Source organism: Streptomyces sp. NPDC004266, from assembly GCF_042874095.1.
GTDB lineage: Bacteria > Actinomycetota > Actinomycetes > Streptomycetales > Streptomycetaceae > Streptomyces.
Genome location: NZ_JBIAMM010000017.1, coordinates 126933 through 180929, shown reverse-complemented (window position 1 = coordinate 180929; position 53997 = coordinate 126933). Strand labels below are relative to the sequence as shown.

Here is a 53997-nt window from a genome sequence, read left to right as displayed (position 1 = left end):
GCGTCCGGACCCGCGGCGTGAGCTTGCCGGCGACGAACCCCAGCACCGAGAACGGGATGAGGACCAGCCCGGCGACGAAGGTCGTCAGCCCGAAGCCGTAGCCGGCGCCGCGCGGCGTCTGCGCGTACCGGGTGATGAGCGTGAGCAGGAGGTACATGCCGATCCCGCCGACGAACATGGCGAGGTTCGCCCCGGCGACCGCCGGGTGCCGCACCGCCCGCACATCTACCAGGGGCGTCGTGCTGCGCAGTTCGATGACGGCCCAGACGCAGAGCAGCCCCACCGCGACGACGGCCAGGCCCGCCGCCACGGCGAGGTGCCGGCTCCACAGATTCCGTTCGCCGGCGAGGAACAGCACCAGGAGCAGTGCGGCGGCCAGGACGGCCGCGCCTGCCACGTCCACGTGGGCGGAGCGGCCTTCGGGGGCTTCGGGCAGGGAGCGCCACGCGGTCAGGAGGGCGGCGGCGGTGACGACCAGGCCGAAGCCGTAGGCGGCCCGTACCCCGCCGAGCTCGGCGAGCAGTGCGGCCAGCGGGTAGCCGACGCCGGCCCCGATGATCGAGACCACCGAGATCAGGGCGATCACGGCCGCGCTGCGCTCCTCGGGGAGGTGGTCCCGGGCCACGCCCATCATCAGCGCCGTCAGCCCGAGCCCGACGCCCTGGGCCGCCCTGCCGGCCAGCAGCCACGCGAACGACAGCGGCAGCACGGTGAGCGCGCCGCCGGCGGCGACGACCGCCAGTGTGGCGAGGATCGTGGCCCGCCGGTGCGGGCCGGCTCCGAGCCGGCCCAGGACCGGGGTGGCGACGGCGCCGCTGAGCAGCGCGACGGTCAGCGTCCACTGCGCGCTGCCGAGCGAGACGTGGAACGAGGTCGCCACGCTGGTGATGAGCGGCGTCCCGAGGCTGGCGACCGCCGCCACGACCAGAGCGATGAACATCAGGGCGGGGACCAGCAGTCGCACTTCGGAACGCGCCACCGGGAGCGCCTTCACCGCGTCCCCGCCGACCGGCTGCCCGGTCACTGCTTCGGCCCTTCGCGCTCCTGGCTTTCGAGCTCTGCCAGATGTTTCAGTGCCGGAAGGGCCGCCACCAGCGCCTCGACCTCGTCGCCGGTGAGCTCGCCGATCAACCGCTCGAACGCGTGGACGCCCGCCTGGCGACGCGTCCGGACGTAGGCAGCGCCGGCCTCGGTCAGGCACACCAGCGTGACCCGCTTGTCGGACGCGTCGCCCCGCCGCTCGACCAGGCCGGACTCCTCCATCACCCGGACCAGGGCGGTCATCGCGGGCTGGGTGACGCCCTCGACCGCGGCCAGGTCGGTGATGCGCCGCGGGCCGGTCCGGTCCAGGGTGGCCAGGGTGGCGGCGGACGTCAGGCTCATGTCCCGGGGCAGGCGTCTCGCGGCCCTGGTGGCCAGGCCGTAGAGGGCTGCCCCGATGGCGGCGGACGCGGCAGGAGCGGTGTCTTGACGACTCATGTGCGAAGCATAGCGATTTTATATTCATAGTTTATGTAAATCTGCGCGCGCTTGCCGTGGCGGATGTCCCGGGCGCACTCGTGCCGGGACTCCTGGACGGTGAGCCGGCGGTTCATCTGCCGCCGGTAGTTCTCGTCCACCGGGTCGATCACCCGCGGCAGGTGCAGGGTCTTGGCGATCCGCCCGTACTCGGCGAACGCGGTGCCCAGCGGGGTCGGTCGGCCTTTGCGCCACGTAGGGCCGGCCGCAGCGTCTCCGCCGGAGGGTGACCGTATCCCGGGCCTTCCTTCACCGTGCACCTCTGCCGCCCGTGCCGAACGAAAGGGGCTGCCGTGAAGGTGCCCGAGTCCGTCCACGGCCTCGGGGAACATCGGTACAGCCGTGGGCACTGAGAACGATCACGGTCAGCGCGTAAGTGCGCCGACCCGGTTCTCGTACTCGCGGCGACCTTGCCCGGCACGTGGAGGGTGACCGGCAGCTCCGGGACGGGCGCTCTCCTCGATGCCGGTGGGGCCGGGCAGGAGATCGGCGACGGCCGTGCGGAGCGCACCGCGGCCGACTCCGTGCCCACGGGTGAGAGCGGCGATGGAGCGGCCCTCCGGGTACGCGGCGCGGACGTCGTCGGTCTTCATCGTTTGACGACAGGCAGCCGACGCGTCGGGATGATGCAGTCGGGACGGACTGCTGTCTGCCATCGGTGAACACCACCCCGAGCGGGCGCAACGGTCATTACCGTCCAGTCGCATGACGACGGTCACAACCCGTACGGTCGAATACCCGGCCGACAACCTGACGATGATCGGATACCTCGCGCTCCCGGCCGGTGCCGAGCGCCGGCCCGCAGTCCTGATCGGACCCGAGGGGATGGGGCTCAGCGATGTCGAGCGCCGACGGGCCGAGGCTCTGGCCGAGCTGGGGTACGTGGCGCTGGCCTTCGACCTCCACGGCGGACGCTATCTGGAAGACCCAGAGGAGATGGTGGCCCGTTGCATGCCGCTGCTCGCCGATCCCGACCGCATGCGGGGAATCGGTCACGCCGCGCTCAACGTGCTGCGTGCCGAACCGCGGGCCGACCCCGACCGGACCGCCGCCGTCGGCTACGGCACCGGGGGTGCAGTCGCACTGGAACTCGGGCGCGATGGCGTCGACCTGCGCGCGATCGGGACAGTCAACGCACTGACCACGGGCCGACCGGGCGAGGCGGCACGCATTCGCTGCCCGGTATGGGCCGGGGTCGGGTCGGAAGACCCGATCATGCCGCCCGCGCAACGGGAGGCGTTCACCGCAGAGATGCAGGCCGCGGGCGTCGACTGGCGCCTCGTGGTCTACGGAGGAGCCCTTCACGCCTTCCACCACCCACCGGTCGACCACGCCGCGCCTCCCGGCGTCGGCTACCACCCACGGCACGCACAGCGAGCCTGGCATGACATCGTCGCCCTGCTCGCCGAGTGCCTGCCCGTCACGGATTGATCCGATCGGCTCCTGGTACTCACTCCTGCCCGCCGTCGTCGTCCTCGTCGTACTTCGTCGCCCGGAGCAGGAGGGCGTTGAGGACCAGGCCGAACGCCATGCCGGACTACGAGGCGTTGTCGGTGGCAACCCTCTCCGGCTTCACCCCGCCGTCTGCGGCGCCGGCAGGTCAAGCACCCCATCGTCGAGCGCCGGGACCAGCAGGCCCATGGGCAGAACCGCGGCAGCAAGGGCGGGTGGTCCACCGGCTTCGTCCAGGCCAGGTATGCCCGCAGGAACGAGATCGAGCGAATGGTCAACGCCCTCAAGTCGTCCGTGCCGTGGCCACTCGATACGACCAACGGGCTTACGTCTTCCACGGCACAGTCGGGGCACGCCAGGTGGTAGAAGTCGTCCGTGAAGTCTCCCAGGACGGCACTCCAGTGGTACTCCTCCATGGCCGCGAGCGAATCGAGGAAAGCCGCGAGGTAGTCGACCGGACGCGATTGCAGGTGCTGGTCCAGCAGCGTGCGGAACTCCGAGATCTCGTCGGAGCAGTCCGCCAGCAGGTCGTCGCAGCCATGGTGTCCTGCCGCGCGTCGCAGGATCGTTCCCGCCAGTCCACGCGCCGGTGCGCTCCTGGAGGCAAGACGCATCAGCCGCGGCAGGGCGGCAAAGCCGGCGGGGAAGACGAGGTCGTGTTCGAGGACCAGCCGGTGTCCCAGCTCCTCCCATACTTCGGCGTTGTCCTCGAGTTCCACCTGTTCCAGAAGCGCGGGGACTCGATCGACATCCCCGTAGCAGTCGTGCATCTGCGTCCAGTTCACCACCTGGGAATTAAAACGTCCCATGGCAGCCGGGCCAGCCGCCTCTGTTCCTGACTCATCGGACACGCCCTAGGTGTATTGACCCGCAGCGTTGTTGACGCGGCTGATGGGCGGGTGTCCGCCGAGTGCGGTGTGGCAGCGGTGGTGGTTGTAGGTGTGCAGGAAGTCTGCCAGGGCCGCGGTCCGCTCGGTGTTCGAGGTGGAGGGCCGCAGGCAGGCCCACTCGTCGAGGAGGGTGCGGTGGAAGCGTTCACCAGCCACCGTCAACAACGCTCGTGATCAATACATCTAGGCCATGTCTCCCGACTGCTCTTGGGCACTGAGACATGAGGGTCTCCGCCGTGCTCATAGACTTATGACGTGGCATTCATGAGCACCCCGCACTGCTGCTTCCTGTGAGTGGAAGGCGCTGAGGGCGATGCCGGACGGCGTCGCCCTCCTTGGTGTGCCTGCTGCGCGAACCGCGTCCCGATGCTGCCCGTTCCTTTCTGAGGCAGTGACGCTCTGCTCGCGCAGGCACGATCCCTTCCCTTCACCCCTTGCCAGGAGTGCCTCGTGCCCGTGTCGCTTCCCCCTGCCCTCGCTCTGTCCCTCGACCTGCTGCGTTGCCCGGCGTGCCGTACGCGCCGCCTGCACCCCGGCCACGGTGCACTGCGTTGCCCGGTGGGCCATACCTTCGACATCGCCCGGCACGGCTATGCCGGCCTGCTGACGGGCACCCGCGCCACCAGCGGCGACGACGCGGCCATGGTCCAGGCCCGGGACCGCTTTCTGTCCACCGGCGCCTACGCGCCCATCCGCGAAGTCGGGGCCCGCCTGGCGGCCGATGCCGTGTCCGAGCAGGGCACGGTGGTGGATGTGGGGTGCGGCACGGGCTACTACCTGGCCGGCGTACTCGACCAGCTGCCTGGCGCCCGCGGCCTGGGGCTGGATACATCGGCGCGCGCGCTGCGCTTGGCGGCCCGTGCCCACGACCGAGCTGCCGCGGTGGCCTGGGACGTCTTTCGTCCCTTCCCGCTGGCCGACGGGGCGGCCGATGTCGTGCTGGACGTGTTCGCCCCACGCAACCCGGCCGAGTTCCACCGCGTTCTGCGCCCGACCGGTCGGCTGATCGTCATCCGGCCCACCGGGCGGCACCTGGCCGAGCTGCGTGGCCGGATGCCTGCAATGATCAAGGTCGACCCGGCCAAGGAACAGCGCCTGCACCGAGCGCTCGACCCCTTCTTCGAGGCCGTCGTCACCGAGCAGGTGGAGTGCTCCGTTCCCTTGACCAGGCTGAATGCCCTGGACCTGGTGGGGATGACGCCGAGTGCACGCCACGTGAGCCGCGCAGACCTCGACGACGGCGGCGTCCTGCCGGATCAGGTCACTGTCTCCGTGCTGGCCACCACCTACCGGTCCCGGTGACCACGAGCGGGCGCATGCGTCTGCTGACCGACGAGCGATGGACACGCCTGGTGCCCTGCCTTCCCCGCAGCGCGGGGAAGGCAGGGCGTCCGTTCGCCGACCACCGCCGCATCGTCGAAGGGATCATTCATCGGTACCGCACGGGCATTCCCTGGAGAGATCTGCCCCGCGAAGCATTCGGTCCCTGGCAGACGGTGTGGAAGCGCCATCGAAGGTGGGTGGCGGACGGCACCGGGGACACGGTTCTGGCCCAAGTGGCCGCCCAGGCCGATTCGGTCAACGGGATCGACCGGACGGTCGCGGTCGACTCGACCATCAACCGGGCCCACCAGCACGCCATGAATACGGCCCGGCCGGAGAAGGACATCAGCGCTGTCACCCGCCAGAGCAAGAACGAAACTCCGGCTACCGGGGGCGAGTCAGCCGACCACGCCATAGGCAGATCGCGTGGCGGCCTGACGACCAAGATTCATCACGCCGTGGACGGCAACGGCCGCCCACTGGCCGTCGTGGTCACCCCTGGCCAGGTCCACGACGTACAGGTCCTCCCTCTCCTGCCGGGCGACATCCGGGTCCCACGACTTGGCCCTGGCAGACCGCGCACTACACCGGACGCACTGCTCGCAGACAAGGCGTATTCCTCCAGGCGCTGCGCGTAGCCGCCGATCTCGTCGTCGCGTACGGCGCGAGGATCAGGATCAGGACCAAGAACTCCTGCGACGCCTCGGGTGGAAGGAAGCCGTCCGGTTCGGAGCAGCCCGGTTCGGGCAACGTCATCGCGCGGGGGCGTTGTGGGACGTGGTTCCCGAGTCCGTGGTCATCGGCAGCAGTCTCCGGGGAGGCGGCCATCCGGGTGCCGCCACGGGTGGGAGCGCTGTTCCTCAGCAACCTTCCCGAGGGCCTGGCCGGCGCCGGTATGGGCGGCGCCGGCCACACCGCCGGTACGTCTTTGTACTGCGGCGCTGTCCTCACCACGATCGTGGGCCCGATTTCCTCGACACCCGTGTTTGAGGTGCTGAGCCAAGTGATCCATGTGACCCATGAGGGGGCCGTATCCGCCCTCCTCGGCCTGGCACCCCGGGGCCAGAAGCCGGCCGTCCGAGGCGGGTCCGGCCCACCAGCGGGGACGGGGTCAGCCGGGCCAGGTGCCGGTCAGGCGCCGGGTGGTGGCAGCTCCCGCCCGGTCGACCGCAGCCTTGACGAGGGCGAAAATCGCCCCCTGCAGGCCTGCGGCCAGCAGAACCTCCCGCCAGGTGCGGTCCTCGTCGGTGGCATCGGGGGCGTCGTCGTCGTGGCCGATCATCTTCCACGCCTGCTTGAAAGCCGCGCCGGCCATCAGGCCGCTGACGGCGCCGAGCATCAACCCGACAGGCTTATAGGCGACCTTGGATGCCTTCACTTCCGCCTCCGGCTACGACGAACGAGCAGGAACGCCGCCAGAGCCACGGCTCCGGCGAGCAGGGGGACACGGTTGGCCCGCGCCGCGGTCGTGGCCGCCGCGGCCTTGTCGCGGACCTGTTCCGGGGTCTTGTCGGCTGCCAGGTGCCCGGCGTGGGCCGCGCTGTCGCGTACGTGAGCGGCGGCGTGGGCAGCCCTGTCGAGTACGGGATCGGGTGTCTTTTCCTTGGCCAGCTCGACTGCCTGGACGGCCTTGTGCCGGAGCTGCTCCGTGACCAGGGCCGCCTTTTCGGCGGTCTGCTCCTTGACCTCGGCTGCCTTCACCTTCGCCTGCTCCTTGACCTCGGTTGCCTTCTCCTTGGCCTGTTCCTTGACCTCGGTTGCCTTCTCCTTGGCCTGTTCCTTGACGTCGGCCTTGGCCGCCAGCGCTTCCACGGTCCGGCCGAGCTCGTCACGGGTGTGCTCGACCTGTTCGCGCAGCTGGTCCGGCGTCGGTGCGGGTCCGTCGCCCTGGGACTGGTGGCTCATCGGTGCGCCCTCTCCTTGATCTCGTCCACGTCGGCCTTGACGCTGTCGATGGTCTTCTCGGGTGCGGGACCGCCGGCCTCGGCGACCTGCTTCTTGCCGACCCCGGCCAGCACTGCCGCCACCGCCGTGAGCAGGGCGGCGACGATCAGAGCCGAGGCCCACACCGGCAGGACCAGTGCGAGGGCGGCGATACCGGCGGCGACCAGGGCCTGCGCGGCCAGGATGCCGACGAGACCGGCGCCGCCGAAGAGGCCGCCGCCGACCCCGTAGCGCTTGCCCTTCTGGGCCATCTCCGCCCGGGCCAGCCGCATCTCCGCACGGACCAGTTCCGACATCTGCTGCGAGGCCCGTGCGACGAGCTCTCCCACCGGCTCGTCCCTGCCGTGGCCGTCACTTCCAACGGCACTCATCTCATTCCTCACCTTCTTACGCATTCCGGGTGGTTTCTCCAGGCGCGCATACCCCCCGATCCGTCGGACACCCACCGATCACCGTGGCCATCCCCGGAAGGGGGAAGTGGGACGCGGGGAGGGGGCGGACCGCCCCGCTCACTCGAGGCGGCGGCGGTCCTCCTCGCTCCAGGCCCGGGTGTCCCGTGGTTCGACGTACGGCTCCTCGTCCTCGGGGTATCCGCCGGCGATCGCGCGCTGGCGGACCATCTCCGCGTCGAACTCCAGGCCCAGGAGCATGGCGAGGTTGGTGATCCACAACCACACCAGAAAGATGATCACGCCCGCCAGGGTGCCGTACGTCTTGTTGTACGAGCCGAAGTTCGAGACGTAGAACGCGAAGCCGCCCGAGGCGATCATCCAGATCACCAGCGCCAGGAAACTGCCGGGGGTGACCCACTTGAAGCCGCGGCCCTTCGCGTTCGGCGCGGCCCAGTACAACATCGCGATCATGACGGTGACCAGCACCAGCAGCACCGGCCACTTCGCGATCGACCAGACCGTCATCGCGGTGTCCCCCACGCCCAGGGCAGTGCCCGCCTGCCGTGCCAGGCCGCCGGTGAACACCACGATCAGCGCGCTGGCGACGGCCAGGACCATGAGTGCCAGGGTCAGACCGAGGCGCAGCGGCAGGACCTTCCACACGGGCCGGCCCTCGGGCATGTCGTAGACGGCGTTCGAGGTGCGGATGAACGCCGCGACGTAGCCGGAAGCCGACCAGACCGCGACCACCAGGCCCACGACCGCCAGCAGCGAGCCGATGCCCGCGTTGTCCTGCATCTGCCGGACCGCGCTGCTGATCACATCGCGCGCAGCGCCAGGGGTGAGCTTCTGGAGGTTGTCCAAGAGCTGCGTGGTGGCCGATTCCCCCGCGATTCCGAGCAGCGAGACGAGAACCAGGAGGGCGGGGAAGAGGGCCAGGACCCCGTAGTAGGTCAGAGCTGCCGCCCGGTCCGCCAGCTCGTCGTCCTTGAATTCCTTCAGCGTCCCGCGCAGCACCGCCTTCCAGGACCGTTTGGGCAGCTGCGACAGCTGATCCGGCGCCCGCTCCTCGACTTGCGGGCCCGGCCCTGCGGTCTCACCGCGTCCCCCGTCCGACGTGCGATGGTCATCCCCCTGCTGTGGTGTTCCTGTGGGCCTCATACGGGGCGCTTTTCCACTCCGTCCGCCCTCATGCAAGGGAGGGAGAACCGGACGGACAAGGCTTCGGGCGGACCGGGGGGAGGCGCCGGCCCGGCGTCGCCGGCCGCGGTCCCGGAAACCGGGCGAACCGCTCGAGGGCCTCCGGCTCACCCTCCGGCGGTGCCCTCCTCGCAGGTGCCCTCGTCGAGCGCCGCCAGCCCCTCGCTCCAGCGGGCGCGGCGCTCCGCCTCCTGCTGGTCCCACCACGGCGTGCCGCGCTCCCCGAGAGCGACCTTCGCCGTCTGCACCCGGGCCCGGGCGGCACGTTCGGCCTCCGCGTCCTGCGCGCGCAGGGCCGCGGCCACGGCACGACGCGCGGCCATGAGATGGGAACGCAGCCGCGCGGCGACGTCCTGGGGCACATCGGGGTCCGTGGCCCGCCAGCGTCTGCCGTCGACGATCACGTACCGTCCGTCGGGGGTGCGGGTGGGGCGCCGCGCATCAGCCGTCACCCTTGCAAGCCTGGCAGACGGGCGGCGCCGCGCCACTTCGGCCGACGGGGCTCAGGGGCGACGGCGCTCAGGGGCTGCCGGGGCTCAAGACCGACGGCGTTCAGGGCCGACGGAGCTCACGGGCGGCGCGCGGCCGACCAGGCGCGCGGCCGACCAGGCGCGCGGCCGACCAGGCGTGCGTCCCTCCGGCGTGCGTCCCTCCGGCGTCGCGACGCAGCATGATGGAAGGCATGCGCTCTCGGCCTGTGCTCGTCTACGACGGAGACTGCGGCTTCTGCACGACGTCGGCGAATTTCGCCGAACGACGTGTACGGCCCCGCTGCGACATCGTCCCCTGGCAGTTCGCGGACCTCGACGCCCTCGGCGTCACCCGCGAGCGTGCCGAGTACGAGGTGCTGTGGGTGACGCCGACCGGATCGGTGAACGGAGGGGCCCGGGCCGTCGCGAAGGCACTCCTGAGCGCGGGCGGGATCTGGGCACCGCTGGGCGCCGTGCTCCTGCTGCCCGGTGTGCGGTGGGCCGCCCGACACGCCTACCGGCTCGTCGCGGCCCACCGCCATCAGCTGCCGGGAGGCACACCGGCCTGCAGCACGCCCCGCCGTCCCGGGTGACCCGAGCCGGAACTCCGCGAACGGGTTCGCCCGCGCCGTCACCGCCGGTGGCCTGCGGTGCGGCGCGGGGCCTGCTGGAGCGGTCGTGCAGGCCCGGGGCACGTCCGGGGACCCGTGGGGGTGCCAGCCCTGCGGATGAGGCGTCGCGTGGGCCGGCCGTTCGGGCGGCATCGTGGCGAACCGATTCCCGATCGGTTCGGTCAGCCACGAGGGAGGTACGGGCGAAGTACGAGGGAAGTACGGGCGAAGCACAGGCACAGGCACAGGCCCCGTGGCCACGGAGCGCCGTCACTCCACGATTCGCCAGGACCGGAGCCCGTCTCGCCGCAGGGGCGGCACCAGCGCGCCTATCCGCGCGACCTCTTGTCCCCGGCTGCCTGCCTGCCCCGGAACACCACCCGCACCGTCAGGCCGCCGCCCTCCGCGTTGGCCGTCGCCGTCGCCTCGGCCCCGTGAGCCCGGGCGACGGCGTCGACGATCGACAGACCGAGGCCCGCGCCCTCCCCGGGTGCGTGAGTGCGTTCGTTCAGCCGGCGGAAGGGCTCGAAGAGCAGGGGGACCGTGCCCGACGGCACGACCGGCCCGGTGTTGGCCACCTCGATCCCGATGCCGGGGCCGGTGCGCACGTCGACCCGCCCTTGCGGGACGTTGTGCCGCACCGCGTTCGCGACCAGGTTGTGCAGAAGACGTTCCAGGAGTACGGGATCCCCCTCGACGGTCAGCGGCAGTGCCCGGACGGTGACGCGCACGCCCTGCTCCGCGGCCTCGTCGGCCAGCGCGGCCGCCGCCTGCCGGGCGAGCTCGTCCACCGCGACCCGGCGACGTTCCTTGAGACCCTGCTCGGAGGCGGCGAGGAGCAGCAGGCCCTCGATGATCCGCTTGCTGCTGTCGGCGGCCTCGATCAGCTTCGACCGCATCCGTGCCACCCGCTCCGGGGACGGATCGCCCGCGAGCCCGATCTCCGCGGCCGCCCGCTGCACGGCGAGCGGGGTGCGCAGCTCGTGCGCCGCGTTCGCCGCGAACCGCTGCTGGGCGGAGACGAGCCGCTCCATCCGGCCGAGCATGCCGTCGAAGGTGTCGGCGAGCCGCTTGAGCTCGCCGGGCGGCCCCTGGAGCGCGATCCTCTCGTGCAGGTTCTCGCCGGACAGTCGGCGTGCGGTGTCGGTGATCACGGCGATCGGCCGGAGCACCCGGCCCGCCGCCCACCAGGCGAGCGCGACCGACAGGACCGCGTAACAGACGAAGACGACCACCGAGACGGTGAGGAGCCGGTCCAGGGCGGCGGACCCCGCCGCGTCGCTCACCGTCCGCGTGATCGCCAGGGCCTCGTGCGGGACGACGCCGGTGCCCGCACTCGGTGCGGGGCTCGCGGGTGCGGCGCTCGGCATCCCGGTGGGAAAGGCGGTCGGCCAGGACGAAGGCGGTTGTTCCAGCCGCTGCGCCGGGACGGCGGTGGTGACGGCCATGCTGATCGACGAGTACATGCCTTCCTGTACGAGCACGTACACGACGCCCGTGAGCAGGGCCCCGGCGAGCACGAGCAGCCCGGCGTAGAGGGACGTCAGCCGGGCCCGCTCGCTGCGGACCGGCAGGACGCGGCCGGACCGCGCGGCGGGGGCGGTCGTCCGGGGCGCCCGTGTCCGCAGGCGCAGCGGCGCGAGGAGCCTGTGGCGGCCGTTCACGGCGCGATCCGGTAGCCGGCGCCGGGGACCGTCTCCACCGCCGGTGGTTCGCCGAGCTTGGCCCGCAGTTTGCTGAGGGTCACCCGTACGGCGTTCGTGCGGTAGCTGGTGTGCTCCTCCCAGACCTGCTCGATCAGGTCCTCGCCGCTGACCACGGCCCCCTCGGCCCGCAGCAGCGCCTCCAGGACCCCGAACTCCTTGGGCGACAGGTGCAGGTGCCGGCCGTCACGGCAGGCCTGGCGGCGGGCGGTGTCCAGGACGATCCCGCACCGCTCCAGGACGGGTGGCAGCGCGGGTCTGGCGCGTCGGCCCAGGGCCAGGACCCGGGCAAGGAGCTCGTCGTACGCGAACGGTTTGGTCAGGTAGTCGTCGGCGCCGAGTCCCAGGCCCTCGACCCGGTCCCGTACCGTCCCGGCTGCCGTCAGCATCAGGATCCGGGTCATCAGCCGCTGCTCCACCACGCTGCGGCACACGTCGTCGCCGTGCGTTCCGGGCAGGTCCCGGTCCAGGACGAGGACGTCGTACTCCCCGAGCCGCAGCTTCCGCAGGGCTTCGAGGCCGTCGGCCGCGACGTCCACGGCGAGCGCGTCCCGGCGCAACCCCTCGGCGATCATCTCCGCGAGGAACGCCTCGTCCTCCACCACCAGTACGCGCATGGCCCCTGTCTATCCGAAGGGGACCTTTCGCCGATGTAAACGAAACCGTTGAGAGAAGCGAAACGTCCCTTCGCGGCACCCTCGCCGCCATGACGATTCGACGGATCATCCGGACGGCCGCCGCCCCCTCCCTGGCCGCGGCCCTCGCCCTCTTCGCCACCGCCTGCTCGGGCTCCGCCCCGGGCGGGAAGGACGACGGGAGCGTGAGCGAGGACGGCAAGAAGGCCGACCAGGCCTTCGAGCACCGCACGTGCCTGCGTGAGCAGGGCCTCGACGTGCCCGAGCCCAAGCCCGGCGAGAACGGCGTGGGACTCACCATCAGCGGCGACGGCATGTCGAAGGAGAAGATGGAGAAGGCGTTCAGGGCCTGCGCGGGCAAGGCCGGCGGCGCGGGGTTCGGCAAGGAGCCGACGCAGGCCGACAAGGACAAGGCGCTCGCGTACGCGAAGTGCATGCGCGAGAACGGCTTCGACATGCCCGACCCGAAGTTCGACGGCGGGGCGCAGCAGGCCCTGCCGATGCCGCGGGGCGCGCAGAAGCAGAAGTTCGAGAAGGCCGCCGAGGCGTGCGAAGGCGTGGCCCGATGAGCGGCGGCGCGGCGGACACGGGCACGGGCGGGCGACGGCCGCTGGGGCGGCGCCGGCTCGGGTTCGCCGTCCTCGCGATCGTCGCCGTCGCGGGCGGCGGCGTCGGAGTCACCGCCCTGACGACCCCGCAGCGCCCCCCGGCCGACCAGGCGGGCACCAAGGGGCTGCCGCCCGCCACGGCCCCTGTCACCCGGGGCGACCTCACGGACAGCTCCCAGCAGGACGGCACCCTCGGTCACCTCGGGGAGCGGAAGATCAACGCGGGCGGCCCCGGTGGCACCCTCACCTGGCTCGCCCCGCCCGGTTCCGTCGTGAAGCGGGACGAGCGGCTCTACGAGGTCGACGGCGAGGCCGTCCGGCTGATGTACGGGGACCGGCCCATGTACCGGACCCTGAAGACCGGCGACGAGGGCACGGACGTACGCCGGCTGGAGGAGAACCTCGCCGCCCTCGGGTTCACCGGCTTCGACGTCGACGAGGAGTACACCGCGAAGACCGCCGCGGCGGTCGAGCGCTGGCAGAAGTCCCACGGCCTGAAGCAGACCGGCACCGTCGGACCGGACCGGATCGCCTTCGCGGGCAGCGCGGTACGGGTCAAGGAGGCGGGCTCCGCATCGGGTGCGGACTCGGGCGGCGGGGGCCGGATCGCTCCTGGCGACCGGGTCACGCCGGGCTCCCCGGTCCTCACCGTGACCGGCTCCGAGCGGGTCGTGAGCTTCAAGGTGCCCGCCCCGGAGGCCGGATCGCTGAGGACGGGGACGCGGGTGCGGGTCACGCTCCCGGACGGCACGCGGCTGCCGGGGAAGGTGTCTGCGGTCGGCAGGACCGCGACGGCGGGTGACGACCCGCAGGACAAGACCCCGAAGATCGACATCACCGTCTCCTTCGACGACCCCGCCGAGGTCAAGGGCGTCGACCAGTCCCCGGTCACCGTCGAGCTCGCCGGCGAGACCCGCCGGGACGTCCTCTCCGTACCCGTCAACGCCCTGCTCGCCCTCCCCGACGGCGGATTCGGCGTCCAGGTCGTCGAGAACGGCGCGGCGCGGGACGTCGAGGTGGAGCTCGGCATGTTCGCACAGGGCAGGGTCGAGATCAGCGGCGGCGGGCTGCGCGAAGGCATGAAGGTCGGGGTGCCGTCCTGATGACCGGCACACTGCGACCCGTCGAGGAACCCGGCCCGCTGCCGGGCCCGGTCCACGTCCCCGTCTCCGCCCACGTCCCCGTCTCCGCCCACGTCCCCGTCTCCGCCCACGTCCGGGTGCCGGTCGTGGAGCTCAGCGGCGTCGTCAAGGAGTACGCGGGCGGCGTCCGCGCCCTCGACGGCGTCGACCTCTCCATCGGCGAGGGCGAACTCGTCGGCATCGTCGGCCCTTCGGGCTCCGGCAAGTCGACCCTGCTCCACATCGTCGGCACCCTCGACCGGCCGACCGCCGGCACGGTCGCGATCGCCGGCCACGACGTCGCCGCGCTCACCGACCGGCGCCTCTCCGCGCTGCGCGCCCGCCACATCGGCTTCGTCTTCCAGGCCTTCCACCTGGCCCCGGGCGTCACCGCCGTGGACAACGTCGCCGAGGGACTGCTCTACTCCGGCCTGCCCCGGGCCCACCGCCGCAGGTTGGCCGCCGAGGCACTGGCCCGGGTCGGCCTCGCGGACCGGACCGGACACCGGCCGCACGAGCTGTCCGGCGGTCAGAAGCAGCGCGTCGCCATCGCCCGCGCGGTCGTCGGCCGGCCCGACCTGCTGCTCGCCGACGAGCCGACCGGGGCTTTGGACACGGCGTCCGGCGAGGCGGTCATGGAACTGCTGCACGCCCTGAACGAAGAAGGCGCCACCATCGCCGTCATCACCCACGACACCGAGATCGCCCACCGCCTGCCGCGACAGGTCCGGATCCGCGACGGGAAGGTCGTCGCGGACTCGGCCCGGGGAAAGGTCGTGGTCTGATGCCCGGCAAACGGAGGACCTCCCGGGCCGTCGGCCGGGGAGCCGTCGCGCTCAAAGCCCGCCGGCTCGGCCCGCGCGACGTCCTGCACGTCGGCTCGGCCGGGCTGCGCACCCGGCCCGTGCGGGTGGTGCTGTCGGCGCTCGGGATCGCCATCGGCATCGCGACGATGATCGCGGTGGTGGGCATCTCGGCCTCCAGCCAGGCGCAGTTGCTCCGACGACTCGACGCCCTGGGGACGAACACGCTGGTCGCCAAGCCCGGCGAGGGGATGTTCAGCGGACAGGAGGTGAAGTTGCCCAAGGACGCCGTCGGCATGGTCGGCCGCATCGAGGGAGTGGAGGAGGCCGGAGCCAGCGGGGACCTCCAGCACACGGTGCGCCGCTCGCAGGCGATCCCGAAGGAGGAGACCGGCGGCATCGCGGTGAAGGCCGCGACCGAGGGGCTGCTCGCCGTGCTGCGCGGCACGGCGGCGTCCGGCACCTGGCTGAACGCCGCCAACGGCCGCTATCCCTCCGTGGTGCTCGGGCACGTCGCCGCCGAACGCCTCGGCATCGACCGACCGGGCCGGCAGGTCTGGATCGACGACCGGTACTTCACCGTCGTCGGCGTCCTCGACCCGCTGCCGCTCGCCCCCGACATCGAGCGCTCGGCGCTGGTCGGCTGGGAGGCCGCCCAGCGGCTGCTCGGCTTCGACGGGCATCCCACAGCGGTGTACGAGCGGTCGACGGACGCCTCCGTCCGGCAGGTCCAGCGGCTCCTCGCCCCGACGATCGACCCGCAGAACCCGCAGAACGTGTCGGTGAGCGACCCGTCCGCGGCACTCAAGGCGAAGGCGGCGACGGAGGGTGCGTTCTCCACCCTGCTCCTCGGACTCGGCGGAATCGCCCTGCTGGTGGGCGGCGTCGGAGTCGCCAACACCATGATCATCTCGGTTCTGGAGCGACGTCACGAGATCGGGCTGCGCCGCTCGCTCGGCGCGACGCGGGGCCAGATCAGGATCCAGTTCGTCACGGAGTCCCTGATGCTGTCGGGCCTCGGCGGCATCGTCGGCGTGGCCCTGGGCGCGGTGGCGACGGCCGTGTACGCGTCCACGGGCGGACTGCCCTGGGTGGTCCCGCCCTGGGCGGCCGGGGCCGGCTTCGTCGCGACCCTCGCGATCGGTACGGTGGCGGGCCTGTACCCGGCGGTCCGCGCCGCCCGCCAGTCACCGACCCTGGCGCTCGCGGCGGCGTAGCGACCGATCTCACGGCCGACCCGCTGGACCGGAGGCGGCCGACACCCTTCCGTCGGCTCTTGGACTGACCGCGCGGGACGCCACGGCCGTCCCGCGCGGTCCGCCCGTCGAATCGTCTCGACGTGGCCGCGTGCCGGGGGAGCCGGACGGGGCCAGGGGCTTTGTGAAGCCCACCGACATCGCTCCCCAGTCCCGGACGTCTTCGTCAAGGCCTGACGCCCCGGCCTGAAACTCAGTAGAAGATCGTGCACTTCGTCACGGCGTCGTCGACGCAGTGGGTCTCGATGGGATCGAGGCCGTGACAAGAGGTGGCGAAGCAGGTCGCCGGCGCCTTCGTCGGTGCCCCCGCCACCGCTTCCGGCGCGGCCTGTGCGGGGGTGGAAACGGCTGAGGCGGTGGCTGCCGCCGTGATCAGGACCGCGGCGAGCGCCACCGCCGGCCGGCGTCTGCTCATCATGACGGTTCCTTCCGGTGGAACGTGGTGCGTGGGACACCAACTCACCGAGTTCCAGGACACACCCGCTGACCAGCGGGTGCAACCGGTTCCCCGCGGCGTGTTGTTGAACGTGCACGCCTTGCCGCTGGACCGTGCGGCGCCATCCTGCCCACGTGGCCGCTGGAACGACCGTGGAGCGGTCGGCGTGGGGCCCGCGGGTCGGTGCGGGCCCCACGCCGTTTCCCGTCTACGCCGTGGAGCACGTGAGGGGGAGTGCGAGGCGGCAGTGGATCAGGGTTCTGGGAGGCGTGGGCCGCGAAGGTCCGGCGGAGCGGCGGTGGCGAGAGGGGCGGGGTTCCCGATGCACCATCAGGACCGCTGCCAGCATCGGGCCGCACGTCATGAGTACGAAGGTCATGACGTGGCCCCCGCCGTCCGTCGGCCGACCGGGGCCGCCGTCCGTCGGCCGGCCGGGGCCGCCGTCCGTGGGCCGGCCGGGCCCGCCGTCCGTGCCGAGCCGTCGGCCGCAGCCGCGGTCAGGAGGCGTCGAACGGCCCGGGAGCGGTTCGCCAGGGTGAGGCGGCGGCCGTGCCGGGGCCACCAGTCGAGGGCGGCGAGGAGGCTGGAGTCGCAGAAGGTGACCTGCGCCGTGTCCAGTACGAGCCCGGTGTAGCCGTCGGCCGCTGCCGAGGCCAACAGCGCGCGCAACGGAGCGACGCTGTAGCAGTCGATCTCCCCGACGAGTCGGACGACCAGGGTGGTGCCGAGAGTGGTGCAGGAGTCGACGACTATGACGCCGGGCGCGTTGTCCGCGCCCGAGTCGTGCACGGCGGGAAGGACGGGGACGGCGAGGGGGACGGGCAGTATCGGGGCTGTGCTTGAGGTACTCACACTTCATCAACGCCTCGCGCACGGCGCTGGGAGACGGGGCACGCGCCCCTTTCACCCCATGTGAGCAGCATCGATCCCCAGCACGGGCGAAAGATGCCACCCGTACGAGTCGGATGAGGAGTGTGCACCCGGCCTCGGGCTGCGGTGTTTCGAGGGTGCACCGGAGCGCGGGCCGGCTCTTCTGCCCGCCACCGCGGGCGGTGCTGTCTGGTTGCCCTTCGGCCTCCGGTGCCCCGCCTTCCCTCCGGTGGTCGTCCCCTCTCCGCGCTCTGCCCCTGTGCGTCCTCAGATTCGATGCGTCCCGGTCGCGGGCCGCCCCTTGACTTACGGACGCCATGGTTTCAGAGTTCATGCGCAGAGCTGAGTGTTGTGAAGCTATTTGATGCAAATTCACGTAACTGTTGTGCGTAACGCCTCCACCTCGGAGAGCACACATGAAGCGTACCCACAGAGTGCTGTGCGCGGGCGCGGCCGTCGTCATGGCCGGCACCGCACTGGCGGTCACCGGAAGCACCGCGCAGGCCCGTCTCGACTGATGATCAGCACCGACGTCCGCAAGATGGCGGCGGACCCGAACGCCTACGCGGAGCAGCTCGCGATCCTGCGGAGCAGCTCGGGATCCTGAGGAACGCGGACATCATCGCGGTCGACCAGGACTCCCTCGGCGCCGGTGGCTACCTCGCCTCCCGCGACAACCCCTCCGCGAGCGCGGGCGTCGACGTGGTGGTCAAGCCGCTGGCCGGCGGCAAGCGCGCCGTGACCGTGGTCAACAAGAACGCGACCGCCACCACGTACCGGCTCGACCTCGCCAGGGTCGGCTTCGGGAACCGGACCTGCGGCCGCACCGCCCGCGACCTGTGGAAGCACACGAACTTCCAGGTCACCGACTCCATCACCGCCACGATCGGCTCGCACGACAACGCGATGTACACGATCGAGCCGGGCACCTGCGGAACGGCGACCCCGACCGGCATGATCCAGTCGGCCCAGCCCGCGTTCCAGGCCCAGCCGTTCTGCCTGGACGCCAACGGCACCTCGGCCGGCGCCGAGGTGTCGTTCTGGGACTGCCACGGCGGCACCAACCAGCAGTGGATCCGCCACACCAACGGGACCATCGCCTCCCTGCGGACCCCGTCCCTGTGTCTCTCCGGTGACACGGCCGGTCTGAGGCTCGCCGGCTGCGACAGCACCGACACCAAGCAGGCCTGGACCTAACGGCGTTCCGGCCGGCTGTGTCAGGCGAACGGCCAGTGCGTCGACATAGCGGGCGGCGTCCTCAACGACAGGAACGCCGCGGTCGCCCCGTACTCCTGCGGCACCCACCAGCCCAACCAGCCCTGGAGCGCTCCCTTCGGCGCCCCTCCCGCCGGCACGGCCGGCACCCTCGTGGACGGAGGTCTCCTCACCGGCGGAGGTCTTCTCATCGCACGGGGGCCCGGCCGCCGGGGCGGCCGGGCCCCCGTCGGGTGGCGACGGGTCAACGGCCGGCCAGCACGCCCAGCAGCCGGGTCACCTCGGCGGTCACGGCGTCCCGCGCGGGACCCAGGTACTTGCGCGGGTCGGCGACGGCCGGGGACTCGGCCAGCCGTTCCCGCACCGTGCGGGTGAAGAGCTGGTTGAGGTGGGTCGAGATGTTCACCTTCGTCATCCCGGCGGTGACGGCCTTCGCGAGGTGCTCGTCGTCGACGCCCGAGGAGCCGTGGAGCACGAGCGGCACGTCGACCGCGTCCTTCAGGCGTGCGATGAGGTCGAGGTCGAGCACGGCGTCGCGGGTGAGCATGGCGTGCGAGCTGCCCACGGCGACGGCGAGGGCGTCCACCGCCGTCGCATGGGCGAACTCACGGGCCTCGTCGGGGTCGGTGCGGACGCCGGGGGCGTGGGCACCGTCCTTGCCGCCCACTTCGCCGAGTTCGGCCTCGACCCAGACGTCGGCCCGGTGGCAGTGGTCGGTGATCATGCGGGTGGCGGCGATGTTCGCCCGGTACGGAAGCTTGGACGCGTCGAACATCACGGAGGTGAAGCCGAGTTCGACGGCCTCCTCGACGAGCTCCGCGGATTCGGCGTGGTCGAGGTGCACGGCCACCGGAGCGGTCGAGGCACGGGCGATCGCGAGCGAGGCGAGGGCGATCGGGGCGAGCGCGCCGTGGTACCGGGCCGTGTTCTCGCTGATCTGCAGGATGACCGGCAGTCCGGCGTGCTCGGCTCCGGTGACGATCGCCTCGGCGTGTTCGATCTGTACGACGTTGAACGCGCCGACGCCCGTGCCGGCCGCTCGCGCGGGCCCGATGATGTCGTCGGTGGGGGACAGAGGCATGAGTGATCTCCAGGAAGCGCTGACGACGGTACGGCCGGTCGCGGGGACGCCGGTGTCCACACGGCCGGCCGTGGAGGTGCGGAGGACTGCGGTGGGAGAAGGGCTGCCGATGGCGGGCGGGGCCCCGTGCCCCGTGGCCCTTTGGTCACGGCGGCACGGCGGCACGGCGGCCGTCAGGCGTCCGCGGCCTCGAGGATGACGGAGCGGGTGAGGTTGCGCGGCCTGTCGGGGTCGAAGCCCCGGGCCTCGGCGAGGTGGACGGCGAGCCGCTGCGCGCGGACGAGGTCGGCGAGCGGGTCGAGGGCATCGGCCCGGTCGCCGGAGTCGGCGGAGCAGATGCCGCCGACGCGGGCGATGTCGTCGGTCAGACCCTGGGGCGCGGGACCGAAGAGCCAGGCGACACGGCCGGGTCCGGTGATGCTGATGGGCCCGTGGCGGTACTCCATGGCGGGGTACGCCTCGGTCCAGGCTCCGGCCGCCTCGCGCATCTTGAGACCGGCTTCGAGTGCGAGGCCGTAGGTCCAGCCGGTGCCGAGGAACGTGAACTGCTCCGCGTCGCACACGGTGCTGTCCAGCGGCTCGGCGATCGCACGCGCGGCGTCCTCGACCGCCCGAGCGAGCGGGTGCACGCCGGAGGGCAGGGCGTCCTCGGCTTCCAGGTGCGCGCGCAGCAGGGCGAGGGCGGTGGTCGCGAACCGGGTCTGGACGACGGACTGTTCGTCGGCGAAGTCGAGCACGGCGACCGCGTCGGCGGACGTCATGACGGGGGTCGTGGGATCGGCGGTGATCGCGCCGGTGGCGATGGTGCCCTTGACCCGGTGGAGGACGTCGAGGACCTCGGTGGTGGTGCCGGAGCGCGTGATGGCGACGACGCGGTCGTAGGACCGGCCGTGCGGGAACTCGGAAGCCGCGAAGGCGTCGGTCTCGCCGTGGCCTCCGCTCTCGCGCAACTGCGCGTAGGCGAGGGCCATGAACCACGAGGTGCCGCAGCCGATCACGGCCACTCGCTCGCCGCGCCGGGGCAGCGCGTCGGAGAAGGCGGTGACGGACGCGGCCGCCCGGCTCCAGGTGTCCGGCTGAGAAGCGATCTCGACGGCAGTACGGGAAGTCTCGAAGGTGGTCACGGGATTCCTTGGGCTCGCAGGAGAGTCGGAAGAGGCAGGAGAGGCGGGGAGCGGCCGCGCGTCAATGCTGTGTTACGCGCATGATGTATGTCAATTAATGCTCGAAAGATTCTTGTTTCGAGCAGATGTGAACAGAACCTCTTCGGTGAGGCAGGGGTTGAGGTGCGCAGCGGACCTCAGCGAGTACGCGCGGAGGCCGGCGCGCCCGCGCTCACCGCGGACACGCGAACCTCCCGGCGGAACCGGGAGTGGACCCCCGCGTCGACGTCACCGGCGACGGCGCACGGCACGGCGGCGGCCGACAGCGCCACCGCCTCGCGGAGCATGTCCGGCCAGGACCGTCGGGCGGCGAGTCCCGACGCGATCGCGGCCACACAGGCGTCGCCCGCCCCGGTCGGGTTGCCGGACAGCGTCTCCGGTGGTGCGGCGCGCCACGTGCCGTCCGGCGTGACGGCGTACAGGCCGTCCGGGCCCGCCGACGCCACCACCGCCCTCGCGCCCCGTGCGCGCAGCTCCGCGACCGCTGCCACGAGGTCGTCGTGTCCCGTCTCCTCCGCGATCTCGGCGGCATTGGGCTTGATCACGTCGGGGCCCGCCTCCAGGGCGGCGGTCAGGGCGGAACCCGAGGTGTCGAGCACCGTCACCGCACCTTCCGCGGCGGCTCCCCGGATCAGGCGCGCATACGCGTCCGTGGGCACGCCCGGAGGCGTGCTCCCGCTCAGGACGACCACGCTCGCGCCTCGTACCAGCGAGGAGTAGTGCTCCGAGAAGGCCTCCCACTCGGCGGACGTCACGTGAGGACCGCGCCCGTTGAAGACGGTCGCGTCGCCGTCGGCGCGCGAGACGACCGCCAGGGTGCGTCTGGAGTCCCCGGCGACCTCGGTGAACGCCTCCCGGACGCCCGCCGCCCGCAGGTCGTCGCGTATCGCACGGCCGGTGGGCCCGCCGACGAGGCCGGTGGCGACCGGGGCGTGTCCGAGGAACGCCAGCACCCGGGCGACGTTGACGCCCTTGCCTCCCGCCCGCTCGTGCGCCGTGTCGACCCGGTGGGACGCCCGGGGCCGAAGCTCGGCGACGTCCCAGGTGACGTCGAGCGCCGCGTTGAGGGTGACTGTGACGATCATGAGACGGAGCTCCTGTCGAAGGGTGAGAGGTGATGGCCGGCCGCCTCCCAGGCGGTCAGACCGGCCCCCAGGCATCCCGCGCGGTCGCCGAGTCCGGCCCGGACGAGAACCGGCGCGCGCTGGAAGGTGAGGCGTGCGTCGAGTCCCTCGCGCAGGGGGTCGAGCAGCGTCCGGTCCGCTTCGGCGAGACCTCCGCCGAGGACGATCAGATCGGGGGCCAGCAGGGTGGTCGCGGCGGCCAGCGCTTCCGTGAGCCCTCGGACGGCCCGGTTCCAGACGGTTCGGGCCGTGGGGTCGCCGTCCTCGACGAACGCGGCCACTTCCGCCGCGCCGGCCACCGGGCGTCCGGACCGCTCCGCGTACGCCGTCGCGACTGCGTACGCGGAGGCCACCGTCTCCAGACAACCCCTGCCGCCGCAGGCGCAGACGGTGTCCGCGCGCACTGCCACATGGCCGAGCTCGCCGGCGAACCCGCCGGAACGCACCGGCCGGCCGTCGCAGACGAGAGCCGCGGCGATGCCCGTTCCGATGGCCACGAAGAGCACGTCCCTGTAGGTGCGCGCCGCACCCAGGAGACACTCGGCCGCGCCTCCCGCCCGGACGTCGTGGCCCAGCGCGACGGGCAGCCCGGTGCGGGCGGTGAGGACCGCGGCGAGCGGGAGGTCGCGCCAGCCGATGTTGGCCGACCACACCGCGCGCTGCAGCCCCTCGTCCACGATGCCGGGGACCACCACGCCGGCGTGCCGGACCCTGAGCCCCCGTTCCGCCGCCAGCCCCTCCAGGGTCAGCAGGGCATCGGCGATGCCGTCGACCACGGCGTCCGGCCCCTGGGACCGCGGCGTCGGGCGGTGCAGAGACGCGACCTGCCGCATGGACCGGTCCAGGACCGCGCCCTTCATGCCGGTCCCCCCGACGTCGAGAGCGAGCACGCACGGCTGGGAATCGGTCTCGACCGGGGTGCGTGAGGTGCTGGCGTCCATAGCGTCGAACCATCCAGAGTGAGTGTTCATGCTTGCTCGGAGCATAAAGTGCGCGAGTTCATTCACGCTAGATGCTTGAAACGTCCAGTGAAGGGATGCTCCCGGCCCGGAGTCGGCTCCGTCACCCATGCCGGCGTGCACGAATCCTCCGACCCGGCGATGCTCGATGCTGTCGCGCTACGATCAACTTCGCGCATGCCGCTCGTTCCCCTCCGGATGCCCGAGAGGCGGGGAGATCCGGGGTGTGCGGTCGACGACTCACTGCCACGAAGGGTGCGGCACATGTCCAAGCAGGAGCGCTGGAGCAGGCTGCTCGAATTGCTGGCCGTCGAGGGCAAGCTGGACGTGGAGGAGGCCGCCGCGAGCGTGTCGGTGTCGCCCGCCACGATCCGCAGGGACCTCGACGAACTCGCCGAGCAGCGGCTGCTCGTGCGCACCCGGGGCGGAGCGGTCGCACACGGCGTCTCGTACGAGCTGCCGCTGCGGTACAAGTCCTCCCGCAGGGCCTCGGAGAAGCAGCGGATCGCCAATGCCGTGGCGGACCTGTTGGGGGTCGGGGACGTCATCGGCCTCAACGGAGGCACGACCACCACCGAGGTGGCGCGCGCCCTGGCCCTCCGTACCGGCGCCGGGGGCGAGTCGGCCGAGACCTCTTCCGGCCCCTCGTACACGGTGGTCACCAACGCGTTGAACATCGCCGGCGAGCTGGCGGTGCGCCCCCAGTTCAAGATCGTGGTCACCGGCGGTGTGGCCCGGCCGCAGACCTACGAGCTGGTGGGCCCGTTGACGGCGGGGGTCCTGAACGAGGTGGTGCTCGACGTCGCCGTCCTCGGAGTCGACGGCATCGATCCGAAGCTGGGCGTCATGACCCACCAGGAGGACGAGGCGGGCATCAGTCGGCTCTTCGCGGAGCGCGCCCGCAAGGTGATCCTGGTGACTGACTCGTCCAAGATGGGCAAGCGCGCCTTCGCGAGGATCTGCGGCCTGGACCGGATCGACGCCATCGTCACCGATTCCGCCATCGCCCCGGACATGAGGGCGAAGCTCACCGAGGCGGGCATCGACGTGACCGCCGTCTGACGGAGCGTCCTTCCCCTGGTCGACCCCGACGACCTCACCGCCCCCGTGTCGCCCTACGGCGCACGGGGGCTTTGCTGTCCGCCTCCCCGCCGACCTGTCCGCCTCCCCGCTGAATCGGGCTCGCCCGGGGACGCGCCCCCGCGTCGTTTCCGCGAGCCACCCGCCGTCCGCCGGACGGAGTCCCTGCCGTGCGGGCTGAACGGCCTCGCGGCAGGGGGGTTCGGCATCGTTCGCGTAACGGCTCTTGGTGCCGAGGGCTGTTGTCGTGTTTACTCTGTCCGCAGATGATGCTCAGAACTGAGCGAAAACTTCGAATAACAGCCAGGTTTGTGCATTCTCCGAGCCTGTTGCTGTTCCGGACCCCCACCGGCCCCTCGCTCCCGTCGGCCGGTAGATCCAAAGGCGGTACTGACGATGAACAAGCGGTTGTTCGTGGTGGCCTGCACCCTCGGTGCCCTCTCCCTCACGGCGTGCGGTGGCGGCCAGGGCGACGGCGGCTCGGCGAACGGCGAGGTGACGCTGAAGCTCGTCGCGGCGGACTACGGGGACAAGGCGTCGAACAGCTCGACGGCGTACTGGAAGGACGTGGCGGAGCGCTTCACCGCCGCGAACCCGAAGATCAAGGTCGACGTCCAGGTGATCAACTGGAACGACATCGACGCCCAGGTCAAGACGATGATCCAGAGCGGGAACGTGCCGGACGTCCTCCAGACGGGCGGCTACGCCGACAAGGTCGCCGACGACCTGCTGTACGAGGCGGACGAGGTGCTCTCGGAGAAGACGCGGGCGAACCTCATCGACAGCTTCGCCAAGGCCGGTGAGGTCGACGGCACGCAGTACGGCATACCGTTCGTCTCCTCCGCGCGCGCCCTCTTCTACAACAAGGCGATCTTCGCGAAGGCCGGCATCCCCCAGGCCCCCGAGAGCTGGGCCGACGTGAAGGCCGCCGCGGAGAAGATCAAGGCGAAGGTGCCGGGCGTGACCCCGTACGCGCTGCCCCTCGGCCCGGAGGAGGCCCAGGGCGAGTCCCTGATCTGGGAGCTCGGCAACGGCGGCGGGTACACGGACGCCAAGGGCGCGTACACGCTCGACGCCAAGGCCAACGTCGAGGCGTTCTCCTGGCTGAAGGCGAACCTCGTCGCGCCCGGCCTGACCTACGCCAACCCGGCCACCACCGACCGCAAGACCGCTTTCGCCGACTTCGCGGCCGGCAAGACCGCGATGCTCAACGGCCACCCGTCCCTCATCCAGATGTCCAAGGACGGAAAGGTCGACTACGGCGTGGCGCCCATCCCCGGCAAGTCCGGGGCGCTGGCCTCCACCCTCGGCGTGGCCGACTGGATGATGGCCTTCAAGGACGGCGGACACAAGGAAGAGGTCCGCAAGTTCCTCGACTTCGCGTACTCCAAGGAGAACACGCTGAAGTTCGACGAGACGTACAACCTGATGCCGGTCACCGAGGACACGCTCCAGGAGATGACCACCAACGGCAAGCACAAGGACCTGGAGCCGTTCTTCGCCCTGCTGCCGAAGGCGGTGTTCTACCCGCTGGGCGACACCACCTGGGACGCCGTCTCCGCCGAGATCAAGAAGAGCGGCGGCACGGCCGTCGACGACCCGGCGAAGGCCCTGGGCGAGCTGCAGAAGAAGGCCGAGGCCGCGGTCGCCGACCAGTAGGCACCCGCACCGCACCGTCACGGAAGGCACCCCTCGTGTCCACCAGTTCATCCACCGCCCGCCCCGCCCGCAAGGGCCGGGGCGGCCTGGCCCGCCTCGGCCCGCTGCCCTGGATCGGCCCCGCCGTCCTGCTCATCGCCCTGGTCGTCCTGTGGCCCGTCTACGAGATGGTCCGGACGTCCTTCCTGAAGATCAGCAGCAGCGGCTTCGTGCGCGGCTCGGCCGGATTCGACAAGTACGAGCAGCTCTTCGAGGAACCGTCGCTGCCCTCGGTCGTCCTCTCCACCGTGGTGTGGACGCTGGTCGTGGTCACCGCCACCATGGTGATCTCCCTGGCCCTGGCCCAGCTGTTCAACCAGAGGTTTCCCGGCCGCCGCCTCACCCGCTGGGCACTGATCGCACCCTGGGCCGCCTCCCTGGTGATGACCGCCATCGGCTTCAAATGGATGCTCAACCAGACCGCCGGCGTCCTCAACACCCTCATGACGGACCTCGGCCTCATCGACGGTCCGAAGGACTGGCTCGGCGACCCCGCCACCGCCTGGCCCTGGATGATGTCCGTCGCCGTCTTCGTCTCGCTTCCGTTCACCACCTACACCCTGCTCGCCGGACTCCAGACCGTCCCCGCCGAGATCTACGAAGCCGCCAAGGTGGACGGCACGAACAACTGGCAGACGTACCTGAGGATCACCCTGCCGCTGCTGCGCCCCGCGCTGCTCGTCGGCATGGTCATCAACCTCATCAACGTCTTCAACTCGTTCCCCGTCATCTGGAGCATGACCCGCGGCGGCCCCGACAGCGACACCGCCACCACCACCGTCTTCATGTACCAGATGAAGAACGCCGACATCGGCCAGTCCGCCGCGATGTCCGTCGTCAACTTCGGCCTCGTCGTCGTCATGGTCGTCCTCTTCCTCAAGGCCAGCCGCTGGAACCAGGAGGAAAGCCGATGACCCAGCAGACCTACGCCCCCCGGCCCGCCGCCGCCCCGTCCGTCGTCCCCGCCGGCGAGCACCGTGCCCGGACCCGACGCTCGCGGACGCCGAGGCCGCGCACCCTGCTGATCGCGGCGATCGCCTGGTTCCTGGCCGCCGTGTTCCTCGTGCCGTACGCGGAGATGATCATCACCGCCCTGCGGCCGGCGCACGAACTGCGGGACGCCACGTACTTCCCGAGCGAGTTCGAGTGGGCGAACTTCGTCGACGTGTGGCGCGAGTCCCACCTCGGGGACAACCTCCGCGTCACCCTGCTCGTCGCGGCCGGATCGACCCTGCTGGTCCTGCTGGTGGCCGTCCCCGCCGCGTACTACACCGCGCGCATGAGGTTCCGCGGCCGCAAGCTCTTCCTGCTGCTGGTGCTCGTCACCCAGATGTTCCAGCCGACGTCCCTGCTCGTCGGTCTCTACCGCGAGTTCTACCAGCTGGGCATGCTCAACTCCGTGTGGACCCTGATCCTCTGCAACGCGGCCTTCAACCTGGCCTTCGCGATCTGGATCCTCACCGCCTACTTCTCCGCCATCCCCGAGGCCCTCGAAGAGGCGGCCATGATCGACGGACTCGGCCGCGGAGGCGCGCTCCTGCGGATCACCCTGCCGCTCGCGATGCCCGGCGTCGTCACCGCGATGATCTTCACCTTCATCGCCGCGTGGAACGAGTTCGTCATGGGCCTGACCCTCTCCACCGTCCCCGAGAGCCAGCCGCTGACCGTCGGCATCAACAGCTTCATCGGCAATTACACCGTCCAGTGGAACTACCTCTTCGCGGGCTCGGTCATCGCCATCGTGCCCGTCGTGATCCTCTTCGCGCTCATCGAACGCAAGGTCGTCTCCGGCCTCACCGCCGGATCCGTCAAGTAAGCGCGCCTGCCGCCCGCTCCCTGCCGTCCGTCCCGCGGCCGGCAGGGAGCGGGCCCCTTCCGTCCCGCGCGGCGAAGGGGAACGCCCGTGCCCGGGCACCGCCAGGCCTTCACCGCCGCAGTGGCGGCGCCGGTCCTCTCGGTGCCGTCGCGGCGGGCTGTTCCGGCCTCGTCGGCGGGGGAGCAGCCACCCTGCGGCTCGTGACCGCCGGGAAGGGGCGGCCTCGGCCTCAGGCGAGGCCCGCCGCGATGGCCCGGCGGACGGCGTCGGCGCGATCCTTGATGTCCGCCTTGGCGAACAGGTTGTTGATGTGAGTCTTGACCGTGGCCTCGCTGATGAACAGCTTCTGGGCGATCGCCCGGTTCGGCAGGCCCTGGCCGATCAGGGTGAGCACCTCGCGCTCGCGGGGCGTGAGGTCCCCGGGCAGCGGCTGCCCGGGCGCCGGGGACTTCGTGCGGACGGTGGCGAGGAGACGGTCCTGCACCTCGCGGTCGAGGACGGACTGCCCCGCGGCGGCGGCGCGGATCGCGCGGGCGATGTCCTGGCGCCCGGCGTTCTTGGTCAGGTAGCCCCGCGCCCCGGCGCTCAGCGCGGCCAGGATCGAGTCGTCGTCGGCGAAGGTGGTCAGCACGACCACCGCCACCTCCGGGTGCTCCTCCGTCAGCCGCCGGGTCGCCTCGGTGCCGTCCATCCCGGGCATGCGCAGGTCCATCAGGACCACGTCCACGGGCCCCGCCGCCACCGCCGTGAGCACCTCGGTGCCGTCGGCCGCCGCCGCGACGACCTCGATGTCCCCGGACAGGTCGAGGACCGCGGCCAGCGGCTCGCGCACCGCCGCCTGGTCGTCGGCCACGACCACCTTCAACCGCCTTGTGTCCTGCGTGGGTTCGCTCATCCTGGGATCACTGCCTCCACCTGCCATCCGCCCGCGTCCGGTCCTTCGGTGACCGGGCCCGCGGTGATCGTCCCTTCCATCAGGGCGACCCGCTCGCGCATGCCGATCAGCCCCATCCCGCTGCCGGCGCCCGTGCTCACCGTACGGGTCGCCGGACCGTTGCGGACGATCAGTGTCGTCGACGCGGCGCCGAACGTCAGCTCCACGCGCACCTCGCCGCCGGGCGCGTGCCGCGCCGCGTTGGTCAGCGACTCCTGGGCGATCCGCAGCAGGTTCTGGGTCACGCGGGACGGCACCTCGCGGACGGTTCCGGCAACGGTGAGCGCGTCGCGGCGGCCGGAAGTCTCCAGCATCGCGGTGAGGGTCTCGACAAGCGGCAGTGCGTCCTCGCGCAGCGCGTGCACGGTCCACTGCGCCTGTTTCAGGCTCTCCTTGACCATGCTGTGCGCCTTCTGGTTCGCCTCGCGGACCCGGTCCAGGTCGCCGGTGTCGATCAGCGCGTCCGCCAGCTCCAGCTGCATGTTGATGCCGGCCAGGGAGTGGGCCAGGACGTCGTGGACGTCACGGGCGATCCGGCTCCGCTCGGTCAGGACGGCGGTCCTGGCCTCGGCCCGCGCCGCCCGCTCCGCCGACTCGGCCGCCGAAATGGCCGCGACGAAGGCCTGCCGGCGGCTGCGGTTGAGGATGCCGACCAGGACGGGACCACCGGTGGTCAGGCCCAGCGCCCAGGGCAACAGGTTGTGGCCGGGGCCGAGGCGGAAGTACAGGACGGCTCCGCACAGCAGACTGCACAGGGCCGCCAGGGGGAGCGACTGCCGGGGTTCGAGGCGGACCCCGATGTGACCGACGAGGAAGTACGCGAAGAGGTAGCCGGAGCCGGTGTCGCTGACGCCGATCAGGGCCGCCGCCGCCACGATGCCCAGGGTCAGCCAGACCAGGACGAGGCGCGGCGGGATCCAGTCCTCCGGCAGGTGCCGTGCCGCCAGGGCGACGGAGTTGACCAGGAGCAGGACGGTCACCACCAGCCCCTGGCCGCTCAGGCCCAGCGGCCGGACCGTCCAGAACGCCGCGACGACGACGAAGACGGTCAACGCCCTCTGGACCTGGGGGTCCTGACCGGGAATCGGCCGGGGGCCGGCCCCCGGATGCGGGGTCGGCCCGTGATCCGGGAGGTGCTGGGCTTCAGTCACGGCGCGACCATAACCCATGGTCAGGCCGTACGGTCGGGCGTGGGCGTGGGCGTGGGCGTGGGTGCGGGTGTGGGCGTGGGTGCAAGGCGTGCGGTCGTGGTGGGGGCCTGGTGGTGGGTGAGGGTTCGGCTGCGGATGAGGATGGTGGCGAGTCGTGTGACGACTTCGGTGAGGGCCATCAGGACGAAGGCGGTGACCCATGCCTGGTCGCTGGTGATGTGGTGGGCGGTGCTGAAGCGGGCGATCTCGTCGGCGCCGCCGTGGTGGGCCCAGGTCTGGAAGCCCATGCGGGCGCTCATGCCCAGGACCCAGAGGACGGCGGAGGTGGCGCCGGCTTTGATCAGCAGGTGGTTTCCGGTGGTGCGGATGCGGGTGCAGGCCCCTCCGGCGATGCCGAGGGCGGCGCCCAGGGCCGTCAGGGTGGCGATCAGTACGAGGTCGTTGCCCGCGGTGGGGACGGTGTCGAGGTAGGTGAGGGCGACGAGGGCGACGATGCCGAGCGGGATGAGGAAGGTCTTGGGGGTGAGTCGGCCTTCCCGCAGCTGGCGGAAGACGACGAGGAGGAGGGCGAGGTCGGTGATCCAGTCGGTCGTTGTCATGCCCCAAGCCTGCTGATCCGGCGCCTTCCGCACCTGGACCCACGGGTGGAACCGTGGGTGGAGAAGGAGACGACCACCCGAGGCCCTCGCTCCACCCACCGCCCTGGTGAGCCTGGCCGACCTCCTGGTACGGGTCATCGGGCCGCAGAGGGGCCGAGACCCACCCGCGCCCGACCACCTCGCGAACGCTTTCGGACGATGTTGGCGGAGAACCGATCATGCGCCTCTCCGGAGACACACCCCCCTCTATCCTCTACAAGCGTGTAGAGGCACGGTGATCGCGCCTCTCGGCCGACGGAGGTTCGTCATGGCTTCGATCGATCTCGACGAGGTGCTGGACCCGGCTGGGGCGGACAGGAGCCTCCCGGGGATCCTCGCCGCGCCCGTCACCGCCCTCGCCGCCGCGTAGCCGTACCCACGCGTGGGGAGGGGGCGCTGCTCTCCGGAGGCCCTGCCGACGGGGTGCGCGTGCGGGTCCAGGGTGGGCCGGGCCTTGTCCAGGTGACCTACCCCTGCGAGGTGGAGGGCCCAGGGGCGGCATGCGGGCGGCGGCCGTCCACGTCCACCGCCGCGACGGGCGCTCGCCCGGGCGGCTGCGATCCCGCCGCTCCCTGACCGGCGACCCCCTGCCGTCCGGCGAACTGCTCCGCCGAAGTGTTCGACAGTACAAGCGATATGAAGGAGTGAACGCCCGATGGTGTTCAAGCGTCTGCTCGGCTCGCTCGGTGTAGGGGGCCCCTCGGTGGACACCGTGCTCGATCCGGGCGCGGTGGCACCCGGCGGCGTCGTCGCCGGCCAGGTCCATCTCCAGGGCGGCGACGCCGACTTCGCGATCGAGCACATCACCCTGGAGCTCGTCGCCCGCGTCGAGGCCGAGCACGACGACGGCGAGGCCGAGGGCATGGTCGCCTTCCATCGGTGCGTCGTCGCGGGAGGCTTCCGCCTGGCCGAGGGCGAGCACCGCAGCGTGCCGTTCTCCTTCGCGCTGCCGTGGGAGACGCCGATCACCGAGCTGTACGGCCAGGGCCTGGGCATCGTCCTCGGCGTCCGCACCGAACTCGGCGTCGCCGGCGCCGAGGACAAGGGCGACCTCGACCCGCTCGCCGTGCGCCCCCTGCCTGCCCAGGAGGCGATCCTGGAGGCGCTGGGCCGGCTCGGCTTCGGCTTCAGGTCCGCGGACCTCGAGCTCGGCCACATCGGGGGGACGGGGCAGCAGCTGCCCTTCTACCAGGAGATCGAGCTGGCCCCGGCGCCGCAGTACGCCCACCGGGTCGACGAGATCGAGGTGACCTTCCTCGCCGGCCCCACCGGCCTGGAGGTGGTCTTGGAGGCCGACAGGCGCGGTGGCTTCTTCTCGGAGGGGCACGACGCCCTGAACCGCTTCACCGTCGGCCACCACGACGTCGACCGGACCGACTGGGCCGCCGAGGTCGACGGCTGGATCCGCCGCCTCGTCGAGCACCGCGCCTCGCACGGCCCGTACGGACACGCGGGCGGCGGGTTGTCCGCCCAGGGCGGCCACGACTCCCACGGCGCTTACGGTCGCAGGGGCGAGGGCGGTCACCACGGCGACGGTCACCACTCCGGCCCGGGCATGGGGACGGCCGTCGCCGCCGGTGCCGCGGGCCTGGCCGTCGGCGTGGTCGGTGGCATGGTGGCCGCCGAAGTCGTCGACGAGGTGGGCGACTTCTTCGAAGGGGACGAAGAGGAAGAGGGCGAGGGCGACGAGGGCTGAACAGCCTCGATGGGGTACCCCGGCGGAGGGCGGCCCGCCGCCCGCCGACTCTCCGGGAGAGCTCGCGGAGAAGGCCGCCGGGCCGGTGCGCTGACACGGGGTCACCCGCACCTGATAACTTCTACAGTAATGTAGAAGATGGGTTCGCCCGGGTCATCACCCCACCCGGCCCGGGCGGCCCCCATACGTTCTAGGGAGTTCTCGATGGCCCTGTGGGACCGCATCAAGGAGTCCGCGTCGACGATGCAGACGCAGCTGGTGGCGAAGAAGAACGACCTCAAGTCCGGTGCCTTCCGCGACGCCTCCATGGCGATGTGCGCACTCGTGGCCGCCGCGGACGGCACGATCGACCCGTCGGAACGTCAGCGGGTCGCCCAGCTGATCGCCACCAACGAGGTGCTGCAGAACTTCGACGCGACCGACCTCCAGCGCCGGTTCGACGCGAACCTGGGCAAGCTGACCGCCGACTTCGACTTCGGCAAGGTCAGCGTCCTCCAGGAGATCGCCAAGGCGAAGAAGAAGCCGGCCGAGGCCCGCGCCGTGATCCAGATCGGCATCGTCATCGGCGGCGCCGACGGCGACTTCGACAAGACCGAGCAGGCCGTCGTGCGCGAGGCGTGCTTCACCCTCGACCTCCCGCCGCACGAGTTCGACCTGTAACCGGCGCCGGAGTCACCGCCGTACGACACGGGACAGGAGACGGGCATGGAGATCTCGGGCATCGTCAGCGCGCTCGTCGTCGGCGTCGTCGTCGGCGCACTCGGGAGGCTCGTCCTGCCCGGCCGGCAGCGGATCGGGGTGCTGTGGACGATCGCCGTCGGCATCGTCGCCGCCCTCGTCGGCACCGCCCTCGCGGCGCCCCTGGGGGTCGCGGACACCAGGGGGATCGACTGGATCGAACGGGCCTTCCAGATCGGCCTCGCGGCAGCGGGCGTGGCCGCGCTGGAGAGGTTCAGGGCACGCGCCTGAGACGGGGGCGGGGGTCGCTGCCCTCACGGCGCGGGGCCCCGCCGCCCTACATGGGTGTGGCGGCGTGCAGGATGAAGAAGAGCGTCACGGCCGCGTTCGCGGAGGACAGCGCCGAGACGGTCGTCCCTGCGGTCGCCCCCCAGACGGCCAGCCCGACGGCGGTGAACACCGGCGGCCAGATCCGGGGAGAAGGAGGCGGCCCCAGCAGCGCCGCCACCCGGCGCGGCACGGGCCCGGCCGCGTCGGCGAAGTGCGCCAGCGTGGCGACGGGTGAGCCCCGTGAGATCAGCGCCGACTTGCCGACCGCCCGCGCCACGGTCCGACGGCTCCCCACGACCTGGGCCGCCTCCTCGTCCGCCCACCGCTCGGCGGAGTAGACGACGGCCGTACGCAGGGGACGCAGGAAGGGATGGGCCCGGGCCGCCAGCTGGACGGCCAGCAGGAAGCGGTGATGGCGACGGGCCAGATGCGCCCGCTCATGGGCGAACAGCGCCCGTCGCTCACCTGCGTTCAGCCCGGCCAGCATGCCGGTGGTGACGACGATCCGGTCACGCCTGCCGGGCAGCGCGTAGGCGTACGGAGAGGTGTCGGGCAGCACCGCCACGGACGAACCGGGCAGCCCGGAAAGGGCCTGCTCGGCGCGCCGGCGCACCCGCAGATGCCGCCAGGCGGTCCCCGTGCACGCGGCCAGCACGGCGACGAGGGCGGGGATCGCGATCCGGCCGGCGATCTCGTCGTAGGGCACGGCCGCCCGGACCTCGGGGTCCGACCATCCGTCGGGCAGCGGGTTCCCGGGCAGCTGGGCGGTCCCCACCACCATGAGCAGCCCGAGGCACAGGGTGCTGCACACGGCGAGCACGGCCGCGACCGCGCTCAGCAACCAGGTGGCGGCCCTGGGGTGCAGATGGTGCTCGGCCAGCCGGGCGACGGGCCAGGCCGTCAACGGCAGTACCAGCGGCAGGAAGACGAAGACTCCCATGGCCCTAGTCTTCCTCCTCCGAAGGCTCCGCGGCGTCCAACAGCGCACGCAACAGCCGCTCGTCGCCCGGAGTCAGCGTGCTCACGAAACTCGTGAGCACGGCCTCGCGATCGGCCTCGGAGTCGAGCACCCGCCGCATCCGCAGCGCGGCCAGACCCGCCTCGTCGGCGACGGCCGTCCACTGGAACGATCGCCCCGACCGCTCCCGCGTGACCGCCCCTTTGACGTGAAGCCGGGTCAGGATGGTCACCACCGTCGTATAGGCGAGGCCGCCGCCGAGCCGCTCCTGCACCCACCCCGCGGCCACCGGCCCCGGCGCCGCGCGCAACGCGGCGAGCACCTGCGTCTCCAGCTCCCCCTGCCCCCGCCTGCGCGGAGCCGCCCGCTCGGCACCCCTGTGGTCCGTCATGCCATCGGCCTCCCACCTTCTAGGCGCCGCCTACCGCCGCGGGCGCGGTTCATCGTACTGACCACCTCGCGTTCTCCACCCGTCCACGAAGACGTTCCCTCCGGCCGTCGAGCAGGGTCGGAAGCCCATGTCGCCCGCCCGGGCTCGGGCCCTCCGCGGACCGGGCCCGACCGGCCCCGCGGAGCGCACTGGGCCGGGCCGTTCGGGCCTTGGAGTGACCCGGCCGCTGGTTCCCAGGACCAGCGGCCGGGTTTTCGCGGCGGCATCGTGCCCACGGGGCCGGGCCCCCGATTTCGCTGGATTCGTACAACCATCCGCACGCTCAGGAGTCATGTAGGGGGAGTGCGCCGTAGGCGTGCTCGTTCCGTTTCCAGGGGGGACCCACATGAATCACCACGTATCACTGCGTACCCGCGTGCTTCCGGCCGTGACCGCCGCCGCGCTCCTCGTGCCCGTCGTCGCGGGCGCGGCGCCCGCTTCCGCCGCCACGGCGCCGCAGGTCAGCTGCACGTCGGGCAAGGCCGGGCTCGCCGCCAAGCTCCAGAAGGACATCGCCGCCGCCCTCGCCACGCGCTCCGGCACCGTCGCCGTCGGCCTGCGCGACCGCACCACGAACACCACCTGCACCCTGCGCGCCACGGTCTCGTACGACTCGGCCAGCGTCGTGAAGGTCACCGTCCTCGCCACGCTCCTCTGGGACGCCAAGAAGACCAATCGGTACCTGACGTCACGCGAGACCACCCTCGCCACCGCCATGATCACCAAGTCCGACAACGCGGCCACCACCTCCCTGTGGAACCAGCTCGGCGTCGCCAAGGTGAAGGGTTTCCTGGCGGCTGCCGGCATGACGCGGACGGTCCCGGGGACCGGCGGCTACTGGGGACTCACCCAGATCAACGTCACCGACGAGCAGCGGCTGCTCTCGCTGATCACCGCCAGGAACACCGTCCTGAGCGACAACGGCCGCGCCTACATCCTCAAGCTCATGGGGAACGTCGTCACCTCGCAGAGGTGGGGGACCCCGGCCGGCGCGCCCTCCTCCGTGTCCAAGCACGTCAAGAACGGCTGGCTGCAGCGCGCCACGCGCGGCTGGCGCGTGCACAGCGTCGGCACGTTCCAGGGCGGCGGCCACGACTACACCATCTCCGTGCTCACCGACGGCAACAGCAGCATGAGCTACGGCGTGAACACGATCCAGGCCGTGGCCAAGGTGATCCACCGGGACCTGTTCCCGACCGTGCCCACCGCGTCCCGTTACACGCCCACCACCACGCCCATGGAGGCGCACGTCGCGGTGCCCCGGGGCTGACGCCCTGAGGTCGGCTCAGCCGGGACGCTTCGTTCGGATCAACTGATCGCTGGTTCCGGTGAACCGCTGACCGACGCGCGGGGGGAGCGGATCGAGCCGTCGGATTCCACGATCGTCCGTGCCCACCAGCACGCGGCCGGGGCCCGCAGAAAGGTCCCGGCCGGTCGGAAGACCACGAACGACGCCCGACGCAGTCCTCGCGGACAAAGCCCGCTCCTCGCGCGCGATCCGCACACCTGAGCGGTCGGGGAATCCGGACGGTGATCCCGCCGCCCGCCGCCTGCCGACCAGATCGCCCACCGCAAGAAGCGGAGTCGGCCAGGCGGCAGGCCACCGGCCTTCGACCGTGACGCCTGCAGACAGCGCAACAGGGCCGGGCGCTGCGTCGACAAGCTCAGGCAGCGGCGGGGCCAGGCCCCCCGATACGACTGTCAGGCCTCTCTGCAGGCTCGTCCCAGTCGACCGCCTTCGCCTCGGCCCACGTGATCCACGTGATCCACGTGATCCACGTGGTGCCGTGAAAGCCGTCCTCGCCGTACCACTCGGTCAGCTGCGCGAACCGCGCACGCGCGGCAGCCGAGGCGTCGGCGGGAAAACCTCGGCGCGCGGCCAAAGGGCGGAAGTCGGCGTAGTTGCCGACCCCGTCAACTGGTTTCGCCTGCCACGCATCGATGACCTGCGCATACGTGCGCTGCCTGCTCAGGAAGACCGGTGTTGAGGATCGGCGCCCCGCATCCGGACGGGCCTTCCGGCCCGGGGGTGACCGTGCGGCCGCTCCCGCTTGCGCGGGGTGGGTCCCGTCCGGGCCCCGACACCCGAGGGGTGCCGTGTCAGGGCCGGTCCACGGCCGCGTTCTCGGGGTGACGTACGTCGCCGCTGCCGAGCACGACGCGGGCCCGGACCCGCATGGGCTCGTCGCCGCGCCGGGAGAGCACGACCAGTTCGTCGACCCGGGCCGTCATGGGGCCGAGGAGAGCCTCCACCTTGCGGGCGAGGAGGTGCGGGTCCGGGGCGCGGCCGAGGGACAGGTGCGGGGTGAAGCCGTGGGAGCGCGATCCGCACAGCGGGAAGCGGAGCTCCAGGGACTCCCGCAACCGTGCCCAGGGGTCGTGGCCGGCGGCGGCCGGGTCGAGCCAGACGGTGGCGTCCTCGCGGTGGCCGAACCAGTGGACGCCCGCCAGGCGGGCGGTGAACGGCGGCGTCTCGGCGAGCGCCGCGGCGACCAGCGGCAGGGCCCGGGCGAACTCGGCCTCGGGGACGAAACCGAAGAGCACGTTGACGTGCGGCGGCCAGCGGTGGATCTGCCGGTCGTGTTCGCGGTGAACGTGCTGGATCGGCGGCCACAGCTCCGCCGGCGGCAGCCAGGCGACGGCGCTGCGGTTCGTCGGCGGGACGGCGAGGACGTCGCAGGGCGCCGGGGCCGGCACGGGCCCCACCTGCCCGACGAGGGTCTCATCGAGCCTGTCGACGCCGGAGGCGCGGTCCCAGACGAGCCGGCCGTCCGCCTCGAAGAACACCACCCGGTGCCAGGGGACCTCCCCGCCCGGCACGAAGTCGCCGAGCAGGACGCGCTTCGGCGGCGCCCCGCGCTCCGCGATCCCCATCACGAACCGCTCGGGGTCGAACCGCGGGTCCCAGAGCACACGGTGGTAGATCTCGTCGCTGGTGTGCACGTCAGCACCTGCTCTCGACTATCAGGGTGCCGCGCGCCCGGTCGGCCCTGCAAGCCGCCGCTCGGCCCGCTCACGTGGCCGGTCTCTTGGCAGGAGGGTGGAACGAGACGGCGGATACCGCCCCCGACCCCCGTCCTGGACCAGGAGGACAAGAAACCCGCGAGGAGGACTGTGGGCGTCCACCGTTCACGGGGGACGGGTCCGTGCTCCGGTCGTTCTGATCAGGGCAGCGAACCACGCCGCCCGGCGTCTTCCCCAGCGGGGCGCGGACGCACTCGCGGCCACCGTTGACCCGAAGGCGCACGAGGGCACGGTGTGGCCGCCCTCGACCTCAGTCGCTGAGAAGCCGCCCACAACACCCCCACCATCAGCGCGATACCGGTCCCACGGGGGTGCGACGTCGGGCGGCCGGGGCCGTAGAGCTTTGCGTACGTGTCGGGGTCCACGGTCGGCTCCTTCGGCCAAGGTGACCCCATGATCACGTCCGGGGTGCCCTCCGGGCACGCGTGCGCCCGCTCACCTCAGGTGGGCGCGTACTCGGTCGGCCCGGTCGTGACCCACCGGACAGGCCGCGAGGTACGGCTGCTGCCCGCCTCCTCGGCGAGGGGCCGTAGAGGGAGCGTGCTCGGACTCGCAGTTCCTCGGGGCCGGCCTCGGCGACGCGCAGTCGAACAGGCCTTCACATGCAGGGTGGTGTCGCGGCGTGGCGCCGCCGGGCCGGTGCCGTGGCCTCGTGGGTGAGAGGTACGGGTGAACTATCTTGGGCGGCAGCGAGACGAGAAGGAGACACCCCGTGGCATCCGGGCAGCAGGCGCGTGCACAGGCAGCCGCGATCACGTCGGGCAGGCGCTCGTCCGAGGGGGAGACCGAGGCGGTGGTGGCCTCTCCTGCCGAGCGGGTGCGGGCTCTGTTCGGCGGACACCGGCTGTCTCCCGCGCAGCGGCGTATCGCCCAGTTCCTGACCGATCACCTCACCGAGGCCGCGTTCCTGTCCATCACCGAGCTCGCGGAGCGCGTGGGGGTCAGCCAGCCGTCCGTGACCAGGTTCGCCTCCTCGCTGGGATTCAGCGGTTACCCCGCGCTCCGGGAGGCGCTGCAGCCCATCGCGCTCAGCGCGGTGGCCGGCGCGCCCGGCGAGGGGGAGGAGCGGCATCGCAACGAACTCCAGTCGGCGATCGACGCCGAGATCGAGAACCTGACGTCCTTGCGGCGTGCCCTCGCCGACCCCGACCGGATCGTCGGCATCGGCCGCGAGCTGGCCCGGTCCGTTCCCCTGACGGTCGTGGGCCTGCGGATCTCGGTCTCCCTCGCCGAGTACTTCGCGTACGCCGCGCGGCGCATCCATCCCGATGTCCGGGTGGTGACGAGGGGCGGCAGCGTCGCCTACGACGGACTGCTCCAGGCGCGCGAGGCGGGCGGCACGTGGGTGCTGGCCTTCGCGATGCCGCGGCACGCCAAGGAGACCCTCGCCGTCGTGCGTGCCGCCCGCGGTGTCGGGCTGCGCGTCGCGCTGATCACGGACCTCGCGCTCGGGCCGCTGGCCGACGAGGCCGACGAGGTGTTCACCGCGGGCACGGGATCGCGGCTCGTCTTCGACTCGTACGCGGCGCCGGGGGTGCTGTCCGCGGGCATCCTCCAGGCCATCGCGGACGCGGACCCGGAGCGTACGCAGACTCGCCTTGAGAAGTACGAGCACGCCGCGGAGCAGCACGATTTCTTCCTGGGCGACTGAAACCGACCGATACGGCCGGTCCGGGGCCGGTTCTCCGCATGATCGTTTGGCATGAAAATTTTCATACCCTTGCCTACTTGGCGGTATATATATTTACTGAAGGGGCCCCACGGGCCCGAACGGAACATCGAAGGCCGCCCCCTCCTCCTCGGACGGCCTCGATGTCTCGCCGGCCCGCGCCGCGTTAGCGCGGATGCTCTGAGGCGGCTCCGACCGACCCCTGGGTCGGAGCCGCCGTACAGAGCCGCACCGGGACGGCCCTGCTCCCGCGGCGGACGCGGCACGACGACCTGAGGCTCGAAAGGCGCGCCCACGACGACCGGGCGGGGCGCCTGGACCATGACCGCCACGCGGCGTCGTCCGCCCGTCTCCGACCATGGAAGGGGCAAAGGCCTGCAGACAGCTGCCTCCACGTCGGCCGGCCTTGAAGGGGGCCGGGCGACGTGGAGGAATGTGGAGGAATATCGCCTTGGCTCACGTGGCTGCCTGCTGTTCGGCGTGAGGGCGGTCGACGCGCCGGTCTTCAACGCCGGGCTCGGTCTTCGGGAATCCGCACCAACAAGGCGCTGCGGAGCTACCTCTGCCGGATCAGACGGTGAGCGGCTTGCGGTAGCGGACGTACTCGTTCTGGCGTCGGAACCCCGCGCTCTCGTAGAGGTCGTAGGACCGGTGCGGATTCGCGGTCCCGGTATACAACCGGGCGGTCTCCGCACCGTGCGCGCGAAGGCATCGCAACCCGTCCAGTAGCAGGGCTCGCCCCAGTCCCAGACGCCTTGACTCCGTCCGGACGCTCAGTTCTTCGACCTCGCCCACGGTGGCGTCCTGCCGACGGACGGAGCACAGGGCGACACCGGCCATATCTTCCCGATCCCAAGCAGCCCGCCAGCAGGTCGAGTCGGCCGTGGCGAGGAAGCTCTCGAACGTCCACCTCTCGGTGAAGGCGGCACCCGCATATGAATCGACGACCGTTTTCCAGGCCGCGCGGTAGCTGCTCGGATCGACGGCTCCGACTCGGATGCCGGCAGGCAACGGCTTGCCGTCGGGGAGCTGTCGGAGATCGGCCAGCTCCAGCTCTACCAGGCTGAAGACACGCCGGTATCCCGATTCGAGCAGGAGCGCCGTTGCCTCCTGTTCGGAGGCCATGGCGTTCGCGCCGAGCACGGCCGTCTGTGGGGTTCCGTGCTGCTGCACGAGCTGGCGGATACGGCTTTCTGCCCAGTCGAGCATGGCTGAGCCGATGCCCTGGCCGCGGTGCTCGGGCAGCAGGTAGCCGCGGTGCAGGTACAACCACGTCCCGTCCCGCTCCTGCCACCACCTGATCGTCGAGTAGCCGACGACGCCACCGTCGTGCTCCACCAAGACCTGCTCCTGGGACGGGTCGTCCAGCTTGGCGGAGGCCTCGGCGATCTCGGCTGCCGTCGGGAGGCCTTCCACAACCGAGCGGGCGTCGATCCGGTCCCGCTCTGCGCAGCCAAGCCGCACAGCGGCCATGGCGCCGTGGTCTTCGTGGCCGTGATACGACCGGAAGGCGTAGCCAGGCATCCGATCCAGCGGTGCAAGCCCGTTGCCGCTGTTCACGCCCACACCAAGACCCCGTTACGTCGGATATGCGGTGTCATCGATCCCGGAAGCGTAGGCCGTGCCGATCAGACGGCAGAACTCGTTTTCCGTGGCATGACCGTTCGCGGGGACTCGACGGGCGAGGCGTGGGACCGGCTGCGGCCGTTCCTGCCCACCGGACCCTGCCTCGGGGCGCCCGGCAGACGGCGTCCCGATCCAGGACCTCGGCCCGGCGGGCGCAGGCAGTTGGCCAGCCCTACCACCCGCAGGAAAAGACTGCCCCCGGCTTCGTAGGCGAGTTCTGGAAACACCTCGGTGCTTGCTTCGGGACCATCCATGGTGGTGCCCTGCACGACGAGGGGGCCAGGGTGCTGCCGAAGTCCAGTTGCCGGGGAACCGTGGAAGGCCGCCCTGGCTGACCGTCACAAGTCGGTCAGGGCGGCCTTCCACGGCCATGGTGCCGGCTGCCGGTTGTCGGCCGGCAGCCTGGCGTGCCCCTCCCTCACCTGCCCCCATCGCCTGCCGGCGAGTCCGTGATGGCGGGCGCCGAGGAGGAAGCGCTTTTCAGCATCCGGCGGACCACTCGTGGGAGCCGCCTTGGTCGTTGGCGCCGGCGTCGTAGCCGACTTCCTGCCCGGGGGCCAGGCAGAGGGTGACCCGGCCGAGGTGCTGGCGGCCCTGGTAGACCTTGACGTGGTCAGGCACGCCCGGGCCGGAGACGCCGTGGTTGGCCCAGGAGGAGTCCTGCTTGAACATGTCGCCCTCCCACCAGCTGTCGTCACCGCTGTGCTCGATCTTCAAGCCGTCGAAGTTGGCGTCGGTCCAGACACAGAAGTAGCCGCTGCGGCAGTCCGCCGCCTCGGCGGCGGCCGAGGTGGCGAGGACCCCGGCGGTGGAGATCAAGACGGTGGCGAGGAGGGTGGTCAAACGCTTCATGCGGGTGGGTTTCCCTTCGGTGGTGGAGACATGAGCACAGTGGTGGCTTCGGTGAGGGCGTGGGCGCGCAGCCGCTCCCATTGGGCGATCTCGGTGCGGTGGCGGGCCCGGACATCGGAGAGGTCGCGGTGGGTGTGGGCGGCCTCGGGCTCGAGGTTGTTGACGATGACCGAGACGCGGAACCAGCCGGGCTGGTCGCCGTAGAGCCGCTGCTGCGCGGCGGCAAGGCAGCCGTCGGTGTGAGCGCGTACGACGTAGCCGGTGGGGAGCGGCAGGGACAGTTCGGCCGGGCCCGTGCCGAAGAGCGCCGCGTCGACCCTCTGGTCGTCCGTGCCCGGAGGCCGGCTCCTCCCGGTGCGTGGCGGGACGAGTCCCTGGCGGGTCAGACAGGCGTCGGTGAGGCGCTGGGTGGCGGCCTTGATCAGCTCGTCCGGATCCGGGGCGGGTTTCGGGGCTTGAGCTGTGCAGCCCGCCAGGACCGCGCAGGCCAGGACCGCCGCAGTGACCGGCAGCCGTACGGGCTGGCGCGGCTGGTGGCGGGTACGGGCGGGCGGTTCCTTGATCACATCCAAGGTGTCTAGTGGCCACAGCCTCCCGCGCGACAGGGTGGCGGCTCGGCCTCACCCGGCTGGGTGCGTTTTTTCACCCTGGAAGCGTCGTTGCGCGACGAGCCGCTCGGTCAGGGGCAGTTCATGTCCGTGGCGCCGGTGGATCCGGAAAGCGCACTCCGGAGGCGTGAGCTCACCGGCGAGCCCGTGTGGTCCGGCACAGTGACCGACTTCGCCGCCGGGGTTCGGCGAAACGTCTCCGGGGCTGGCTGTGGTCCGGTCCGTGCCGGTGGGATTTCTGAGTGGTGGACAGGCCGATGCGTACGGGGCGTTCGACCTCTGGAGCGTCGGGAGGCGGGGCGCCGTGAGGTGATCCGGCTGGAGAAGAGCAAGCGGAACCGCACGGGGAGCCGGATCGAGTTCGCCGTGACGTTCCTGACTGTCTTCGATGACGACCTGGGCGCGTGGCGGCGAGCCAATTCCGAGCTGCCCGTCGAGCGACCCGAGTCGATGCAGCTCCGGGCGGCGGCCACGGCCAGGCCTCGGCTCTGACGGTCGTTCGGACCACGTACGGGATCTTGAGGCCACGAGCACCCCATGGCAGGCTCGTGCCGCATGATCGATGAATTCGCGAAAGACAACCTGCACGGGAGACTGCGGCGGGACCGCGAGGCGCTGCTCTGGAAACTCGACGGCTTGTCCGAATACGACGCCCGCCGACCTTTGACCGCGACCGGGACCAACCTCCTCGGCCTGGTCAAACACGTGGCCACCGTCGAGGCCAGGTACTTCGGCGAGGTCTTCGATCGCCCTTCCCCGGAACCGCTGCCCCGGTGGCAGGACTCCGACGGCGGCGATCTGTGGGCGACCGAGGACGAGACCCGCGATCAGATCATCGGGTTCTACCGGCGCACGTGGGAACACTCGGACGCGACGATCGACGAGCTTCCCCTCGACGCCCCCGGCCACGTGCCGTGGTGGCCGGAGCCCCATGCCGACACGAACCTGTTCGCCGTCATGGTCCACGTCCTCGGCGAGTCCATCCGGCATGCCGGGCACGCCGACATCCTGCGCGAGGGCCTCGACGGCCGGACCGGGTTGCGCGCCGAACACGAGAAGCGGATCGACGAGGAAGCCCGCGCAGCCTACTGGGCGAAGATCGAGCGGGCCGCCAGGTCTGCCGCACCGATCAAGGCTTGGAGGCCGTCTCACGTGACGTGATGTTCGTGCGCCATGACGCCGGTCGTGGGCGCTGGTCTGTCGAAGCATCCGGTTCCTGAGGAACTCCGGGAGTCGGCACGTCGTCCGCCACCGCGCACGCCGCTTCACGGTAGGGGCCGAGGCCGGCCGGTGGCGCCGGCTGCACCGGGGGGTGCCGGACGAACCCGGGGCCGGGCGAGGTGGACTGGACCCCGGCGATCGTCGACACGGCCTCCGTTCGCGCCAAAAGGGGAATCGCTGACCGGGCCGGACCCGGTCGGTGCACCAGGCGTTCTCCGAACCCGCCGACAAAGCCAGTCAGGGCTTACATCAGGTGAGAGAGATCCTGGTGGCGGTGACGGTCGTGACCCCACCGCCCCCTGGGCCCGCCCTCTGAACCCGCCTTCTGGGCCCGCCTTCCGGGCCGTGTCAGGAAAGCAGCGGGAGGATGCGGTCGGGGGTCAGGGGGAGGTCCCGGAGGCGGACGCCGCACGCGTGGTGGACGGCGTTGGCGATCGCCGCCGCCGTGCCGACGATGCCGATCTCCCCGATGCCCTTGCTGCCCATCGGGTTGAGGTGGGGGTCGTGCTCGTCCACCCAGTGCGCCTCGATGTCCGGCACGTCGGCGCAGGCAGGGACGTGGTAGGAGGCGAGGTCGCGTTCGCGGAAGTCACCGAAGGCGGGGTCCATGGTGCTGTGTTCGGTGAGCGCCATCCCGAGCCCCATCGTCATGCCGCCGATGAACTGGGAGCGGGCGGTGCGCGCGTTGAGGACCCGGCCCACGGCGTAGACGCCGAGCAGCCGGCTCACCCGGACCTCGCCGGTCACGGTGTCGACGCGGACCTCCGCGAAGTGGGCGCCGAAGGCGTGGCGGGCGTACGGGGACGTCCGCCCCGCCTCCTCCTCCGTGTCCGCCTCGACCGTGACGCCCTCGGGCGGCAGCGGACGACCGGGGTCGGCGGCCAGGGTCGCGCGCAGCGCGGCACAGGCCTTGTGCACGGCCCAGCCCCAGGACGCGGTCCCGGAGGAGCCGCCGGCGACGGGGGCGTCGGGCAGCCGGCTGCTGCCGAGTTCGACGTCCACGGAGTCGAGCGGGGCGCCGAGGGCGTCGGCGGCGATCCGGGCGAGGACGGTCCGCGCACCGGTGCCGATGTCGGTGGCGTCGACGCGGACGACGAAGCGGCCGTCCGGGGCGGCGTGGGCGGAAGCGCGGGACGGGCTCACGAGTACGGGGTAGGTGGCGGCGGCGACGCCCGTACCGGACAGCACGTCTCCGTCCCGCCGGACGCCGGGGCGCGGGTCCCGGTCCGCCCAGCCGAACCGGCGCGCCCCGTCCCGCAGGCAGGTGGCGAGGCCTCGGCTGCTGAACGGTTTGCCGCTGTCGGGTTCGGTGTCGGGTTCGTTGCGCAGCCGGAGCTCCACCGGGTCGACGCCGACCGCCTCGGCGAGTTCGTCCATGGCCGCTTCGAGGGCGTACATCCCGGACGCCTCGCCGGGGGCGCGCATCCACGACGGGGTGGGCACGTCCAGGGCGACCACCCGATGGGTGGTACGGCTGTGCGGGGAGGTGTACATGGTGCGGGCCGGGACGGCGGCCTGTTCGACGAACTCCTTCACCGTGGACGTCTGGGTGACCACGTCGTGGGCGAGGGCCGCGATCGTTCCGTCGTCGGCGGCGCCGATGCGGACGCGCTGGACGGTGGGCGCGCGGTGCCCCACGGCGGCGGCCAGGTCGCGGCGGGGCAGGGCGAGCCGTACGGGCCGGCCGGTGTGCCGGGCGGCCATCGCCGCGAGGACGGCCGGCGGCCGGGGGGTGCCCTTGGAGCCGAAGCCGCCGCCCACGTAGGCGGAGACGACGGTGACCCGCTGCTGGGGCAGCCGGAACAGGCGCGCGAGGACGTCCCGTACGATCGTCGCGCCCTGGCTTGAGTCGTACACGGTCAGGCCGTCGTCGTCCCACCAGGCCGTGGAGGCGTGCGGTTCCATCGGGTGGTTGTGCAGGGCGCCCATGGTGTAGGTGGCGTCGAGGCGGACCGGGGACGCGGCGAAGGCGGTGTCGAAGTCGCCCCGCTCGCGTACGGCCGGATGGCCGCCGTTGGCCTTCTCGGGCGTGTAGAGACGCGGGTGGTCGGCGCTCAGCCGGACGTCGTGCTCGCTCGGCGCGTAGTCGATCCGCAGCGCATCAGCGGCGGCGCGGGCGTTCTCGGGCGTGTCGGCGACCACGACGGCGACGAACCAGCCCCGGTGCGGGACCCGGTCCTCCTGGAGCAGCGCGAGCGTCGGGTCGTCGGCGTCGCCGAGGCGCGGGGCGTTCTCGTGGGTGAGGACGGCGTGCACGCCGGGGCGCCGCAGGATCTCGTCGGCGTGGACGGCGGCGACCCGCCCGCGGGCGACGGCGGCGGGCACCGGGCAGGCGTGGAGGCAGCCGGGCGGAGTCCGGTCGACGGCGTAGCGGGCCTCGCCCGTCACCTTCTGGCGGGCGTCACGCCGGACGGCCGCCGAGGGCTGCGCGGTCGCGGGTTCATGACGGGTCACGGCGTGGTGCCTCCTCCGGTCGGCGTACGGCGGGATGTGGGCGGTCAGATGTTCGGCGGGCGGGCGGGCGGACGCTTGGGGGGTGGGCGAATGCCGGCGCACGCATGCCGGGCGGGCGGACGCGGGGTGGACGGTGCCGGGCGGGCGGGTCGACGCCGGGCAGGACGTCAGGGCGGCGCGGCAGACGGGCGCGGGCACGTCATGGTCGTCACGGGGCGGCCGCGGCGGCGCGGGACGCGAGGTCACCCAGGAGGCTCACGGCGAGGTTGCGGGCCAGCGGCACCTTGAAGCCGTTGTCGCGGAGGGGCTCGGCGGCGGCGAGTTCGGCGTCGGCGGCCCGCCGGAAGGTCTCGGTGGTGGCCGGCGCGCCCCGCAGCACCTCCTCCGCCGCCCGCGCCCGCCAGGGCTTGTGGGCGAGACCGCCGAAAGCGAGGGCGGCGTGCCCCACCCGGCCGTCCTCGACGGTCAGGACGAGGGCGACGGAGGCGAGCGCGAAGGCGTACGAGGCGCGGTCACGGGCCTTGCGGTAGGCGCTGAGCGCGCCGGGCGGCGGCGCGGGCAGCGTCACGCCCGTGATGAGTTCGCCGGGTGCGATGACGGTGTCCAGGTCCGGGCGGTCACCGGGCAGCCGGTGGAACGCGGCGACGGGCACCGTCCGCTCGCCGTCCGCCCCGCGCAGCCGGACCTCTGCGTCGAGGGCGACGAGGGCGACGGCCATGTCCGAGGGATGCGTGGCGACACAGTGGGCGGAGTGGCCGAGGACCGCGAGGTCCCGGTGGACGCCCTCCCGGGCGGGGCAGCCGGAACCGGGCACGCGCTTGTTGCACGGCGTGGACGTGTCCTGGAAGTAGGGGCAGCGGGTGCGCTGGAGGAGGTTTCCACCGGTGGTGGCCGCGTTGCGGAGCTGGGGCGAGGCGCCGGCCAGCAGGGCCTGGGACAGCACGGGGTAGCGGGTGCGCACGGCGGGATGGGCGGCGACGTCGCTGTTGCGGGCGGTCGCCCCGATCAGCAGGCCGCCGTCGGGTGTCTCCGCGACGCCGTCGAGGGGCAGGGCGCCGAGGTCGACGAGCAGCGGCGGCCCGGTGACGCCCAGCTTCATCAGGTCCACGAGGTTGGTGCCGCCCGCCAGGAAGCGGGCGCCGGGGTGGGCCGCGAGGTGTGCGAGGGCCTCCTCGGCGCGCTCGGGGCGCACGTACGCGAAGGGTTTCACCGCGCTGCCTCCTCGATCGCGGCCACGATGTTCGGGTAGGCGCCGCAGCGGCAGATGTTCCCGCTCATGCGCTCCCGGATCTCGTCCGGGGTGAGGGCGACGGGGGCGCCCGGCAGGCGTTCCGGCGGTGTCACGTGCGACGGTTCGCCGCGCGCCGCCTCGTCCAGCAGGGCCACGGCCGAGCAGATCTGGCCCGGTGTGCAGTAGCCGCACTGCAGGGCGTCCCGGGCGACGAACGCCTCCTGGACCGGATGGAGGCGCTCGCCGTCCGTGAGGCCCTCGACGGTGGTGACGGAACGGCCCGCGCACGCGACGGCGAACAGCAGACAGCTGTTCACGCGCCGGCCGTCGAGGAGGACGGTGCAGGCACCGCACTGCCCGTGGTCGCACCCCTTCTTGGTGCCGGTGAGGTCGAGGTGGTCGCGCAGCGCGTCCAGCAGGGTCGTGCGGTGGTCCAGGGCGAGCGAGCGGTCCGTTCCGTTGACGCGCAGCACCACCGTGGACGCGCGCTCCGGCAGGGTCTGGTCCACCGGCCTTCCTCCTCACCTCGGGGCCTTCGCCGACGCGGGCCCGAACGTCCGCCGAGTGGCGGCACGCGGGCGGCGACCGACCGGGTCGCCGCTCGGTCCACCCGCCGGTCCGTCCGCACGGGGGTGCGGACGCGTGTCCGTCGGCGTGTCCATCCGTACGCGCCTGCGTCGACGCTATGCGACGACCGCCTCCCCCGCCTCCCGCGAACCATGCGTCCGGCCCTGGGTTCCGTCGTCACCTGTCATGCCCGCAGGGCTGCCAGGGTGATGGCTGCTCCGTAGGGGTGGTCCCGTCGTACCGGCCGGCGCCCGGCGCACTTCCGGACGCGCGGGTTCCGAAACCAGTCTGCTCCGGCACCGCAGCAGGGCCTGGAGCATGCCGAGGAGATGGTGGGGGAGAGGGGGGCAGGGCCGGCGGGCGGGCTTCGGGGCCGAGCCGCGAGCGGGCCAGAGACCTCGGACGGACGAGAGAAGTCGTGATCTCGTGGTTCAGCAGCGTCCCGGTCGGTCCTCTGCCGATCGGGCCATGCGGTGGCCGCTACCCGGAAGGTCGCGGCGCCCCGGCCGTGGCCGTACACCGAGAGGGCGGGAGCCCCGCGTCAGGGCCGGAGCCCGATGCGGTTGAGGGCGATCATGCTGAGGTCGGTGATGGCTTGCCGGTCACCCTGGCGCCAGGCGTCGGCCCATCCGCCTGGCGGAGCCGGGAGTTCGGCGAGCGCGCCCGGAGGACCGGTGAGGGCGCGCAGGGCGAGCAGGTCGGCGCCTCCGGGAGCCTCCGCGAGACGGCGCAGGTTGCTGCTGCGCCGGATCCAGAGCAGGCGCGGCGGCAGCCACAGCAGCAGGACGAGGAGCACCGGGAGGAGGATGAGGGCCGTCGTGATCACGTCGGCGACCTGGCCGACGGTCTCCTGGAACGACACTCCCGCGTCGGCGAAGCCGGAGCCGGCGTCGGCCGCGGACTGGAGCGGCTTCTTCAGGATGTCGCCGATGAGCGGCACGTCCGCTGCCGCGTCTCCCGCGTTGCCGAGTTCTTCGGCGAGGGTGTTGCCGGCACTCTCCACCTTGCGCCCCGGTTCGGCCAGCAGCAGGATCGCCTCGCGGACGGCGAAGGCCGCCCACACGGCGGCGGCGATCAGGGCTACGGCGATCAGGTCCACAAGCACCTGGCGGTTGCGGCGTGCGGGTGTCTGGGCGTAGAAGCGCAATCGAGGGCTCCCGTTCGAGTCCGGGCGTCGAGGAGTCCGGCCGCGACTCGGCCGCCCGGCCGTCGGATTCCACTGTCTCATCGCGCCTCAGGGGCACCCCTGCAAGACACGAGGCCCGTCGGGATCCCCGCGTCGACGTCCTGTCCGTCTTCCGGCCAGGGTCCGCGGGCAAGGGCGGTCGGCGCCACCGTGACCGGGACACGGTCTGCTGCCGGCGCATCCGGGCTGTCAGGCGGCGTGCGCCGGAAGCTCCACTCCACCTGCCTGCGGAGTACACCGCTGCCGGCTGACGGCGCTGCCGGCAGTGAGCCGGGTCCGGTCTTCTCCGCCCCGGGCGGCGGCTATTTTCATGAGCCGATCGACTGGTGGGCGTACGACAGCACGATGCGCAGGCCGAGGACGACCATGATGCGACTGGCGCGGTACGACGACGTACCCGATCGACGAGCACCCGTCGGACTCTCTGAAAGGGCGTTCTGTCCTGGCGGGGGTGCGTGGTGTCATCAGGTGACTTGAGGGGTTCCGGTGTTGCGATGAGTACCCGCAGTCGATGTCAGTGCGAGGTGAGAGCATCACGAGATGCCCCTGCCTCAGCCTGATGATCTGACCTCGCTGGTCCTGCGTACCGACTTCGGCGACGACAGCGCCTGGGACGAGGTTCGAGCCGCACTCGACGCGGCCGGCGAACACCCCCACGCCACGTATGTCAGCGAGCTTCGCTATGCCGGTGCGGAGGTCCGGTCATTGGTGGACGAAGAGACTGCCGCGGACGAGAACGACCAGATCGGCGACGTGTTCCTGGCAGACGCAACCACGATGAACGACCCGGACCACCCGCTCCTGGCCGTGGACCTCTCGGACGAACCCGGGCGGACGTTCAGGGTCCCGGCCCAGTGGTTCCCCGACATCTCGGCCAACCTCAGCATCGCCAACATGGACTTTGCGGAATTCGCCGACGCCGCTGACGGATCAGGAACCTTCCGCGGTTTTGACGAGGGCTGACGCCTTCTCGTTGCGGCCCGCCGGGGCGGGCTGTGCGCCGCGCCGGTTCAACGTGGCTTCGCGGGTGAGACGACGGCTCATCAGGCCGATCACCGCGAACATCGCGAAGCCGACCATGGCTTCGGATCGGGTAGGCAGGGCTTCGTAGACGCGGGCGAGGCGGCGGTGGACGGTGGGTCACGAGAAGGTCCGCTCGATCGCCCACCGCTCGGGCTGAACCCGGGGCCACCCAGGCCTGGGTCTTGCGGCTCCACCAGCACCCACTGCTCATCCGTCAGGTCCGGCGGACACCCACCCCCAGAATCGCTTACGCAGACCTCAACCGTGGCTCTGTCCTCCGGGGGCCGCAGCGGGGATCGCCCTTCTCCCGGAGCATGTGTTCCACGGCGTGGATGAGCTGCCACGGCTCGATGACGAACTGGGGAGGCACGACCACAACGCGCGCCGACCCATGCGCAGCGCGGTCGGCCACATACCGGTCGGCCTTGTGTCCCCGCCTACACGTGGACGTGCTCGGCCGGGTACGAGGCTTCGTGCCCACGTGCCCCTGAAGGAAGTACGCGAACGACGCGATCCCGGAAGGCCAAGGGGAGACAGGTTCACGGGGTGCGCGGTCGGCGCGCAACGGCCAACAGGTGCAGGCTGGACACCACGAGCTCTGGGTGGCCGTCGGCGAAACGCGCGGCGGCAAGGGCGGTTTCGAGCGCCTTCGCGCCCAGATCCTTTGTCCCGGTCCGGCGCTCCTCTGCTTTCAGGGCTTCGTAGGCGGGCCCGTGCAGCCCGTAGACCGCCGGGTCGCCGAGACCGGCTTGCCGGGCCTCGGCGCAGAGCTCCGAGGGGTCGTGGTAGTACGTGGTGGGGCCGTCCCGCCGAACGCGAAGCCCCGTCACCGCGATGTCCAGCGCACCAGGCGAGTGCAGGTCCAGGAGCTTGGCATACCGGTTGAGGGCGGCCGCGGCGACCAGACCGCCAGGCTTGACGACACGACGGGCCTCCCGCCACGCACGGGCACGCCCGGTCCTGTCCGGCAGGTGATAGAGGGGACCGAGCATCAGCACGGCGTCGAAGGAAAGGTCCACCTGTTCGAGGTACCGCGCGTCACCCACGACGGCGGCCAGGCCCTGCCGACGGGCTTGCTGTACGTGCTTCTCCACCGGGTCGACGACGAGAACCCGGTAGCCGCTGTCAGTGAGCCGGCGAGCGTGCACACCGGGCCCGCCGCCGACATCCAGCACGGACGCGGGCGAGGGCGGAAGGTGAGCACGCAGGAGCTCCTGCGTCCGCACCAGCTCGACCGTCCCGATGGTGCGCCCGGAAACGAGGCGGCCGGCCTCATCGCCCGCATCGTAGAAAGCGGTGATGTCGGGAAGGAGCGCCATGTCGACCTCCGGCGGGAAGAGCAGGGCTACCGATCGGAGAATGACATGGCCGGACACACGACCCCTACGAAAACCGTCCGGGTCAAGGAGCGCGGTGCGCTCATGACGTCGGCGGTCGGCACACGAGCAGGCATCTGTGTACCGCACTGGGCACATTCACGTGTACGCCGATGCCTGAGCCAGAGACGGATCGATGAGGCGGTCACGGTGGGAGAACACGTCGATGACCATGTGCGAGCAGACCCTCGCGCTCGCCGTCCAAGGGGAACAGCAGACCCGGAAGGGCGGTGAGATCTGTCTGCTGAGCTACTGAGCTACTGGGCTACTGAGCTGCTGAGGACACCGCCCTGGCCCGCGCGACCGCGGATGGACTCGCAGAGACCACCCGCTCGGCCCCTGTGCGGCAGAAGATGCCGGGCATCGAAGACCTGGAACGCCCGTGTCAGGCCCTCGCGCACCTCGCGATCACCCTCATCCCCGCCCATGGCCGACTGGCCCGGTTCCTTGCCGAGGCCCCCACCGTCCCCACCCCCGTCCCCGTCCTTCAGTGGCGGGCCCTGACCGCCGACCACGGGCAGGGCCTCGCGGCGCCCACAGCCCCGAACCGGACGAACTTGCCGACGCCGAGAACGCCGTCGGCCACCCGCACGCCAGCCGACCAGTCGGGAACTACCGCGTGGGGCGCCGCCCGGCACGCCGGAACCGAACGGCCCCCAGGGCCAGTGCGGCGACGAAGACAGCCACGCCGATGACCAGGAGATAGAAGAGTCCATCAGCGACCGCACCGATGATGCCGAGGACGATCGCCGCGATGACGAGCAGCAAGACCCAGACCATCATGGCTTCTTCCCGCTGTTCAGCGCCGGGCCAGACGTCGCTCGCCGCCGGCGCCCGGCTGGTAGTCCAGCTTGTAGTGCGCGAAGACTTCCGGTTCCTGCTCGGCCGGCAGCACGCCGTCTGTGTCGATGGCCGGTGCGTCCTTCACCAGGGACTTGCCGAAGGGAACCTTCAGGTAGCCAGGGCCGACGGTGGCATCGCCGATGGGGACGAACACCAGCCGGTGCCGAGTGAGGAGACCCACGGTGACCGTCGCGAACGACGGCTCGTCGGTGGCGGTGTCCACGTAGACCGACTCGAGCGTGCCGATCTTCTTTCCGTCCGCGTCGAGGACGTCGTGCTCGCGCCACTCTCGGACATCGGCGATCTGGATCATCCATCAGCCTCCGTTCGATGCCTTGAGTCCATCATGTGGCCGGATGTGACATCCCGCCCGCAGGCAGCCCCCGAGGAAGCCCTGTCTGTCAGCAAGCCGCTCACCACCGAACACCGACCTGTGCTCACTGCCTGTCACCGCTCGGGTGTACGTCATGGCCGTCGTGGCGGGAGCCTGTCTCGGGGATCCAGGGCTTGAAGCGGCGGTCCTGGAGGCTTCGGGGGCGTAGGTCACCGTTTCCGCGGTCTCGTCGGCGACGACGACCGCCCCGGTCTTCTGCGCGCGGCGCAGGGCGTGCGTCCAGCGCCGGCCGCGATGACCAGTGCGGGGGCCGGGGGTCGTCCATCGAGTCATCGGTTCTCACCGTCGTGCGACATCTTGTGCCCGCCCCTACAGACAGAGCAGGCGACCGTTATGACCTATTGCCGGTAGTACCGGACATGCGCGATTACCCCATTCATGCGATTTTGAACATCTAGGTTTCGTCAGCCGACAGCCCCGTGCGCGCTCTGGTACGCCGCGGTGGGGCGCGCAGCCGGAGAAGCGATGCCGTCGACCGTCACAGTCCTCCTGTACAGCAGTAACGCCAGGACCCGGGAGCAGGTCCGGATGGCCATCGGCCGAAGCCCCGCGCCCGACATCCCGCCGGTCGCGTTCGTCGAGTGCGCGACCCTCCCCGCGGTTCTGCTGGCGTTGGACGCAAGCCGTATCGATGCCTGCGTGCTGGACGGCGAAGCCGTTCCCATCGGCGGCATGGGCGTGTGCTGGCAGATCAAGAACGAGGTCTTCCGATGCCCACCGGTCCTGCTCCTGATCGGACGGCCGCAGGACGCCTGGCTGGCCACCTGGAGCCACGCCGACGCCGTGATCACCCTGCCTCCGGATCCGGTGGAGATCGCCGCGTCCCTTGCCGCACTGCTCCGCGCGTGAGGACTGCCCCGGGCGGAGTGGCGTCGGGCGATCGGAGCGCCTGCGTTGTTCCGGCGCCGGGTCGCGTCGAGGGGCCGGTCCCAGGACCGCACGGTCGGGAGGCGTTTCGGCAAGGCCTGGTGCGCACCTTCCGCCATGTCGCCCCCGTACACCGTGCTCCCCAGTGCCGGCACGCTACGTAGGCGCGGTCCGCAGGTCTACGGCTCGTTCCGCCGATCACCCTGCCGGGTGATCCCTGGCAGGCGGGTCTCCGGCCGCTTCCTGGGGCATCCGGCATCCGGCATCCGCGCCGCCCGACGCGAAGCCGACCGCACGGCTGCCCAGAGCGAATCGGTGGCCGCAGGGGCAGCCGCGCTCGGCACGTGGTGACGCCGTGAACTGCAAGCCGACGGAGGGCCGTTGCCATGGAGTCGCACCAGAAGCCGCTGTTCGCCGATCAGGCTCGTCACCTGCTCGAGTTCCTCCGGTTCGTAGTCCGCCACGATCCCGCCCGAGAGATCGATGGAGTACGAGTACCCGTGCCGGTGAAGCCTTTCGCCGCCCGTCACGGGATCCAGTACAAGCTCAAGGGAACGGATCAGCGCTTCAAACCACGGACGTTGCTCCGCTCCGCCGGAGGCCAGAATGAACTCCCGGCGCTCCACGTCGCTCCTTGACCGACGCAACGACGTTCGCGTGGAGTGCCGCAGGCATGGATCCGGAAGGTTGACCGCCTCAAGGCCCAGCCCCGGCACAGGGGCGACCGTTCCTTCTCCGGGGTGCGACTCCCGAGGAATGCGCGGATGCTGGATGTGCCAGCCGGATGCCGGGCGTGCCGGTATCCGCAGGGAGGAAATCATGTCGATGCTCGACAAGCTCAAGAGTCTGCTGCACGGCCATGAGGACACCGCA

At 71.6% G+C, this 53997-nt stretch carries 56 protein-coding genes and 5 pseudogenes (2 of these 61 running past the window's edge); 26 read left to right on the top strand and 35 right to left on the bottom strand.

The genetic code is table 11. The annotated features are described in order from the left end of the window. The 4 genes and pseudogenes from ACFYUZ_RS33035 to ACFYUZ_RS33020 form a co-directional block, all read right to left on the bottom strand. On the bottom strand, window positions 1-1024 hold the 5' portion of the coding sequence (locus tag ACFYUZ_RS33035) for an MFS transporter (RefSeq protein WP_389315492.1). The gene continues 410 nt to the left of window position 1, outside the view; 1024 of the gene's 1434 nt are visible here — the first part of the coding sequence; its start codon is at window positions 1022-1024; its stop codon lies off the left edge, out of view. Continuing rightward, a complete protein-coding gene (locus ACFYUZ_RS33030) occupies window positions 1021-1383 on the bottom strand; it encodes a MarR family winged helix-turn-helix transcriptional regulator (protein WP_389315509.1) in 363 nt (120 codons plus the stop codon). The genes ACFYUZ_RS33035 and ACFYUZ_RS33030 overlap by 4 nt, the downstream gene beginning before the upstream one ends. Before the next feature lie 122 nt (window positions 1384-1505). After that, a pseudogene (locus ACFYUZ_RS33025) lies at window positions 1506-1703 on the bottom strand (Tn3 family transposase); the annotation flags it as partial. 180 nt (window positions 1704-1883) lie between these two features. Next, window positions 1884-2111: a hypothetical protein gene (locus tag ACFYUZ_RS33020; protein WP_389315490.1), complete on the bottom strand. Its 228-nt coding sequence runs from the start codon at window positions 2109-2111 to the stop codon at window positions 1884-1886. Window positions 2112-2223: 112 nt separating this feature from the next. On the opposite strand from ACFYUZ_RS33020, the gene ACFYUZ_RS33015 reads away from it, so the two are divergent. From ACFYUZ_RS33015 to ACFYUZ_RS33005, 3 genes and pseudogenes are all read left to right on the top strand, one after another. Further along, a complete protein-coding gene (locus tag ACFYUZ_RS33015; protein WP_389315488.1) occupies window positions 2224-2949 on the top strand; it encodes a dienelactone hydrolase family protein in 726 nt (241 codons plus the stop codon). Between the two features lie 147 nt (window positions 2950-3096). Beyond that, window positions 3097-3317 (top strand): annotated as a pseudogene (locus ACFYUZ_RS33010) (IS5/IS1182 family transposase); the annotation flags it as partial. Window positions 3318-3329: 12 nt separating this feature from the next. Next, window positions 3330-3809, top strand: a complete 480-nt coding sequence (locus ACFYUZ_RS33005) for a hypothetical protein (RefSeq protein ID WP_389315515.1) — start codon at window positions 3330-3332, stop codon at window positions 3807-3809. Between the two features lie 15 nt (window positions 3810-3824). On the opposite strand, the pseudogene ACFYUZ_RS33000 reads toward ACFYUZ_RS33005, so the two are convergent. After that, window positions 3825-4007: pseudogene (locus ACFYUZ_RS33000) on the bottom strand (integrase core domain-containing protein); the annotation flags it as partial. 303 nt (window positions 4008-4310) lie between these two features. Here ACFYUZ_RS33000 and ACFYUZ_RS32995 point away from each other — a divergent pair. Next, entirely contained in the window at window positions 4311-5162 is an 852-nt protein-coding gene (locus tag ACFYUZ_RS32995; protein ID WP_389315487.1) for a methyltransferase domain-containing protein, read from the top strand. Next, a pseudogene (locus ACFYUZ_RS32990) lies at window positions 5159-5812 on the top strand (IS5 family transposase); the annotation flags it as partial. The gene ACFYUZ_RS32995 and the pseudogene ACFYUZ_RS32990, both read left to right, overlap by 4 nt. A 482-nt stretch (window positions 5813-6294) precedes the next feature. On the opposite strand, the gene ACFYUZ_RS32985 reads toward ACFYUZ_RS32990, so the two are convergent. The 5 genes from ACFYUZ_RS32985 to ACFYUZ_RS32965 all read right to left on the bottom strand — a co-directional run bounded on the left by ACFYUZ_RS32985 (window position 6295) and on the right by ACFYUZ_RS32965 (window position 9171). Further along, window positions 6295-6561, bottom strand: coding sequence for a DUF4235 domain-containing protein (locus ACFYUZ_RS32985; RefSeq protein ID WP_389315485.1), 267 nt, complete (start codon window positions 6559-6561; stop codon window positions 6295-6297). Next, on the bottom strand, window positions 6558-7088 hold the full coding sequence (locus ACFYUZ_RS32980) for a DUF3618 domain-containing protein (protein ID WP_389315484.1): 531 nt from the start codon (window positions 7086-7088) through the stop codon (window positions 6558-6560). Before ACFYUZ_RS32980 ends, ACFYUZ_RS32985 begins: the two co-directional genes overlap by 4 nt. Further along, window positions 7085-7498 carry a phage holin family protein gene (locus tag ACFYUZ_RS32975; RefSeq protein ID WP_389315482.1) on the bottom strand — a complete coding sequence of 138 codons (414 nt, stop codon included), beginning with the start codon at window positions 7496-7498 and terminating at the stop codon, window positions 7085-7087. Before ACFYUZ_RS32975 ends, ACFYUZ_RS32980 begins: the two co-directional genes overlap by 4 nt. Before the next feature lie 138 nt (window positions 7499-7636). After that, on the bottom strand, window positions 7637-8680 hold the full coding sequence (locus ACFYUZ_RS32970) for a YihY/virulence factor BrkB family protein (protein WP_389315480.1): 1044 nt from the start codon (window positions 8678-8680) through the stop codon (window positions 7637-7639). 146 nt (window positions 8681-8826) lie between these two features. Then, window positions 8827-9171 (bottom strand): hypothetical protein, encoded by a 345-nt coding sequence (locus ACFYUZ_RS32965; protein ID WP_389315478.1) that lies wholly within the window; start codon window positions 9169-9171, stop codon window positions 8827-8829. Window positions 9172-9401: 230 nt separating this feature from the next. Between ACFYUZ_RS32965 and ACFYUZ_RS32960 the strand changes: the two genes are divergently transcribed. Continuing rightward, window positions 9402-9782 carry a thiol-disulfide oxidoreductase DCC family protein gene (locus tag ACFYUZ_RS32960; RefSeq protein WP_389315476.1) on the top strand — a complete coding sequence of 127 codons (381 nt, stop codon included), beginning with the start codon at window positions 9402-9404 and terminating at the stop codon, window positions 9780-9782. 347 nt (window positions 9783-10129) lie between these two features. Here ACFYUZ_RS32960 and ACFYUZ_RS32955 read toward each other — a convergent pair whose 3' ends face one another. After that, window positions 10130-11374: an ATP-binding protein gene (locus ACFYUZ_RS32955; protein WP_389315507.1), complete on the bottom strand. Its 1245-nt coding sequence runs from the start codon at window positions 11372-11374 to the stop codon at window positions 10130-10132. Window positions 11375-11460: 86 nt separating this feature from the next. Next, on the bottom strand, window positions 11461-12120 hold the full coding sequence (locus ACFYUZ_RS32950) for a response regulator transcription factor (protein WP_389315474.1): 660 nt from the start codon (window positions 12118-12120) through the stop codon (window positions 11461-11463). Window positions 12121-12209: 89 nt separating this feature from the next. Between ACFYUZ_RS32950 and ACFYUZ_RS32945 the strand changes: the two genes are divergently transcribed. The 4 genes from ACFYUZ_RS32945 to ACFYUZ_RS32930 are packed head-to-tail and all read left to right on the top strand — an operon-like array spanning window position 12210 to window position 15887. Then, the gene (locus ACFYUZ_RS32945) at window positions 12210-12707 is read left to right on the top strand and encodes a hypothetical protein (protein ID WP_389315472.1); all 498 of its coding nucleotides are present in this window, start codon (window positions 12210-12212) and stop codon (window positions 12705-12707) included. Beyond that, a complete protein-coding gene (locus tag ACFYUZ_RS32940; RefSeq protein WP_389315470.1) occupies window positions 12704-13849 on the top strand; it encodes a peptidoglycan-binding protein in 1146 nt (381 codons plus the stop codon). Before ACFYUZ_RS32945 ends, ACFYUZ_RS32940 begins: the two co-directional genes overlap by 4 nt. Next, window positions 13849-14652 (top strand): ABC transporter ATP-binding protein, encoded by an 804-nt coding sequence (locus tag ACFYUZ_RS32935; protein ID WP_389315468.1) that lies wholly within the window; start codon window positions 13849-13851, stop codon window positions 14650-14652. The genes ACFYUZ_RS32940 and ACFYUZ_RS32935 overlap by 1 nt, the downstream gene beginning before the upstream one ends. Next, window positions 14652-15887 carry an ABC transporter permease gene (locus ACFYUZ_RS32930; RefSeq protein ID WP_389315466.1) on the top strand — a complete coding sequence of 412 codons (1236 nt, stop codon included), beginning with the start codon at window positions 14652-14654 and terminating at the stop codon, window positions 15885-15887. Before ACFYUZ_RS32935 ends, ACFYUZ_RS32930 begins: the two co-directional genes overlap by 1 nt. 232 nt (window positions 15888-16119) lie before the next feature. Here the strand turns inward: ACFYUZ_RS32930 and ACFYUZ_RS32925 are convergent, their stop codons facing one another. Both ACFYUZ_RS32925 and ACFYUZ_RS32920 read right to left on the bottom strand, forming a co-directional pair. Beyond that, a complete protein-coding gene (locus ACFYUZ_RS32925; protein WP_389315464.1) occupies window positions 16120-16344 on the bottom strand; it encodes a hypothetical protein in 225 nt (74 codons plus the stop codon). Between the two features lie 393 nt (window positions 16345-16737). Further along, complete coding sequence (locus ACFYUZ_RS32920; protein WP_389315462.1) at window positions 16738-17214, bottom strand: STAS domain-containing protein; 477 nt, start codon at window positions 17212-17214, stop codon at window positions 16738-16740. 720 nt (window positions 17215-17934) lie between these two features. On the opposite strand from ACFYUZ_RS32920, the gene ACFYUZ_RS32915 reads away from it, so the two are divergent. Next, the gene (locus tag ACFYUZ_RS32915; protein WP_389315460.1) at window positions 17935-18429 is read left to right on the top strand and encodes a ricin-type beta-trefoil lectin domain protein; all 495 of its coding nucleotides are present in this window, start codon (window positions 17935-17937) and stop codon (window positions 18427-18429) included. A gap of 262 nt (window positions 18430-18691) precedes the next feature. On the opposite strand, the gene ACFYUZ_RS32910 is transcribed toward ACFYUZ_RS32915, so the two are convergent. The 4 genes from ACFYUZ_RS32910 to ACFYUZ_RS32895 form a co-directional block, all read right to left on the bottom strand. After that, a complete protein-coding gene (locus ACFYUZ_RS32910) occupies window positions 18692-19528 on the bottom strand; it encodes a ketose-bisphosphate aldolase (RefSeq protein ID WP_389315458.1) in 837 nt (278 codons plus the stop codon). A 173-nt stretch (window positions 19529-19701) separates the two neighbouring features. Then, entirely contained in the window at window positions 19702-20652 is a 951-nt protein-coding gene (locus tag ACFYUZ_RS32905; RefSeq protein WP_389315456.1) for an SIS domain-containing protein, read from the bottom strand. A gap of 176 nt (window positions 20653-20828) precedes the next feature. Further along, window positions 20829-21776 (bottom strand): 1-phosphofructokinase family hexose kinase, encoded by a 948-nt coding sequence (locus ACFYUZ_RS32900; protein ID WP_389315454.1) that lies wholly within the window; start codon window positions 21774-21776, stop codon window positions 20829-20831. After that, a complete protein-coding gene (locus tag ACFYUZ_RS32895; protein ID WP_389315452.1) occupies window positions 21773-22756 on the bottom strand; it encodes an ROK family protein in 984 nt (327 codons plus the stop codon). Before ACFYUZ_RS32895 ends, ACFYUZ_RS32900 begins: the two co-directional genes overlap by 4 nt. Before the next feature lie 282 nt (window positions 22757-23038). On the opposite strand from ACFYUZ_RS32895, the gene ACFYUZ_RS32890 reads away from it, so the two are divergent. From ACFYUZ_RS32890 to ACFYUZ_RS32875, 4 genes are all read left to right on the top strand, one after another. Further along, complete coding sequence (locus tag ACFYUZ_RS32890) at window positions 23039-23836, top strand: DeoR/GlpR family DNA-binding transcription regulator (protein ID WP_389315450.1); 798 nt, start codon at window positions 23039-23041, stop codon at window positions 23834-23836. 414 nt (window positions 23837-24250) lie between these two features. Next, window positions 24251-25513: an extracellular solute-binding protein gene (locus ACFYUZ_RS32885; protein ID WP_389315449.1), complete on the top strand. Its 1263-nt coding sequence runs from the start codon at window positions 24251-24253 to the stop codon at window positions 25511-25513. A 35-nt stretch (window positions 25514-25548) separates the two neighbouring features. Continuing rightward, a complete protein-coding gene (locus ACFYUZ_RS32880) occupies window positions 25549-26466 on the top strand; it encodes a carbohydrate ABC transporter permease (protein WP_389315447.1) in 918 nt (305 codons plus the stop codon). Then, complete coding sequence (locus tag ACFYUZ_RS32875) at window positions 26463-27368, top strand: carbohydrate ABC transporter permease (protein ID WP_389315445.1); 906 nt, start codon at window positions 26463-26465, stop codon at window positions 27366-27368. The genes ACFYUZ_RS32880 and ACFYUZ_RS32875 overlap by 4 nt, the downstream gene beginning before the upstream one ends. A 229-nt stretch (window positions 27369-27597) precedes the next feature. Here ACFYUZ_RS32875 and ACFYUZ_RS32870 read toward each other — a convergent pair whose 3' ends face one another. Genes ACFYUZ_RS32870 through ACFYUZ_RS32860 form a run of 3 tightly spaced genes read right to left on the bottom strand, consistent with a single transcriptional unit; the run spans window position 27598 to window position 30052 of the window. Continuing rightward, entirely contained in the window at window positions 27598-28263 is a 666-nt protein-coding gene (locus tag ACFYUZ_RS32870) for a response regulator (protein ID WP_389315443.1), read from the bottom strand. Continuing rightward, window positions 28260-29471: a sensor histidine kinase gene (locus ACFYUZ_RS32865; RefSeq protein ID WP_389315441.1), complete on the bottom strand. Its 1212-nt coding sequence runs from the start codon at window positions 29469-29471 to the stop codon at window positions 28260-28262. Before ACFYUZ_RS32865 ends, ACFYUZ_RS32870 begins: the two co-directional genes overlap by 4 nt. A gap of 2 nt (window positions 29472-29473) precedes the next feature. Further along, entirely contained in the window at window positions 29474-30052 is a 579-nt protein-coding gene (locus ACFYUZ_RS32860; RefSeq protein ID WP_389315439.1) for a hypothetical protein, read from the bottom strand. Window positions 30053-30746: 694 nt separating this feature from the next. Between ACFYUZ_RS32860 and ACFYUZ_RS32855 the strand changes: the two genes are divergently transcribed. The 3 genes from ACFYUZ_RS32855 to ACFYUZ_RS32845 all read left to right on the top strand — a co-directional run bounded on the left by ACFYUZ_RS32855 (window position 30747) and on the right by ACFYUZ_RS32845 (window position 32756). Next, on the top strand, window positions 30747-31787 hold the full coding sequence (locus ACFYUZ_RS32855) for a sporulation protein (protein WP_389315437.1): 1041 nt from the start codon (window positions 30747-30749) through the stop codon (window positions 31785-31787). A 204-nt stretch (window positions 31788-31991) separates the two neighbouring features. After that, a complete protein-coding gene (locus tag ACFYUZ_RS32850; protein ID WP_389315435.1) occupies window positions 31992-32447 on the top strand; it encodes a tellurite resistance TerB family protein in 456 nt (151 codons plus the stop codon). A 45-nt stretch (window positions 32448-32492) separates the two neighbouring features. Then, the gene (locus tag ACFYUZ_RS32845; RefSeq protein WP_389315433.1) at window positions 32493-32756 is read left to right on the top strand and encodes a GlsB/YeaQ/YmgE family stress response membrane protein; all 264 of its coding nucleotides are present in this window, start codon (window positions 32493-32495) and stop codon (window positions 32754-32756) included. A gap of 46 nt (window positions 32757-32802) precedes the next feature. On the opposite strand, the gene ACFYUZ_RS32840 is transcribed toward ACFYUZ_RS32845, so the two are convergent. Both ACFYUZ_RS32840 and ACFYUZ_RS32835 read right to left on the bottom strand, forming a co-directional pair. Continuing rightward, window positions 32803-33735 (bottom strand): M56 family metallopeptidase, encoded by a 933-nt coding sequence (locus ACFYUZ_RS32840; RefSeq protein ID WP_389315431.1) that lies wholly within the window; start codon window positions 33733-33735, stop codon window positions 32803-32805. A gap of 4 nt (window positions 33736-33739) precedes the next feature. After that, the gene (locus ACFYUZ_RS32835; RefSeq protein ID WP_389315429.1) at window positions 33740-34144 is read right to left on the bottom strand and encodes a BlaI/MecI/CopY family transcriptional regulator; all 405 of its coding nucleotides are present in this window, start codon (window positions 34142-34144) and stop codon (window positions 33740-33742) included. A 385-nt stretch (window positions 34145-34529) separates the two neighbouring features. Here ACFYUZ_RS32835 and ACFYUZ_RS32830 point away from each other — a divergent pair, with 385 nt between their 5' ends. Together ACFYUZ_RS32830 and ACFYUZ_RS32825 are read left to right on the top strand one after the other, a co-directional pair. Then, window positions 34530-35453 carry a serine hydrolase gene (locus ACFYUZ_RS32830; protein WP_389315427.1) on the top strand — a complete coding sequence of 308 codons (924 nt, stop codon included), beginning with the start codon at window positions 34530-34532 and terminating at the stop codon, window positions 35451-35453. Window positions 35454-35619: 166 nt separating this feature from the next. Further along, window positions 35620-35882: pseudogene (locus ACFYUZ_RS32825) on the top strand (IS5/IS1182 family transposase); the annotation flags it as partial. A gap of 401 nt (window positions 35883-36283) precedes the next feature. Here the strand turns inward: ACFYUZ_RS32825 and ACFYUZ_RS32820 are convergent. Next, window positions 36284-37126: an RNA repair domain-containing protein gene (locus ACFYUZ_RS32820; protein WP_389315425.1), complete on the bottom strand. Its 843-nt coding sequence runs from the start codon at window positions 37124-37126 to the stop codon at window positions 36284-36286. 793 nt (window positions 37127-37919) lie between these two features. Here ACFYUZ_RS32820 and ACFYUZ_RS32815 point away from each other — a divergent pair. Next, entirely contained in the window at window positions 37920-38858 is a 939-nt protein-coding gene (locus ACFYUZ_RS32815) for a MurR/RpiR family transcriptional regulator (RefSeq protein WP_389315423.1), read from the top strand. A gap of 588 nt (window positions 38859-39446) precedes the next feature. Here the strand turns inward: ACFYUZ_RS32815 and ACFYUZ_RS32810 are convergent. From ACFYUZ_RS32810 to ACFYUZ_RS32800, 3 genes are all read right to left on the bottom strand, one after another. Beyond that, window positions 39447-40442 (bottom strand): GNAT family N-acetyltransferase, encoded by a 996-nt coding sequence (locus ACFYUZ_RS32810; protein ID WP_389315421.1) that lies wholly within the window; start codon window positions 40440-40442, stop codon window positions 39447-39449. Between the two features lie 540 nt (window positions 40443-40982). Further along, a complete protein-coding gene (locus ACFYUZ_RS32805) occupies window positions 40983-41354 on the bottom strand; it encodes a peptidase inhibitor family I36 protein (protein WP_389315419.1) in 372 nt (123 codons plus the stop codon). After that, entirely contained in the window at window positions 41351-41926 is a 576-nt protein-coding gene (locus tag ACFYUZ_RS32800; protein WP_389315418.1) for a hypothetical protein, read from the bottom strand. Before ACFYUZ_RS32800 ends, ACFYUZ_RS32805 begins: the two co-directional genes overlap by 4 nt. 345 nt (window positions 41927-42271) lie before the next feature. Between ACFYUZ_RS32800 and ACFYUZ_RS32795 the strand changes: the two genes are divergently transcribed. Continuing rightward, window positions 42272-42454, top strand: coding sequence for a hypothetical protein (locus ACFYUZ_RS32795; protein ID WP_389315416.1), 183 nt, complete (start codon window positions 42272-42274; stop codon window positions 42452-42454). Window positions 42455-42517: 63 nt separating this feature from the next. Further along, window positions 42518-43123, top strand: coding sequence for a DinB family protein (locus ACFYUZ_RS32790; protein ID WP_389315414.1), 606 nt, complete (start codon window positions 42518-42520; stop codon window positions 43121-43123). Between the two features lie 408 nt (window positions 43124-43531). On the opposite strand, the gene ACFYUZ_RS32785 is transcribed toward ACFYUZ_RS32790, so the two are convergent. The 4 genes from ACFYUZ_RS32785 to ACFYUZ_RS32770 all read right to left on the bottom strand — a co-directional run bounded on the left by ACFYUZ_RS32785 (window position 43532) and on the right by ACFYUZ_RS32770 (window position 48582). Further along, window positions 43532-45637, bottom strand: a complete 2106-nt coding sequence (locus ACFYUZ_RS32785; protein WP_389315412.1) for a xanthine dehydrogenase family protein molybdopterin-binding subunit — start codon at window positions 45635-45637, stop codon at window positions 43532-43534. A gap of 208 nt (window positions 45638-45845) precedes the next feature. Continuing rightward, a complete protein-coding gene (locus tag ACFYUZ_RS32780) occupies window positions 45846-46847 on the bottom strand; it encodes an FAD binding domain-containing protein (protein ID WP_389315410.1) in 1002 nt (333 codons plus the stop codon). After that, window positions 46844-47377: a 2Fe-2S iron-sulfur cluster-binding protein gene (locus tag ACFYUZ_RS32775; RefSeq protein WP_389315408.1), complete on the bottom strand. Its 534-nt coding sequence runs from the start codon at window positions 47375-47377 to the stop codon at window positions 46844-46846. Before ACFYUZ_RS32775 ends, ACFYUZ_RS32780 begins: the two co-directional genes overlap by 4 nt. Before the next feature lie 599 nt (window positions 47378-47976). After that, complete coding sequence (locus ACFYUZ_RS32770; protein ID WP_389315406.1) at window positions 47977-48582, bottom strand: hypothetical protein; 606 nt, start codon at window positions 48580-48582, stop codon at window positions 47977-47979. A 579-nt stretch (window positions 48583-49161) separates the two neighbouring features. Between ACFYUZ_RS32770 and ACFYUZ_RS32765 the strand changes: the two genes are divergently transcribed. After that, on the top strand, window positions 49162-49584 hold the full coding sequence (locus ACFYUZ_RS32765) for a DUF6924 domain-containing protein (protein ID WP_389315404.1): 423 nt from the start codon (window positions 49162-49164) through the stop codon (window positions 49582-49584). 599 nt (window positions 49585-50183) lie between these two features. Here the strand turns inward: ACFYUZ_RS32765 and ACFYUZ_RS32760 are convergent. The 3 genes from ACFYUZ_RS32760 to ACFYUZ_RS32750 form a co-directional block, all read right to left on the bottom strand. Further along, window positions 50184-50963 (bottom strand): class I SAM-dependent methyltransferase, encoded by a 780-nt coding sequence (locus ACFYUZ_RS32760; RefSeq protein ID WP_389315402.1) that lies wholly within the window; start codon window positions 50961-50963, stop codon window positions 50184-50186. Between the two features lie 669 nt (window positions 50964-51632). Continuing rightward, the gene (locus tag ACFYUZ_RS32755; RefSeq protein WP_389315400.1) at window positions 51633-51803 is read right to left on the bottom strand and encodes a hypothetical protein; all 171 of its coding nucleotides are present in this window, start codon (window positions 51801-51803) and stop codon (window positions 51633-51635) included. A 16-nt stretch (window positions 51804-51819) separates the two neighbouring features. After that, the gene (locus ACFYUZ_RS32750) at window positions 51820-52176 is read right to left on the bottom strand and encodes a PRC-barrel domain-containing protein (protein WP_389315398.1); all 357 of its coding nucleotides are present in this window, start codon (window positions 52174-52176) and stop codon (window positions 51820-51822) included. A 546-nt stretch (window positions 52177-52722) separates the two neighbouring features. Here ACFYUZ_RS32750 and ACFYUZ_RS32745 point away from each other — a divergent pair. Then, complete coding sequence (locus ACFYUZ_RS32745) at window positions 52723-53106, top strand: hypothetical protein (protein ID WP_389315396.1); 384 nt, start codon at window positions 52723-52725, stop codon at window positions 53104-53106. 197 nt (window positions 53107-53303) lie between these two features. On the opposite strand, the gene ACFYUZ_RS32740 is transcribed toward ACFYUZ_RS32745, so the two are convergent. Beyond that, a complete protein-coding gene (locus ACFYUZ_RS32740) occupies window positions 53304-53750 on the bottom strand; it encodes a hypothetical protein (RefSeq protein ID WP_389315394.1) in 447 nt (148 codons plus the stop codon). 193 nt (window positions 53751-53943) lie between these two features. On the opposite strand from ACFYUZ_RS32740, the gene ACFYUZ_RS32735 reads away from it, so the two are divergent. Then, a protein-coding gene (locus ACFYUZ_RS32735) for an antitoxin (RefSeq protein WP_389315393.1) crosses the window boundary here: on the top strand, window positions 53944-53997 show its 5' portion. Its footprint extends 141 nt past the window's final position; the window shows 54 of its 195 coding nt (coding positions 1-54); the start codon lies at window positions 53944-53946; the stop codon falls past the right edge of the window.

What these genes read in the sequence shown, in the direction of transcription:
- ACFYUZ_RS33030 (WP_389315509.1), bottom strand. Translation starts at nt 1,383, where the DNA reads ATGAGCCTGACGTCCGCCGCCACCCTGGCCACCCTGGACCGGACCGGC.
- ACFYUZ_RS33020 (WP_389315490.1), bottom strand. Translation starts at nt 2,111, where the DNA reads ATGAAGACCGACGACGTCCGCGCCGCGTACCCGGAGGGCCGCTCCATC.
- ACFYUZ_RS33015 (WP_389315488.1), top strand. Translation starts at nt 2,224, where the DNA reads ATGACGACGGTCACAACCCGTACGGTCGAATACCCGGCCGACAACCTG.
- ACFYUZ_RS32980 (WP_389315484.1), bottom strand. Translation starts at nt 7,088, where the DNA reads ATGAGCCACCAGTCCCAGGGCGACGGACCCGCACCGACGCCGGACCAG.
- ACFYUZ_RS32975 (WP_389315482.1), bottom strand. Translation starts at nt 7,498, where the DNA reads ATGAGTGCCGTTGGAAGTGACGGCCACGGCAGGGACGAGCCGGTGGGA.
- ACFYUZ_RS32970 (WP_389315480.1), bottom strand. Translation starts at nt 8,680, where the DNA reads ATGAGGCCCACAGGAACACCACAGCAGGGGGATGACCATCGCACGTCG.
- ACFYUZ_RS32960 (WP_389315476.1), top strand. Translation starts at nt 9,402, where the DNA reads ATGCGCTCTCGGCCTGTGCTCGTCTACGACGGAGACTGCGGCTTCTGC.
- ACFYUZ_RS32950 (WP_389315474.1), bottom strand. Translation starts at nt 12,120, where the DNA reads ATGCGCGTACTGGTGGTGGAGGACGAGGCGTTCCTCGCGGAGATGATC.
- ACFYUZ_RS32945 (WP_389315472.1), top strand. Translation starts at nt 12,210, where the DNA reads ATGACGATTCGACGGATCATCCGGACGGCCGCCGCCCCCTCCCTGGCC.
- ACFYUZ_RS32940 (WP_389315470.1), top strand. Translation starts at nt 12,704, where the DNA reads ATGAGCGGCGGCGCGGCGGACACGGGCACGGGCGGGCGACGGCCGCTG.
- ACFYUZ_RS32935 (WP_389315468.1), top strand. Translation starts at nt 13,849, where the DNA reads ATGACCGGCACACTGCGACCCGTCGAGGAACCCGGCCCGCTGCCGGGC.
- ACFYUZ_RS32930 (WP_389315466.1), top strand. Translation starts at nt 14,652, where the DNA reads ATGCCCGGCAAACGGAGGACCTCCCGGGCCGTCGGCCGGGGAGCCGTC.
- ACFYUZ_RS32925 (WP_389315464.1), bottom strand. Translation starts at nt 16,344, where the DNA reads ATGATGAGCAGACGCCGGCCGGCGGTGGCGCTCGCCGCGGTCCTGATC.
- ACFYUZ_RS32910 (WP_389315458.1), bottom strand. Translation starts at nt 19,528, where the DNA reads ATGCCTCTGTCCCCCACCGACGACATCATCGGGCCCGCGCGAGCGGCC.
- ACFYUZ_RS32900 (WP_389315454.1), bottom strand. Translation starts at nt 21,776, where the DNA reads ATGATCGTCACAGTCACCCTCAACGCGGCGCTCGACGTCACCTGGGAC.
- ACFYUZ_RS32895 (WP_389315452.1), bottom strand. Translation starts at nt 22,756, where the DNA reads ATGGACGCCAGCACCTCACGCACCCCGGTCGAGACCGATTCCCAGCCG.
- ACFYUZ_RS32890 (WP_389315450.1), top strand. Translation starts at nt 23,039, where the DNA reads ATGTCCAAGCAGGAGCGCTGGAGCAGGCTGCTCGAATTGCTGGCCGTC.
- ACFYUZ_RS32885 (WP_389315449.1), top strand. Translation starts at nt 24,251, where the DNA reads ATGAACAAGCGGTTGTTCGTGGTGGCCTGCACCCTCGGTGCCCTCTCC.
- ACFYUZ_RS32875 (WP_389315445.1), top strand. Translation starts at nt 26,463, where the DNA reads ATGACCCAGCAGACCTACGCCCCCCGGCCCGCCGCCGCCCCGTCCGTC.
- ACFYUZ_RS32870 (WP_389315443.1), bottom strand. Translation starts at nt 28,263, where the DNA reads ATGAGCGAACCCACGCAGGACACAAGGCGGTTGAAGGTGGTCGTGGCC.
- ACFYUZ_RS32865 (WP_389315441.1), bottom strand. Translation starts at nt 29,471, where the DNA reads ATGGGTTATGGTCGCGCCGTGACTGAAGCCCAGCACCTCCCGGATCAC.
- ACFYUZ_RS32860 (WP_389315439.1), bottom strand. Translation starts at nt 30,052, where the DNA reads ATGACAACGACCGACTGGATCACCGACCTCGCCCTCCTCCTCGTCGTC.
- ACFYUZ_RS32855 (WP_389315437.1), top strand. Translation starts at nt 30,747, where the DNA reads ATGGTGTTCAAGCGTCTGCTCGGCTCGCTCGGTGTAGGGGGCCCCTCG.
- ACFYUZ_RS32850 (WP_389315435.1), top strand. Translation starts at nt 31,992, where the DNA reads ATGGCCCTGTGGGACCGCATCAAGGAGTCCGCGTCGACGATGCAGACG.
- ACFYUZ_RS32845 (WP_389315433.1), top strand. Translation starts at nt 32,493, where the DNA reads ATGGAGATCTCGGGCATCGTCAGCGCGCTCGTCGTCGGCGTCGTCGTC.
- ACFYUZ_RS32840 (WP_389315431.1), bottom strand. Translation starts at nt 33,735, where the DNA reads ATGGGAGTCTTCGTCTTCCTGCCGCTGGTACTGCCGTTGACGGCCTGG.
- ACFYUZ_RS32835 (WP_389315429.1), bottom strand. Translation starts at nt 34,144, where the DNA reads ATGACGGACCACAGGGGTGCCGAGCGGGCGGCTCCGCGCAGGCGGGGG.
- ACFYUZ_RS32830 (WP_389315427.1), top strand. Translation starts at nt 34,530, where the DNA reads ATGAATCACCACGTATCACTGCGTACCCGCGTGCTTCCGGCCGTGACC.
- ACFYUZ_RS32805 (WP_389315419.1), bottom strand. Translation starts at nt 41,354, where the DNA reads ATGAAGCGTTTGACCACCCTCCTCGCCACCGTCTTGATCTCCACCGCC.
- ACFYUZ_RS32790 (WP_389315414.1), top strand. Translation starts at nt 42,518, where the DNA reads ATGATCGATGAATTCGCGAAAGACAACCTGCACGGGAGACTGCGGCGG.
- ACFYUZ_RS32765 (WP_389315404.1), top strand. Translation starts at nt 49,162, where the DNA reads ATGCCCCTGCCTCAGCCTGATGATCTGACCTCGCTGGTCCTGCGTACC.
- ACFYUZ_RS32760 (WP_389315402.1), bottom strand. Translation starts at nt 50,963, where the DNA reads ATGGCGCTCCTTCCCGACATCACCGCTTTCTACGATGCGGGCGATGAG.
- ACFYUZ_RS32755 (WP_389315400.1), bottom strand. Translation starts at nt 51,803, where the DNA reads ATGATGGTCTGGGTCTTGCTGCTCGTCATCGCGGCGATCGTCCTCGGC.
- ACFYUZ_RS32750 (WP_389315398.1), bottom strand. Translation starts at nt 52,176, where the DNA reads ATGATCCAGATCGCCGATGTCCGAGAGTGGCGCGAGCACGACGTCCTC.
- ACFYUZ_RS32745 (WP_389315396.1), top strand. Translation starts at nt 52,723, where the DNA reads ATGCCGTCGACCGTCACAGTCCTCCTGTACAGCAGTAACGCCAGGACC.